This is a genomic window from Stakelama flava (assembly GCF_019351405.1).
Taxonomy (GTDB): Bacteria; Pseudomonadota; Alphaproteobacteria; order Sphingomonadales; family Sphingomonadaceae; genus Sphingomonas; species Sphingomonas flava_A.
The window spans coordinates 1-55443 of sequence record NZ_JAHWZX010000002.1; the positions used below are offsets into that span (position 1 = coordinate 1).

Annotated in this window: 60 protein-coding genes (1 of these 60 only partly in view); 21 read left to right on the forward strand and 39 right to left on the reverse strand. The window is 63.4% G+C overall.

Going from position 1 to position 55443, the window contains the following annotated elements; translation table 11 throughout:
- Positions 1-265 precede the first annotated feature (265 nt).
- The 3 genes from dnaA to mutM form a co-directional block, all read right to left on the reverse strand.
- A complete protein-coding gene (dnaA, locus tag KY084_RS02105) occupies positions 266-1669 on the reverse strand; it encodes a chromosomal replication initiator protein DnaA (protein ID WP_219236799.1) in 1404 nt (467 codons plus the stop codon).
- 427 nt (positions 1670-2096) lie between these two features.
- Positions 2097-2360, reverse strand: coding sequence for a 30S ribosomal protein S20 (rpsT, locus tag KY084_RS02110; RefSeq protein WP_219236800.1), 264 nt, complete (start codon positions 2358-2360; stop codon positions 2097-2099).
- Between the two features lie 99 nt (positions 2361-2459).
- Positions 2460-3272, reverse strand: coding sequence for a bifunctional DNA-formamidopyrimidine glycosylase/DNA-(apurinic or apyrimidinic site) lyase (gene mutM / locus KY084_RS02115; RefSeq protein ID WP_219236801.1), 813 nt, complete (start codon positions 3270-3272; stop codon positions 2460-2462).
- 88 nt (positions 3273-3360) lie between these two features.
- Here mutM and KY084_RS02120 point away from each other — a divergent pair, with 88 nt between their 5' ends.
- The 13 genes from KY084_RS02120 (at position 3361) to KY084_RS02180 (ending at position 14711) form a co-directional block, all read left to right on the forward strand.
- Complete coding sequence (locus KY084_RS02120; protein ID WP_219236802.1) at positions 3361-4092, forward strand: class I SAM-dependent methyltransferase; 732 nt, start codon at positions 3361-3363, stop codon at positions 4090-4092.
- A gap of 43 nt (positions 4093-4135) precedes the next feature.
- Positions 4136-5668 carry a 2-polyprenylphenol 6-hydroxylase gene (gene ubiB / locus KY084_RS02125; protein ID WP_219236803.1) on the forward strand — a complete coding sequence of 511 codons (1533 nt, stop codon included), beginning with the start codon at positions 4136-4138 and terminating at the stop codon, positions 5666-5668.
- Between the two features lie 50 nt (positions 5669-5718).
- Complete coding sequence (locus KY084_RS02130) at positions 5719-6783, forward strand: hypothetical protein (RefSeq protein WP_246586808.1); 1065 nt, start codon at positions 5719-5721, stop codon at positions 6781-6783.
- The gene (coaBC, locus tag KY084_RS02135; protein ID WP_219236805.1) at positions 6780-7955 is read left to right on the forward strand and encodes a bifunctional phosphopantothenoylcysteine decarboxylase/phosphopantothenate--cysteine ligase CoaBC; all 1176 of its coding nucleotides are present in this window, start codon (positions 6780-6782) and stop codon (positions 7953-7955) included. Before KY084_RS02130 ends, coaBC begins: the two co-directional genes overlap by 4 nt.
- The gene (locus KY084_RS02140) at positions 7945-8742 is read left to right on the forward strand and encodes an alpha/beta hydrolase (protein WP_246586809.1); all 798 of its coding nucleotides are present in this window, start codon (positions 7945-7947) and stop codon (positions 8740-8742) included. The genes coaBC and KY084_RS02140 overlap by 11 nt, the downstream gene beginning before the upstream one ends.
- The gene (dut, locus tag KY084_RS02145) at positions 8742-9188 is read left to right on the forward strand and encodes a dUTP diphosphatase (RefSeq protein ID WP_246586810.1); all 447 of its coding nucleotides are present in this window, start codon (positions 8742-8744) and stop codon (positions 9186-9188) included. Before KY084_RS02140 ends, dut begins: the two co-directional genes overlap by 1 nt.
- Positions 9185-9586 carry a hypothetical protein gene (locus KY084_RS02150; RefSeq protein ID WP_219236807.1) on the forward strand — a complete coding sequence of 134 codons (402 nt, stop codon included), beginning with the start codon at positions 9185-9187 and terminating at the stop codon, positions 9584-9586. Before dut ends, KY084_RS02150 begins: the two co-directional genes overlap by 4 nt.
- Positions 9583-10338, forward strand: coding sequence for a HesA/MoeB/ThiF family protein (locus KY084_RS02155; protein WP_343227932.1), 756 nt, complete (start codon positions 9583-9585; stop codon positions 10336-10338). The genes KY084_RS02150 and KY084_RS02155 overlap by 4 nt, the downstream gene beginning before the upstream one ends.
- Positions 10317-10688: a DsrE family protein gene (locus tag KY084_RS02160; protein ID WP_343227933.1), complete on the forward strand. Its 372-nt coding sequence runs from the start codon at positions 10317-10319 to the stop codon at positions 10686-10688. The genes KY084_RS02155 and KY084_RS02160 overlap by 22 nt, the downstream gene beginning before the upstream one ends.
- 94 nt (positions 10689-10782) lie before the next feature.
- The gene (locus KY084_RS02165; RefSeq protein ID WP_219236808.1) at positions 10783-11118 is read left to right on the forward strand and encodes a hypothetical protein; all 336 of its coding nucleotides are present in this window, start codon (positions 10783-10785) and stop codon (positions 11116-11118) included.
- A gap of 49 nt (positions 11119-11167) precedes the next feature.
- Positions 11168-12298: a non-hydrolyzing UDP-N-acetylglucosamine 2-epimerase gene (gene wecB, locus KY084_RS02170; RefSeq protein ID WP_219236809.1), complete on the forward strand. Its 1131-nt coding sequence runs from the start codon at positions 11168-11170 to the stop codon at positions 12296-12298.
- Positions 12282-13592, forward strand: coding sequence for a UDP-N-acetyl-D-mannosamine dehydrogenase (wecC, locus tag KY084_RS02175; RefSeq protein ID WP_219236810.1), 1311 nt, complete (start codon positions 12282-12284; stop codon positions 13590-13592). The genes wecB and wecC overlap by 17 nt, the downstream gene beginning before the upstream one ends.
- Before the next feature lie 330 nt (positions 13593-13922).
- Positions 13923-14711 (forward strand): metallophosphoesterase family protein, encoded by a 789-nt coding sequence (locus tag KY084_RS02180; protein ID WP_246586811.1) that lies wholly within the window; start codon positions 13923-13925, stop codon positions 14709-14711.
- Between the two features lie 10 nt (positions 14712-14721).
- Here the strand turns inward: KY084_RS02180 and KY084_RS02185 are convergent, their stop codons facing one another.
- Positions 14722-15714 (reverse strand): PDZ domain-containing protein, encoded by a 993-nt coding sequence (locus KY084_RS02185; RefSeq protein ID WP_219236811.1) that lies wholly within the window; start codon positions 15712-15714, stop codon positions 14722-14724.
- A 187-nt stretch (positions 15715-15901) separates the two neighbouring features.
- Between KY084_RS02185 and KY084_RS02190 the strand changes: the two genes are divergently transcribed.
- Entirely contained in the window at positions 15902-16171 is a 270-nt protein-coding gene (locus KY084_RS02190) for a hypothetical protein (protein ID WP_219236812.1), read from the forward strand.
- Between the two features lie 461 nt (positions 16172-16632).
- Here KY084_RS02190 and KY084_RS02195 read toward each other — a convergent pair whose 3' ends face one another.
- The 3 genes from KY084_RS02195 to KY084_RS02205 form a co-directional block, all read right to left on the reverse strand.
- Positions 16633-17235: an FKBP-type peptidyl-prolyl cis-trans isomerase gene (locus tag KY084_RS02195; RefSeq protein WP_219236813.1), complete on the reverse strand. Its 603-nt coding sequence runs from the start codon at positions 17233-17235 to the stop codon at positions 16633-16635.
- A 108-nt stretch (positions 17236-17343) separates the two neighbouring features.
- Entirely contained in the window at positions 17344-17550 is a 207-nt protein-coding gene (gene rpsU / locus KY084_RS02200; RefSeq protein WP_007404630.1) for a 30S ribosomal protein S21, read from the reverse strand.
- Positions 17551-17786: 236 nt separating this feature from the next.
- Positions 17787-18056, reverse strand: a complete 270-nt coding sequence (locus KY084_RS02205) for a hypothetical protein (protein WP_219236814.1) — start codon at positions 18054-18056, stop codon at positions 17787-17789.
- Between the two features lie 322 nt (positions 18057-18378).
- Here KY084_RS02205 and KY084_RS02210 point away from each other — a divergent pair, with 322 nt between their 5' ends.
- Complete coding sequence (locus KY084_RS02210) at positions 18379-18939, forward strand: GtrA family protein (RefSeq protein ID WP_343227934.1); 561 nt, start codon at positions 18379-18381, stop codon at positions 18937-18939.
- Between the two features lie 96 nt (positions 18940-19035).
- On the opposite strand, the gene xth is transcribed toward KY084_RS02210, so the two are convergent.
- From xth to KY084_RS02240, 6 genes are all read right to left on the reverse strand, one after another.
- Positions 19036-19812 (reverse strand): exodeoxyribonuclease III, encoded by a 777-nt coding sequence (gene xth / locus KY084_RS02215; RefSeq protein WP_219236815.1) that lies wholly within the window; start codon positions 19810-19812, stop codon positions 19036-19038.
- A gap of 6 nt (positions 19813-19818) precedes the next feature.
- Complete coding sequence (gene erpA, locus KY084_RS02220) at positions 19819-20163, reverse strand: iron-sulfur cluster insertion protein ErpA (protein ID WP_219236816.1); 345 nt, start codon at positions 20161-20163, stop codon at positions 19819-19821.
- Between the two features lie 79 nt (positions 20164-20242).
- Positions 20243-21418 carry a M23 family metallopeptidase gene (locus tag KY084_RS02225; RefSeq protein ID WP_219236817.1) on the reverse strand — a complete coding sequence of 392 codons (1176 nt, stop codon included), beginning with the start codon at positions 21416-21418 and terminating at the stop codon, positions 20243-20245.
- 105 nt (positions 21419-21523) lie between these two features.
- Positions 21524-22333, reverse strand: a complete 810-nt coding sequence (locus KY084_RS02230; RefSeq protein ID WP_219236818.1) for a ferritin-like domain-containing protein — start codon at positions 22331-22333, stop codon at positions 21524-21526.
- A complete protein-coding gene (locus KY084_RS02235; RefSeq protein WP_219236819.1) occupies positions 22330-22803 on the reverse strand; it encodes a peroxiredoxin in 474 nt (157 codons plus the stop codon). The genes KY084_RS02230 and KY084_RS02235 overlap by 4 nt, the downstream gene beginning before the upstream one ends.
- 1 nt (position 22804) lies before the next feature.
- Entirely contained in the window at positions 22805-25495 is a 2691-nt protein-coding gene (locus KY084_RS02240; RefSeq protein ID WP_219236820.1) for a bifunctional [glutamine synthetase] adenylyltransferase/[glutamine synthetase]-adenylyl-L-tyrosine phosphorylase, read from the reverse strand.
- Between the two features lie 81 nt (positions 25496-25576).
- Between KY084_RS02240 and KY084_RS02245 the strand changes: the two genes are divergently transcribed.
- Positions 25577-25756 carry a hypothetical protein gene (locus KY084_RS02245; protein WP_219236821.1) on the forward strand — a complete coding sequence of 60 codons (180 nt, stop codon included), beginning with the start codon at positions 25577-25579 and terminating at the stop codon, positions 25754-25756.
- Between the two features lie 31 nt (positions 25757-25787).
- On the opposite strand, the gene KY084_RS02250 is transcribed toward KY084_RS02245, so the two are convergent.
- From KY084_RS02250 to KY084_RS02260, 3 genes are all read right to left on the reverse strand, one after another.
- A complete protein-coding gene (locus KY084_RS02250; protein WP_219236822.1) occupies positions 25788-26423 on the reverse strand; it encodes a sigma-70 family RNA polymerase sigma factor in 636 nt (211 codons plus the stop codon).
- 107 nt (positions 26424-26530) lie between these two features.
- On the reverse strand, positions 26531-26674 hold the full coding sequence (locus KY084_RS02255) for a hypothetical protein (RefSeq protein ID WP_219236823.1): 144 nt from the start codon (positions 26672-26674) through the stop codon (positions 26531-26533).
- A 47-nt stretch (positions 26675-26721) separates the two neighbouring features.
- The gene (locus tag KY084_RS02260) at positions 26722-27522 is read right to left on the reverse strand and encodes a response regulator (RefSeq protein WP_219236824.1); all 801 of its coding nucleotides are present in this window, start codon (positions 27520-27522) and stop codon (positions 26722-26724) included.
- Positions 27523-27632: 110 nt separating this feature from the next.
- On the opposite strand from KY084_RS02260, the gene KY084_RS16245 reads away from it, so the two are divergent.
- The 3 genes from KY084_RS16245 (at position 27633) to KY084_RS02275 (ending at position 29966) form a co-directional block, all read left to right on the forward strand.
- Entirely contained in the window at positions 27633-27953 is a 321-nt protein-coding gene (locus KY084_RS16245) for a NepR family anti-sigma factor (protein WP_246586812.1), read from the forward strand.
- Positions 27954-27964: 11 nt separating this feature from the next.
- Complete coding sequence (locus KY084_RS02270) at positions 27965-29548, forward strand: sensor histidine kinase (RefSeq protein ID WP_219236825.1); 1584 nt, start codon at positions 27965-27967, stop codon at positions 29546-29548.
- 280 nt (positions 29549-29828) lie between these two features.
- Entirely contained in the window at positions 29829-29966 is a 138-nt protein-coding gene (locus KY084_RS02275; protein WP_219236826.1) for an entericidin A/B family lipoprotein, read from the forward strand.
- Between the two features lie 106 nt (positions 29967-30072).
- Here the strand turns inward: KY084_RS02275 and tatC are convergent, their stop codons facing one another.
- From tatC to KY084_RS02300, 5 genes are all read right to left on the reverse strand, one after another.
- On the reverse strand, positions 30073-30843 hold the full coding sequence (gene tatC / locus KY084_RS02280) for a twin-arginine translocase subunit TatC (protein ID WP_219236827.1): 771 nt from the start codon (positions 30841-30843) through the stop codon (positions 30073-30075).
- Positions 30840-31289: a Sec-independent protein translocase protein TatB gene (gene tatB / locus KY084_RS02285; protein ID WP_219236828.1), complete on the reverse strand. Its 450-nt coding sequence runs from the start codon at positions 31287-31289 to the stop codon at positions 30840-30842. Before tatB ends, tatC begins: the two co-directional genes overlap by 4 nt.
- 69 nt (positions 31290-31358) lie before the next feature.
- Positions 31359-31607 (reverse strand): twin-arginine translocase TatA/TatE family subunit, encoded by a 249-nt coding sequence (locus KY084_RS02290; RefSeq protein WP_219236829.1) that lies wholly within the window; start codon positions 31605-31607, stop codon positions 31359-31361.
- Positions 31608-31670: 63 nt separating this feature from the next.
- The gene (gene scpB / locus KY084_RS02295) at positions 31671-32267 is read right to left on the reverse strand and encodes an SMC-Scp complex subunit ScpB (RefSeq protein ID WP_219236830.1); all 597 of its coding nucleotides are present in this window, start codon (positions 32265-32267) and stop codon (positions 31671-31673) included.
- On the reverse strand, positions 32264-33007 hold the full coding sequence (locus KY084_RS02300; RefSeq protein WP_219236831.1) for a segregation and condensation protein A: 744 nt from the start codon (positions 33005-33007) through the stop codon (positions 32264-32266). The genes scpB and KY084_RS02300 overlap by 4 nt, the downstream gene beginning before the upstream one ends.
- Positions 33008-33503: 496 nt before the next feature.
- On the opposite strand from KY084_RS02300, the gene KY084_RS02305 reads away from it, so the two are divergent.
- Entirely contained in the window at positions 33504-33743 is a 240-nt protein-coding gene (locus KY084_RS02305; RefSeq protein WP_219236832.1) for a helix-turn-helix transcriptional regulator, read from the forward strand.
- Positions 33740-34246, forward strand: a complete 507-nt coding sequence (locus KY084_RS02310) for a hypothetical protein (protein ID WP_219236833.1) — start codon at positions 33740-33742, stop codon at positions 34244-34246. The genes KY084_RS02305 and KY084_RS02310 overlap by 4 nt, the downstream gene beginning before the upstream one ends.
- Positions 34247-34454: 208 nt before the next feature.
- Here the strand turns inward: KY084_RS02310 and nagZ are convergent, their stop codons facing one another.
- From nagZ to KY084_RS02395, 18 genes are all read right to left on the reverse strand, one after another.
- Entirely contained in the window at positions 34455-35462 is a 1008-nt protein-coding gene (nagZ, locus tag KY084_RS02315) for a beta-N-acetylhexosaminidase (protein ID WP_219236834.1), read from the reverse strand.
- 75 nt (positions 35463-35537) lie between these two features.
- The gene (locus tag KY084_RS02320) at positions 35538-36269 is read right to left on the reverse strand and encodes an SPOR domain-containing protein (protein ID WP_219236835.1); all 732 of its coding nucleotides are present in this window, start codon (positions 36267-36269) and stop codon (positions 35538-35540) included.
- Entirely contained in the window at positions 36269-37993 is a 1725-nt protein-coding gene (gene argS, locus KY084_RS02325) for an arginine--tRNA ligase (protein WP_219236836.1), read from the reverse strand. Before argS ends, KY084_RS02320 begins: the two co-directional genes overlap by 1 nt.
- 45 nt (positions 37994-38038) lie before the next feature.
- Complete coding sequence (gene rarD / locus KY084_RS02330) at positions 38039-38947, reverse strand: EamA family transporter RarD (protein ID WP_219236837.1); 909 nt, start codon at positions 38945-38947, stop codon at positions 38039-38041.
- Positions 38948-38990: 43 nt separating this feature from the next.
- Positions 38991-40154 carry a deoxyguanosinetriphosphate triphosphohydrolase gene (locus KY084_RS02335; RefSeq protein ID WP_219236838.1) on the reverse strand — a complete coding sequence of 388 codons (1164 nt, stop codon included), beginning with the start codon at positions 40152-40154 and terminating at the stop codon, positions 38991-38993.
- Positions 40151-41776, reverse strand: a complete 1626-nt coding sequence (locus KY084_RS16655; protein ID WP_219236839.1) for an SPOR domain-containing protein — start codon at positions 41774-41776, stop codon at positions 40151-40153. The genes KY084_RS02335 and KY084_RS16655 overlap by 4 nt, the downstream gene beginning before the upstream one ends.
- A gap of 152 nt (positions 41777-41928) precedes the next feature.
- The gene (gene ftsZ, locus KY084_RS02345) at positions 41929-43554 is read right to left on the reverse strand and encodes a cell division protein FtsZ (protein WP_219236840.1); all 1626 of its coding nucleotides are present in this window, start codon (positions 43552-43554) and stop codon (positions 41929-41931) included.
- A gap of 111 nt (positions 43555-43665) precedes the next feature.
- Positions 43666-44925, reverse strand: a complete 1260-nt coding sequence (ftsA, locus tag KY084_RS02350) for a cell division protein FtsA (RefSeq protein ID WP_219236841.1) — start codon at positions 44923-44925, stop codon at positions 43666-43668.
- 13 nt (positions 44926-44938) lie between these two features.
- A complete protein-coding gene (locus tag KY084_RS02355) occupies positions 44939-45877 on the reverse strand; it encodes a cell division protein FtsQ/DivIB (RefSeq protein WP_219236842.1) in 939 nt (312 codons plus the stop codon).
- On the reverse strand, positions 45874-46812 hold the full coding sequence (locus KY084_RS02360; protein ID WP_219236843.1) for a D-alanine--D-alanine ligase: 939 nt from the start codon (positions 46810-46812) through the stop codon (positions 45874-45876). Before KY084_RS02360 ends, KY084_RS02355 begins: the two co-directional genes overlap by 4 nt.
- A gap of 187 nt (positions 46813-46999) precedes the next feature.
- A complete protein-coding gene (murB, locus tag KY084_RS02365) occupies positions 47000-47896 on the reverse strand; it encodes a UDP-N-acetylmuramate dehydrogenase (protein WP_343227935.1) in 897 nt (298 codons plus the stop codon).
- Positions 47893-48087 carry a hypothetical protein gene (locus tag KY084_RS16255; protein WP_246586813.1) on the reverse strand — a complete coding sequence of 65 codons (195 nt, stop codon included), beginning with the start codon at positions 48085-48087 and terminating at the stop codon, positions 47893-47895. The genes murB and KY084_RS16255 overlap by 4 nt, the downstream gene beginning before the upstream one ends.
- Positions 48084-49517 (reverse strand): UDP-N-acetylmuramate--L-alanine ligase, encoded by a 1434-nt coding sequence (gene murC, locus KY084_RS02370; protein WP_219236845.1) that lies wholly within the window; start codon positions 49515-49517, stop codon positions 48084-48086. Before murC ends, KY084_RS16255 begins: the two co-directional genes overlap by 4 nt.
- Positions 49514-50650, reverse strand: coding sequence for an undecaprenyldiphospho-muramoylpentapeptide beta-N-acetylglucosaminyltransferase (gene murG, locus KY084_RS02375; RefSeq protein WP_219236846.1), 1137 nt, complete (start codon positions 50648-50650; stop codon positions 49514-49516). Before murG ends, murC begins: the two co-directional genes overlap by 4 nt.
- The gene (locus KY084_RS02380; RefSeq protein WP_219236847.1) at positions 50650-51879 is read right to left on the reverse strand and encodes an FtsW/RodA/SpoVE family cell cycle protein; all 1230 of its coding nucleotides are present in this window, start codon (positions 51877-51879) and stop codon (positions 50650-50652) included. The genes murG and KY084_RS02380 overlap by 1 nt, the downstream gene beginning before the upstream one ends.
- Positions 51876-53159, reverse strand: a complete 1284-nt coding sequence (murD, locus tag KY084_RS02385) for a UDP-N-acetylmuramoyl-L-alanine--D-glutamate ligase (RefSeq protein ID WP_219236848.1) — start codon at positions 53157-53159, stop codon at positions 51876-51878. Before murD ends, KY084_RS02380 begins: the two co-directional genes overlap by 4 nt.
- Positions 53156-54226: a phospho-N-acetylmuramoyl-pentapeptide-transferase gene (gene mraY / locus KY084_RS02390; protein ID WP_219236849.1), complete on the reverse strand. Its 1071-nt coding sequence runs from the start codon at positions 54224-54226 to the stop codon at positions 53156-53158. Before mraY ends, murD begins: the two co-directional genes overlap by 4 nt.
- Positions 54226-55443 carry the 3' portion of a UDP-N-acetylmuramoyl-tripeptide--D-alanyl-D-alanine ligase gene (locus KY084_RS02395; protein WP_219236850.1) on the reverse strand. It continues 159 nt past the right edge of the window, so the window shows 1218 of its 1377 coding nt (coding positions 160-1377); its start codon lies beyond the right edge, outside the window — the gene reads right to left on this strand; the stop codon is at positions 54226-54228. Before KY084_RS02395 ends, mraY begins: the two co-directional genes overlap by 1 nt.

A 55443-nucleotide genomic window follows, 5' to 3' on the forward strand; every position in this document is an offset into this window, starting at 1 on the left:
TGGATCGGTGAGAACTGGCCGGCCATGGAAGCCGCGCGCCGCGAGTATGATGCGAGATCAGGACAGTGAGACGCTAGGCAGCTATCGTCCCGGTGTTTCCTAAAACCCGTCTGTCTCCAATCCACCCAAAAAGCTGTCCTACATCCGCGTGCGCCGGTAAGCCCGACTCGCTCTGTCTTTGTTGATCCTTGTCTAAAATCTGCGGGCGCAATTTCGTTACAGAAACAGGTAACTTTCTTTCGCATTTTCCGCGAAAAGTGCGAAATTACCCCTCCAGTTCGCGGGTCAGCGTGCGGACCGCGCGGTCGATTTCGGCGTCCTTGGTGCGTAAATCCTCGATCCGGCGCACCGCGTGGATCACGGTCGAATGGTCGCGATTACCGAACTTGCGGCCGATTTCGGGAAGCGACCGGGTGGTCAGCCGCTTCGCCAGATACATGGCGATCTGGCGCGGGCGCGCGATCACAACGGCGCGGCGCGCGGAAATCAGGTCGATCGGGCGGACATCGAAATGGTTCGAAACCGCGCGCTGGATATCGTCGATGGTGATTCGCCTCTGCGGACCGGCCAGGACTTCGCCCAGCGTCTGCATCGCGAAATCCATCGTCACCTGTTCGCCGATCAGCTGCGCATAGGCGACGAGGCGGTTGAGCGCGCCTTCCAGTTCGCGAACGCTGCTGGAAATTCGCCCGGCGAGCAGTTCGAGCACCTCTTCGGGCACCGCCGCGCCGTCCATATCGGCCAGCTTGCGGTCCAGAATCGCGCGCCGCAGATCGCGTTCGGGCGATTTAATGTCAGCGGCCAGCCCAGATCCCAGACGGCCGATAAGCCGTTGATCGACGCCTTCCAGCGCTTGTGGGCAGCGATCGGCCGCGATTACCAGCCGCTTTCCGGCATTCATGAATTCGTTGACGGTGTGGAGGCACTCCTCCTGCGTCGAATCCTTGCCGCCGATGAACTGCAGGTCATCGATCATCAGCAGGTCGACGCCGCGAATCCGCTCCTTGAACGCGATGGTGTCGCGCGCGCGCAATGCCTGGACGAATTCGAACATGAACCGTTCGGCGGGCATGTAGATCGCGGTGGCACCGGGTTCGGCGTCGAGAAACGCCTGGCCGATCGCATGCATCAGATGTGTCTTGCCCTGGCCAGTGCCCGAATGGAGATATAGCGGGCTGAACCGCGGCGTTCCCGGTTCGGCCAGCGCGCGCGCCGCGTTCAGCGCGACCCGGTTCGACGGAGCGGCGACGAATCGATCGAAGCAATAGCGTGGTTCGAACCGCGGGCGTTCGGCGGGCGCTGCTGTGGACGGGCGCGGCGCGGGCTGTGCCGGGGAAGCGGTCGCGGTTGCGACGGGCGTCGGTGCGGCGGCGGTCAGATGGCGTGCCTTGGCGGCGCGAATCGTTTCGACCGACACGGCGCGGATTTCGGGCAGCAGCGAACGGAATTCGAACGTCAGCCGCTCGGCATAATGATTGCGTACCCAGTTGGTCATGAACGCGGCGGGAAGCCCCAGACGAATCGTCTGGGCATCGCCCTCCTCGATCAGTTCCATCGGGCGCAGCCACTGGTCGAACAGACGCTGCCCCGCCGATGCGCGAAGGTTCCTGCGTACCCGGTCCCAGGCAGCAGCCTTAGCGCTTGACGGTGCGGGATTCTGTTCGGCCATCACGCGACAAGTTTCTCCCCCACCCGGAAAACAGTGTTTCCGGGCTCCCCGGTTAAAAGGTCAAAAAGCCCCGCAGCCGGAATCGACATCCGCCTGGCACGCGAGGCTTCGCTTGATCCCGGCGGAGATCATCACGCCGGGAAGGACTGTTTAGAAAGAGGGTGGCGAGTCGATCAAGTGGCCCGACCGTCATCGAACCGAAATATATAAGTTGACAGGCCAAGAGCGCAGGAAATGCGTTAAATTTCTTTGATTGTCATTATTTTTCAGTATCTTACGAGATAGATCGTGCAAGGCGTGCGATACGACTCGTGGTAACTCCACAAGGTTCCAAAAACGTTCCGATCACGATCGACAGAGCACGAAAAAAACCCCGCCGGAATACCGGCGAGGTCATTTTTCATTGCGGCAAAATGCCTTGCGGGTATCAGCCGAGCGCGGCGACCCGCTTCGACAGGCGCGACAGTTTGCGCGATGCGGTGTTCTTGTGAAGCACGCCCTTCGAAACGCCACGCGCCAGTTCGGGCTGCATGTCCTTCAGCGCGGCCCGGGCGGCATCCTTGTCGCCCTGGTCGAGCGCGAGCTCGACACGCTTGACAAAGGTGCGGATGCGGCTGACCCGCGCACCATTGATGTCCGCGCGACGCGTGTTGCGCCGAATACGCTTCTTCGCCTGTGGCGTGTTCGCCATGTACGTCCTCGAATCCTGCTGTAACGAAAGGGCGCCTGACCAAGGTCGGCACCCGGGAAAGCGCGGCCTTTAGCGCCCGTCGGGCGGTCCGTCAACCGTTCAGCGCTGGCATTTCGGGCAGAAAAAGGTCGAACGCCCGCTATCGACGCGCCGCCGGACGGGTTCGCCGCACCGGCATGGCTTGCCTTCGCGGCCATACACGCACCATTGCTTTGAAAAATAGCCAAGCTCGCCGTCAGGGCGCGCATAGTCCCGCAAGGACGACCCGCCGGCCCGGATCGCCGCGGCCAGCACGGCGCGAATCGATTCGACCAGCCGCTCCAGCCGCGCCTTCGCTATCCTGCCCGCCGCGCGTCCCGGCGCAATGCCGGCCGTATACAGTGCTTCACAGACATAGATATTGCCCAGCCCCGCCACGACGCCCTGATCGAGCAGCAGCGCCTTTACTGGCGCGCTTCGCCCGGCAAAGGCTTTCGCCAGATAGTCTGCGGTGAAGGCACGCCCAAGCGGTTCGGGGCCCATTGCGGCGAAGGGCGGCCAGGAATCGAGCTCGCTCGTCGCCACCAGATCGAGCGATCCGAAGCGCCGCGGATCGTTGAGCGCGACGCTGCGCCCCGCCCCGGTTTCGATCACCAGATGATCATGGGCGAGCAATTCCCCCGGATCGACTCGCCAGCGTCCCGACATACCAAGGTGAAAGATCATGGTGTCGCCGCGACTCGTATCGATCAGTCCGTATTTCGCGCGTCGGCCAAGCGCAGTGACGGTCGCGCCTGTCATCCGCTGCACCAGATCGTCGGGGATCGGCCGCCTGAGATCTGGCCGCCGGGCGATGACCTGCACCAGCCTCTGCCCCTTCAGCACGGGAGCGAGACCACGGACGGTCGTTTCTACTTCGGGAAGTTCGGGCATGGTTTTCGCTTTTCAGCTAGGCAGGGTTTGCCCCGCTCACAAGGCTTGGCTAGAGCGAGCGCCAACACTTATTTTTCCGGACACCAGTATGACCGACACCGTCTCCTTCGGCTATGAGGATGTCGCGCCCGGCGAAAAGACCCGCCGCGTCGGCGACGTCTTCCGCAATGTCGCCGCGCGCTACGACCTGATGAACGACGCGATGTCGGGGGGCATGCACCGGCTGTGGAAGGATCGCTTCGTGCGCCGGGTGAAGCCGCGTGAGGGCGAACAGATTCTCGATATGGCGGGAGGCACCGGGGACATTGCGTTTCGCATGGCGCGGCACGGCGCGGCAATCACCGTCGCCGACATCAACGGCGCGATGCTGGAAGTCGGCATGGAACGCGCGGCGAAACGCGGCATTGACGGGCTGGTCTGGACCGAAGCCAATGCAGAGACATTGCAATTTCCGGATCGTTTCTTCGATGCCTATACGATCGCCTTCGGCATCCGCAACGTAACTGATATTCCCGCCGCGCTGAAAGAGGCGCATCGCGTGCTGAAGCGCGGCGGGCGGTTCTATTGCCTTGAATTCTCGACCACGCTCTGGCCGGGTTTCGCCGATGTGTACGATGCCTATTCGCATCGTCTGGTGCCCAAGCTGGGTAAGCTGCTCGCCAATGACGAGGACAGCTATCGCTATCTGATCGAATCGATCCGTCGCTTTCCGGACATGGAGACCTTCAAGGGAATGATCGGCGATGCCGGCTTCACGCAGACCCGGGTGGAACCGGTGCTGGGCGGGCTGGTCGCGATCCACAGCGGCTGGAAAATCTGATGCACGCCCTGCAACCCTCCCCCATCGCGGGGAGGGGCCTCGCATGACCGCACCTGCGGTTCATCTTTGGCGACTCCTCAAATGGGGCCGAACGCTGGCGCGTCATGGTGCGCTGCGCGGGATCGAGCGCGACAGAAACACGCCGCTGCCGGTCCGCCGCCTCGCCCGGATCGCCCGTTTCGGCGCGCGCGTGCCCGAGACACCGGCCTATGCCGACGCTTTTCAGGCGATCGGTCCGGCCGCAATCAAGCTGGGGCAGACGCTGGCGACGCGCCCCGATCTGGTCGGCGATGAGGCGGCGCGCGACCTGCTGCGCCTGCAGGACGCCTTGCCGCCGGTTTCGTTCGACACGATTCGCGAGCAGATTCGTGCAAGTTTCGGCAGGCCGATCGAGGATATTTTCCGCCATATCGAGGAAACGCCCATCGGCGCAGCCTCGATCGCGCAGGTTCATCGCGCCATCACCACCGACGGCAAACAGGTCGCGGTCAAGGTACTGCGTCCGGGCGTGGAAGGCGATTTTGCGCGCGCGATCGATACCTATGAATGGGCCGCCGCGCAGGTTGAAGCCATGGGCGGGGAAGCCGCGCGCCTTCGCCCCCGTCTGGTGATCGCGACGTTCAAGCGCTGGACCGCGCGCGAACTCGATCTTCGCCGCGAGGCCGCCTCGGCAAGCGAACTCGCCGAAGGGATGCAGGCCGAGCCCGATTTTCTGGTCCCCGAAATCGACTGGCAGCGCACCACGGGCAAGGTGCTGACGCTGGAATGGATCGATGGGATAAAGATGTCGAACCTCGCCGCGCTGGATGAAGCCGGGTTGGACCGCACGGCGCTGGCGCGAAAGCTGGTCCGCGCGTTCCTGCGTCAGGCGATCGCGGAAGGGTTCTTCCATGCCGATATGCATCAGGGCAATCTGTTCGCGCTGCCCGGCGAACGGATCGTGGCGATCGATTTCGGCATCATGGGCCGGATCGACCGACGCGCACGGATATGGCTGGCCGAAATCCTGTACGGCCTGATCACCGGCAATTACCGCCGCGTCGCCGAAATCCATTTCGAGGCGGGCTATGTCCCGGCGCATCACAATGTCGCCGAATTCGCGACCGCGCTGCGCGCCGTCGGCGAACCGATGCGCGGCTTGCCGGTGAAGGACATGTCGGTCGGCATGATGCTCGATTCGCTGTTCAACATCACACGCGATTTCGACATGCAGACCCAGCCGCACCTGCTGTTGCTGCAAAAAACGATGGTGATGGTGGAAGGCGTCGCGACTGCGCTCGATCCCGACATCAACCTGTGGGAAACGGCGGCGCCGTTCGTGCGCGAATGGCTGCGCGCAGAACTTGGCCCCGAAGCGGCGGTGGCCGACAGGCTGGTCGAGGATTTCCGCACGCTTGCCCGGTTGCCGCAGCTTATCCGCAATATAGAGGCGCGCTATCCCAATCCCGGCGGCGCGCCCCCCGCCCCACCGCTCCGCGATATTCAGGTCGTGCGCGTGGGATCGGGCTGGGCCTATGCCGCTGTCGCGGTACTCAGCGCCGCCATCGGCGTGGTGGCGACGCTGCTCATCGGCTGATGGTGCGCCCCGCCCCGCCCCTGTTGCTGCGCGAACCAAGCCGTTTCGCCATGCTGCCGCGGGACCGGGCGCGCTGGGCGCTGGCGCTGCTCATCGCGCTGATCGTTGCGACGCTAACCGCGCTTGCCGTACCGGATCCCGCCGGTCCCGCCGATGCGATGCCGCCGCCGGCCGCGCAGACCGACCTGTATCTGTACGGCGCGATCGTCGACGGGGTGCGCGCGGGCGGCGATTATTACTCGATCGCCGCCAATGCACTTCGCGCAGGCGATTTTCCGCTGCGCCCCTTCTTCACCTTTCGCCTGCCAACGCTTGCGATGGTGCAATCGCATCTTCCCCCTGGCGTTGTGCTGGGAATGCTATGGGCGCTCGGCCTGGCAGTGGCGCTCGTGTGGTATATCCGGCTAAAGCCCGCCTTTGCCCGGCCGCTTCCGCGTGCCTGCGCCATGGTGCTGCTCGCCGGCGGAATCGTCGCCTGCGTGCAACCCGGACTGGTCCTTTTCCACGAAGCATGGGCAGCGATGCTGATCGCGCTCTCGCTCGGCCTGTGGCGTCCGGGCCGCTGGCTGGAAGCCGCCGCGATCGGCCTGTGCGCAATGTTGATTCGTGAAACCGCCGTGCTTTACGTTCTTGTGATGCTCGCTTTCGCGCTGCGCAGCGGCGATCGGCGCGAGGCGGGCGGATGGGGCGCGACGCTTGCCGTTTTCGCGGTGGTAATGACGATCCATGCCATCGCCGTCGCCAGGGTGGTCGGGCCGCTCGATCCCACCTCCCCCGGCTGGGCGGGACTGAACGGATTGGGGTTTTTCATTCGCGCGCTCAGCCTCTCCACCGCGCTCCACGCGCTTCCGCTCACGCTTGCGGCAATTCTGGCGGGGCTTGCCATATATGGCTGGGCGGGCTGGAACAGTCCGCACGCGATGCGCTTGCTGGCGGTGTTGCTCGCCTATGCACTGCTGGTCGCCGTCTTCGCGCGCGTCGATACTTTTTACTGGGCGCTGATGGCCGCGCCGCTGTCGCTGATCGGGCTTGCCTTCGCCCCGGACGCGATCCGCGATACGGTACGCGGTGCGCTCGACAGACGCCGCGTGCGGGTGCACAGGGTCACGCGATGAAACGCATTCTGCTCATCATCGGCGGCGGCATCGCCGCGTACAAGGCGTGCGAGATCATTCGCCTCGCTCGCAAGGCGGGCATCGCCGTTCGCTGCGTGCTGACCGATGGCGGCACGCATTTCGTCACTCCGATGACGCTTGCCGCCCTGTCCGAAAACCCGGTGCATACCAGCCTGTGGGATTTGAAGGACGAGGCGGAGATGGGCCATATTCAGCTCAGCCGGGAGGCCGATCTGGTTGTCGTCGCGCCCGCAACCGCCGACCTTCTCGCAAAGATGGCGGGGGGAATCGCCGACGACCTGGCCAGTACGCTGCTGCTCGCGACCGACAAGCCGGTGATCGCCGCGCCCGCGATGAACGTTCGGATGTGGCAGCACCCGGCTACCGTTCGCAATGTCGAACGGGTGCGCGGCGATGGCGTCACCGTGATGGAGCCGAATGAAGGCGCGATGGCGTGCGGCGAATATGGCCCCGGCCGCCTGCCCGAACCAGACGCGATTCTGGCGGCGATCGAAGCGGCGCTGGGCGGCAAATCGTCGGGGGGGCTGACCGGCAGGCATATGCTGGTGACGGCAGGCCCGACCCACGAACCGATCGATCCGGTACGCTATATCGCCAACCGTTCCTCGGGTCGGCAGGGCTATGCGATCGCGGGCGCGCTGGCCGCGCTGGGGGCCAGGGTCACGCTGGTTTCCGGCCCCGTCGCGCTGCCCACGCCGCCGGGGGTCGACCGGGTCGATGTCGAAACCGCGCGCGAAATGGCGAATGCGGTCGCCGCCGCGCTTCCCGCCGACGGCGCGGTCATGGTCGCGGCGGTGGCGGACTGGCACGCCCCGGAAGCGGGCAGCAAGATCAAGAAGGGCGATGGTGCGCCGCAACTGCAACTGATCGAAAATCCCGATATCCTGAAAATGCTGGGAAACAGCCCGAAGCGCCCGCGCCTGCTGGTCGGTTTCGCAGCTGAAACCGACGACGTGATCGCTCATGCCACCGAAAAGCGCGCACGCAAGAACGCCGACTGGATTGTCGCCAACGATGTTTCGGGCGATGTCATGGGGGGAAATGCCAATACCGTTCATATCGTCACCGAAACCGGCGTCGAAAGCTGGGAGCGCCTCGACAAGCGCGAGGTCGCGCGCCGCCTCGCGGATCGGATCGCCGATGCGCTTTAGGCCGACATTGCTGATCGCGGGTGCACTGCTCGCTGGATGCGCGGTAGAGCGAATCGCACCGCCGCAGACCGAGTTGCACACCGAATTGTTCGGCGACACCGGCCGCGAATCGATACGCACCCTGTTCGTCGTGCTCCACGGCGATGCCCGACCTGCGAATCGCGCTAATTCCTATGCTTTTGCGCAAGCCGTGGTGAAAGCCGTGCCCAAAAGCGCCGCGCTGGCCATCTTGCGGCCGGGCTATGCGGATGCGATGGGCAATGCCTCGCCCGGTGAGCGCGGGGCGGGAACCGGCGATAACTATACCAGCGAACGATTGCAGAAGATTGCCGCAGCGATCGCATCGGCAAAGGCGCAGGTTCCGGCCGCGCGCGTCATTCTGATCGGCGATAATGGCGGCGCGGCTATGGCGGCCGACCTTGCCGGCATACGGCCCCGGCTGATCGATGGTATGGTGCTGGTATCGTGCCCCTGCACCCTGCCCGAATGGCGCAAATATATGAAAAAGCGCGCGCCATCGCTCAACTGGGAAAGCCCGGTTCCCAGCCTTGACCCGCTGAAAACCGCAGGTGGGGTGCGACCCGACCTGCGCGCAGCGATGCTGGTGGGGGCGAAGGACGAAATTACGCCGGGCAGTTTTTCGCGCCCCTATGCCGAGGCGCTGGCGCTGCGCGGCATCGCGACCGATTACCGCATCGTCCCGGATCGCGGTCAGTTGTCGCTCGACGATCCCGAAGTGCTCGACGCGACCCGGCGTCTCGTCGACCACATGCCGGAGAAGCCGTGATGCTGCCGCCCATTCGCATCGCGGTGAAGCGCCTTCCCAATGGCGAATCGCTGCCGCTTCCCGCCTATGCCAGCGAAGGAGCGGCGGGGATGGACGTCGTTTCGGCCGAAAACGTGACGATCGCACCCGGCGCGCGCGCCGCCGTGGCGACAGGCTTTGCCATGGCGATCCCGGCGGGGTACGAAGTGCAGGTGCGCCCGCGATCCGGGCTGGCGCTGAAGCATGGCTTAACCTGCCTCAATGCGCCGGGTACGATAGACTGCGATTATCGAGGTGAAGTGAAGGTAATCCTGGCAAATCTGGGGTCGGTCCCGTTTGAGATCGCGCGTGGCGAGCGAATTGCTCAGCTCGTTCCCGCGCCCGTGCTTCATGCCACGCTGGATGAGGTCGACGCGCTGGACGAAACCATGCGTGGCGAAGGCGGTTTCGGATCGACGGGCCGATGAATTCGGCGATCGCTTTCCTAGTTGCAGCCGCTGCGCAGCAGGGTGGCATGCTCGGCCTGACGCTACCGATCGACTGGGAGGGGATGACGCCGCTTCCCTATCACAATCAGCCGGTCGTGACGACGCAGATGAGCCAGTTCGTTGCCAAAGAAATGGCCTTCAGCAAATGTCCCATGCCGCGCCGGCAGAACGGCAAGCGGGTCGTGTCGCTCGATATCGCGGTGCTGCTGTCCGAAGACGGTAGCGTGCGCGCGACCATCCCGCGCGCGATCAATTGCTCTTCGGTCGAACAATATAGTGCGGGGCTGGTGTCGACATTCGCTCGCAACAACCTCGATCCTGCAAAGGTCGATCCCAGCGGATGGTATCGCGCCACCGTCACCTACGAATGGCAGTGACGCCGCTCAGCGATACCCAGCTCGATCGCTATGCCCGCCACATCATCCTGCGCGAAATCGGCGGCGTGGGGCAGATGCGGTTGCTCAATGCCCATGTCGCTGTCATCGGTGCCGGCGGGATCGGTTCGCCGGCAATCGAGTATCTGGCGGCGGCGGGTATCGGGCGTCTGACCATCATCGATGATGACCGGGTGGAACTTTCCAACCTGCAACGCCAGACCCTGTTCGCCACGGCCGACGAAGGTGCGCAAAAAGTGGACGTCGCGATGCGTGAGGTGGCGCGGCGCAATCCCGACGTTACCATAACGCCGGTGCGCGAGCGGATCGATGCGGCGAATGCGGGCCAGCTGCTGGCGGGCGCGGACGTGGTGCTCGACGGATCGGACAATTTTGAAACGCGGCTGGCGGTGGCCGATGCCGCGCTCGCCCTGCGCATCCCGCTGGTTTCCGCCGCGGTCGGACAGTTTGAAGGGCAGCTAGGCGTCTTTCGCGGATGGGAAGCGGACAAACCCTGCTATCGCTGTTTCGTGGGCGATGATCCGGGCCGGGCGGAGGCAAGCTGCGCCGAACAGGGCGTGCTCGGCGCGCTGACCGGGTTGATGGGCAGCATGGCGGCGATCGAGATGGTCCGCGCCATCATTCCCTTTGGCGATGACAGCGCGGGCAAGCTGGTGATGGTCGACACCCTCTCGCTCCGCTTCCGCACGATCGCGTTGCCAAAGGACCCCGGATGCCGGTCATGCGCGGGCTGACCATCATCGTCACCACCGCCGACCCGGAACGATTTCGCGCCGCCCTGACCCTTGCCGCTTCACAAGCCGCGCTGGGCGGCCGCGTTCGCCTTTACTGCCATGAACGCGCGGTAGGGCTTCTGGCGGACAGGGATGCGGCGTCCGACTCGCCCGATCTTGCCGCGCAGGGCCTGCCCGGTCGCGCAGAGCTTATTACGCTGGCGAGGGAAGAAGGGGTCGCGTTGATCGCCTGTCAGACCGGTATCGCGCTGTTGGGCCTGCATGCCGCGTCGCTGGCCAAAGGTGTTGAGGCGGGGGGCATGGTCGGCCTGCTCGCGACCTTGGGCGACGATCGGCTGGTGACGGTATAGCCACGCCGCGTCGCCGAAAGCTGTTCTGGTTATTGCACCGCACTATGTTTAGGGGCAGCGCAACTGCGATGCCGGACTTTCAGCGGAAGAATAAGTGACGTTTCCCCAACGCTATGAACAGGCGATCATCTGGATTGTCTCGCTATGCCCCGCGCCCGACAAGTTCGCGCATACCTATGCCGGACTGCTGCTGTGGCTAATCGCCGCCCTCGTGATGCGAAAACCCCTTCGCTCGCCATGGCCGCTGCTGGTTGTCTTCGTGCTTGAAGGCGCCAATGAAGGCATGGACCGCATTTCGCACGGAAGCTGGCAATGGCACGATACGCTGCGCGACATGGCCGCGACATGGTTCTGGCCGGTCGTGCTGACGGCGGCATTGCGCTGGATACCGTTTCTCACGCAATCGCGCCGCGATACGACCCAGATCTGACGAGTCGCGGTTAGGTGCGTTTTAAGCATCTGTCCGATACGTTTGGGCCATGGCTAGCCCAACGATATTGCTGGTGTTCGGAACCCGGCCCGAAGCGATCAAGCTGTTCCCCGTGATCCATGCGCTGCGCGAACGCGGCGATGTACATGTGCGAACCTGCGTCACGGCACAGCATCGCGGGCTTCTGGATCAGGTGCTGGCGATCGCCGGATTGCGCCCCGATATCGATCTGGACGTCATGCAGCCCGGCCAGACGCTGGATCAGCTTACCGCACGGCTTCTGACCGGCCTTGGGTCAGTCATGGACGCCGAAAAGCCGCATCGGGTTATCGTGCAGGGGGATACCGCCACCGCGATGGTGGGCGCGCTTACCGCCTATTATCGCAAGATTCCGGTCAGCCATGTCGAGGCGGGACTGCGATCGGGCGACATCCATCACCCCTGGCCCGAAGAGATCAATCGGCGGATGATCGCGCCGATCGCCGATCAACATTTCGCCCCCACCCGAACCGCTGCCGACGCGCTGCTTCGCGAAAATATCGCGCCCGCCACCGTCCATGTCACCGGCAACACAGTGATCGATGCGCTATTGGCGACCCGCGAGCGGCTGGCAGCCGAACCAGCGCTGCGCGCCGGGTTCGAGGCCGTGGCCCAGGGACTTGCCGGTAAGCGGATCATCCTTGCCACCACCCACCGGCGCGAAAATTTCGGCGATGGTATGGCGGCGATTGCCGAGGCGCTGGGTCGAATCGCACGGCGCGACGATGTCGGCATCGTGTTTCCCGTGCACCCCAATCCAAACGTGGTTACGGTGATGGACCGGATGCTGAGTGGTTTTTCCAACATCGTCCGCTGCGCCCCGCTCGACTATCCGAATTTCATCGCCGCGCTCGATCGCGCCGAAATCATCCTCACCGATTCGGGCGGCGTGCAGGAAGAAGCGCCCGCGCTCGGCAAACCGGTGCTGGTGATGCGCGAAACCACCGAACGGCCCGAAGGCATCGAAGCAGGCACCGCGAAGCTGGTCGGCACCGACGCCGCCCGCATCGTTTCCGAAATATCAACCCTGTTGGACGACAAGGCGGCGTACCAGGCCATGTCGCGCGCCCATAATCCTTTTGGCGACGGCAAGGCCGCGATGCGGATTGCGAGGGTTGTCGCCGATGGAACCAATTGCTGAACCTGAAGTCGTCGTCATGGGGCTTGGCTATATCGGCCTGCCCACGGCGGCAGTGATCGCCCGGTCGGGCGCAAGGGTTCTGGGAATCGATGTCGACCCCGAAATCGTCGAGACGGTCAATTCGGGCAGGGTCCATATCGAGGAGATCGATCTTGACGGTCTGGTTTCGGGCGTTGTGGCGCGCGGCAATCTGCGCGCGTCTACCGAGATGGAACAGGCCGATATCTTCGTCATCGCGGTGCCTACCCCGGCGGGCGACGATCATGCCCCCAATATCGGCTATGTGCTCCAGGCGGCGACCAGCGTCGCTGCCGCGCTGAAAACGGGTGATACCGTAATCCTCGAATCGACTTCGCCGGTGGGAACCACAGCAAAGGTTGCCGAACTGCTGGCAAAGCTGCGACCCGATCTTAAAATTCCCGCGCATTGCGACGGCACGCCCGATATCGCGGTCGCCTATTGCCCCGAACGCGTGCTGCCCGGCCGTATTCTGGTCGAACTGATCGATAATGACCGGGTGATCGGCGGCATCACGCCACGCTGCGCGCGAAAGGCGCTGCAATTCTATCGTCGTTTCGTTCGCGGTGAATGCGTGACCACCAGCGCGGCCGCTGCGGAAATGACAAAACTAACCGAAAACGCGTTTCGTGACGTCAACATCGCCTTCGCAAACGAATTATCGTGCGTCGCCGATTCGCTCGACGTCGATGTGTGGGAGGTGATCCGCCTTGCCAATCGTCACCCCCGCGTGAACATCCTGTCACCGGGGCCGGGGGTCGGCGGCCATTGCATCGCGGTCGACCCCTGGTTTCTCGTCCATTCCTCGCCCGAACACACGCCGTTGATCCGGACCGCGCGCGAAGTGAACGACGCGAAGGTCGATTATACGATCGACCGCGCAAGCGACTTGATCGAATCGATGCCCGGCGCAGCGGTTGCCTGCCTTGGACTGGCGTTCAAGGCGAATATCGATGACTTCCGCGAAAGTCCGGCACTAAAGGTCGCAATAGCGCTCGCCAACCGGTTTGGTCAGCGGGTGCATATCGTCGAACCCTATGCCGACACCCTGCCCCCCGCGCTCGCCGATAGCGGCGCAACGCTGATCGACGTGGACGAAGCGATCGAACGCTGCCCGATCTTCATCGTGCTGGTCGACCACGACGTATTCCGCTCGATTCCGCTCGCCGAACGCCGCACCAAGCTGGTGATGGACAGCCGCGGCATCTGGCCGGACCAGCCCGCGCCGACGTCACAAACCGCCCCGCCGCAACTTCTGGGTGACACCGCGGCCTGACCGCGCCTCAACATCATACGGTCGATCGCTGCACGCCGCCAGTCAGCTTCCGCCGAATACGCAATGCTGCGGTGCGGGAACCGAGCGATGATATCGTCGGTTCGTGCAGATATGAAATTCGCTCGCTCCCACAGCCTTTCGACCGCTATCATGGGTGGGGCAAAACTGCGCCCTTTCGGGACGTCCGCACGACTTTTGCTGATACGGCATGCGTCCAGCCTTGAATTCGCCGCCGATTTTCCCGACAGCACCATGTTATTCATGCCTGGTATAGGGTGGTTTTGACTAACCTATCCATGCACTGAACCAGACTTGATTAGGCCTGACTGAATGAATCCGTTGCGTAGCGTTATGAACATCCTGCCGAAAATGCCGCGCAAACCGGTAGGTGCCCACAGCATCGCGCCGGAAGAGCGGATTTACGCGATCGGCGACATTCATGGTCGCTTTGACCTGCTCGAAGAATTGCTGGCCAAAATCGACGCCGATCACGCCTCGCGCGGCGACATGCGGCGCACCCTGATCTTTCTTGGCGACCTGATGGATCGCGGCCCCGATTCGGCGAAAGTGATCGACCGGCTTATCGCATTGCATCGTGAACAGCCCGATACACGCTTCCTCATGGGCAATCATGAAGAAATAATGTTGCTGGCGCTTGAAGGAAAACGCGAAGCGCTGAAGCTGTTTTCGCGCATCGGCGGCGACGAGACGCTGGCAAGCTATGGCGTGTCCCATGCCGAAATTTTCCACGCCGATTACGATGAATACGGTGCGCTATTGCAATCTGCCGTTCCCGCCGAGCACCAAAGCTTTCTCGAAAAGTTCGAAGATATGGTGATTTCCGGCGACTATGCCTTTGTGCATGCCGGTATTTCGCCGTCACGCGCGATTGATGATCAGCGGCCAAGCGACTTGCGCTGGATACGCGGACAGTTTCTCACCCATCGCGGTGCGTTTGAGAAGATGGTCGTCCATGGCCATACCATCAGCGAGGATATCGACCGAACCGCAAATCGCATCGGCATCGACACCGGCGCTTATGCCTCGGGCAAGCTGACCGCGATCGGACTGGAAGCGGAAGAAAGCTGGTTCTTACAGGCAGTGTCAGAATTCAAATAGCGCGCTCCGCTTATTCAAGCGGGTCATCGCGCGTCGCCAGAAGCGCTGGAATTGCCGGACGCTGGTCAAGCGCCTTTGCGCGCGCCGCTTCCTGATCGACCATTTCGGCACGGTCGCGCCACCCCATATGCGTGCCGTCGGACAGGAATCCGGCATCCATGTTGCGCCCCACTGTGCGCCAGAAACGTCCCGGCGCCATCGGGTCATACCCCGCATTGAGCAACAGATAGACGCTTAACCGGTCGGCCTCTTCCTCGGTCCGCCGGATAAGCCGCCGGTTCTTTCCGAAGGACGCCAGCAGACCGCGATCGACATGCGCCGCCGTCAATCGACTGGGATGGTGCAGGATGACATGCGAATATTCGTGCGCGATCACGCTCGCGAGTTCGCCATCTCCGGGAAGCGCGTTGAGCATTGCGCTCGATATCTGAAGGACGCTGCCGTCGGTGCTGGCGCCGCGTTGATTCGACACCGTTACTTCGACACGGCCGGGACAGGCGGAAAGCGGGCTCACCTGCAAGCGGGTGCGCGTATGATCGCGCAACACCGTAAGGTCGATCGTGCCATCCTTCCCCGCTGCGATCAGCGCGCGCTGTGCTGCGGCCACCGCCTCAGGCCCCTGCGCCACCGGCAAATCCTTCCCATTGATCGCCACCAGCGTATCATTCTGCTTCACGCCCGCGCGATCCGCCGGCCCGTTGGGCGCGAGCGCCTCGACCGAAACCTCGCCTTCAAAACCGAAAAACCGGTCCGCCGCTTCGGCGAAGTCACCGTCATAGCTCGATCTGGCCTGCAACAACATGCCGGTCGCTGGGTCGTCGCCTTCGCACAAGGCAACATTTTTGGTGCTCAAACGCCAGAAAATATTGAAAACCCGCGCATCTGCCGCGCGAAGACTTTTCAACTGTGCGACCTGCCCCTCCAATTGCGACGTGTCCGACGCGGCGTGCGCGGATACCGGTGCGGTCGCCATTGTCGTGCCGATGAGGAACGCTTTTGCCATTGAGGCCCGACGCGACGAAGCGGTTCGCAGGCACGATCGCCCGGCACTACCTAAACTGAAGAATTCGTTAATTATTGAACGAGAATAACGGGTTGAAAGTGACGACTGTGCACGCTGCGGGGCTTGTGTTCGCATAATCTTGACCTTATAAGCGTGACCGAGACGTGTTTTAAATAGGGAGTTTAATATGCAGCTTTTGAAAACCCTCGCCACGGCTGGCGCGGTTGCGAGCATGGCTTGCTCGACGGTGGCGTTCGCCGGCGTTTCCAACTCCGCTCAGTCGCTTTCGGTTGCCAAGGCCCCGGTCAGCTCGGTTCGCACCGCCAGCAAGTCCAAGGGCAAGAGCGAACTGGCAGGCGGCTCGGCGATCGTCGTCGGCGTTCTCGCTGTTGCGGCCGTCGGTGCGGGCATCGTCGCGGTTGCCAGCGATGACGATGACGACGCGGACAGCAACTAAGCTTTCCCAGCGTTGAATTGAAAAAGGCGGCAATTTTTGCCGCCTTTTTTGTGTCTGCGGAAAACGTCGCAAGAAACACAGCGCCTGATTTAAACCCAAGTGCAGTATGCGCCACTCCGCGTCTGATTCGTCGTGGCAGAAGCGCGTCCGCGCGGCAACTCCGCCAACCACGTGGGAGTCTGAAGTGCCGCGCCCTCCTGTGAGGAGAGAAACCGCATCCGAGTGTGAGTGCCGTTCAAAGCCGCACCCGGCCTTTGTCTATTTTGCGGGCTGGTTTTCTACGGGCATTTGCGTTGCTCAGAGGGCATTTGCTTTGGTCAGAAAAGCTGCTCTCCCAAGCAGCTTATCTAACGCACCTTGATCGGCAATGCCGAACCTCGCCGCAAAGACGCATCCACTCTGCCCTATAGGCAGATTGTAGAGTGCCAAACCCATGCCAGAGGCGGGGCTTTTAGCGGCGGTTATTGCCCACCGGGGGCGGCGGGGGTTTGCTGGCTGCCGCCGGGCTGGCCGCCCTGCATCTGTTGCATCATCTGCATCTGGCGTAGATAGGCTTCAGGTAGGAAGTCGATCATGTCGACGTCGAATTCGAGGATCGAATTGGCGGGGATCGGTCCCTGCTCGGTATCGCCATAGGCAAGTTCGGGCTTGATCCAGAAGCGGTATTTGGAGCCTTTGGGCATCATCTTTAACGCTTCGCTGAACCCCTCCACGACGCCGGGCTGGCCGGTATCCGGGTCGCCGGCGCGAACGGGCATCGGGGTCTGCTGTCCCGAATCAAACGTAGTGCCGTCGGTCAGCTTGCCCTCATAATTGACAAGCGCGATGTCTTCGTCGGTGGGCGTCGCGCCCTTGCCCTTTTTCAGTATCTGATATTGCAGGCCGGACGCCGTCGTCTGAACGCCATCCTTCTGGGCGTTATTGGCGAGCCATACCATATTGGGATCCTGCGGCGCAGCGAAAGCAAGCGCCGCACCAGCCACAACCGCGACCACGATGCCGATCCAGAGCCAGACGAGATAGCTGCGCTTTACAGGCGCGATAGGCACGGCGGTCACGGACATGACGGATTCCTGTAAGGAGGTGGCGTCAAGCGATCGGATCGCTTGACGCCTTAACTTCGCTGTTTTCGCCTGGAAACCAAAAGAAGGTTTTAAGGCTGCGCAACTTTATTAGCGCGCGCCATCGCGCTCCGCGCGCTTGCGTTCAAGCTTGCGCGCACGGCGTACCGCGGCCGCACGCTCGCGCGCCCGCTTTTCGCTGGGCTTTTCATAGTGACGGCGAAGCTTCATTTCGCGATACACGCCCTCGCGCTGCAGCTTCTTCTTGAGCGCGCGCAAAGCCTGGTCGACGTTGTTGTCGCGAACGATGATTTGCATAAAGCCGTCTGACTCCGAATCTGAAACTTCAATAGAAAAGGGCACCGGAAACGAATGTTTCAGGCGTTCTGCGCCCAGATAGGCCCGCGCCAAGGAAAAATCAAGCGAAACCGGCACCGCGCCAAGCGTCGCAAAGACTGGTCCGCCGCGAACCCGCGACAAGCGCCAATAGTTTGAAATGCAAAAAAGCCGCCCGCGTGAGCAGGCGGCTTTTCCCATCACATCCTTTCGGACGATCAGTTGCTGTCAGCGTCGTCGTCATCATCGGTAGCGACAATAACGCCACCGGCAACGATACCCGCCGCAATAACGAGCGGAATAACCGCCGAACCGGCGATGTTGCTCTTCTTCTTCATGGTCGTCGAAGAACGAACATTCGAAGCGGTAGCAGCCTTGCTAACGGACAGCGCCGAAGCCGAAGGCGTTGCAGCGGCCATGGCGGCCGAAGAGGCCAGCATGCCGGCGAGCGCGCCGGAAACCATAAACGTACGAATGATCTTCATCATCGTCTCCCCTTGGTCAACAAAATCCGCCGAATCGCATCAACAAGCAGCTACCCGCGAAAAGCGGGACACGACGGATCATCCAATAAACGCATCAATAACGCCGCAGTTCAATCGCCGCATCGCACAAATCAGCCCATTCCGTAAATAAATGAGCGAATCTGGCATTTTGGCAACAGTAGCACGGGCCATTACGCGGCCGGGATACCGGATTGCAAACAAACCGAAATCCATAAGCGTGGGCGGCGCTATCACGAATTGGGATTACAAACCACTAATAGCCACGCAAAATTGCTTCAAAACCGATGGATCGTGCGAAAACGGCGTGCGGCGGAAGACATTTCGCTATGGCGGTGCGGCGCACCATATTCCCGGACCGGTATGCCGCAAACGAACCCCGGCCCGCGAAACCCGTCGAGACGGCCATCGTTATGACAATGTGTCCTGTTCCCCACTTACCGCACCACGCACCACCAGACCTTTGTTCGCCCGGCTGTTCAGCCTTCGCGCATCCGGAATGTTCGCGCGCAACGCAGTTGCATCGGCGGGAACGTTCGCGATCGATCTAATCGCGCTGTGGCTGCTGGTCGGGCAATTGGGGATGCAAAAGATACCGGCGACCGCAAGCGCGTTTATCGGGGCCAATGCGCTGCATTATCTGCTGGCGCGCTGGTGGATCTTTCCGGGCAGCGAACGAGGTTTTATCGCCGGATATCTGATCTTTCTGATGAATGCCTGTGCCGGGCTGGCACTGATCCTGGCGATGTTCACCGCGCTGAACGACGGGCTTGGCGTCTATTATCTGATTGCCCGGGTGATCGCATCGCTGAGTGCCGGCATATTGGTATTTTGCCTGAACGCCACCTTCAACTTTCACCAGCTTTGACGCAGGATTTCGGCGCGGTCCGGATTCCGCACATGCGCATCGGCAACCGCGAAAAAACCATATTCGCAGGCCATCAGCGCTGAAAGCCGAACCATTTTATCCCTGACGCAGCCGGACCCAGGTTGGTGCATGGTCGCTTGCCTTTTCCAGTCCGCGCCAGGATTTGTCGACACCGGCATCGCCGAAACGATCCGCCGCCTGCGGACTGAGCAGCAGATGATCGATCCGAAAGCCGCAATCGCGCTGCCACGCGCCCGCCTGATAATCCCAGAACGTCCATACGCCACCGCCCGGAAAGCGAGTGCGCAGGCTGTCGGTCCACCCTTGCGCCAGTAGCCGTCGATAGGCGGCGCGCGATTCGGGTTGCATCAGCGCATCGGACCCCATCGCACCGACCGAAAAGACATCGTCGTCATTGGGAATGACATTGTAATCGCCGGCGAGCACCACCGGCCGCTCTTCCGCCAGCAGAGTCGCCGCACGATCAAGCAACCGGTCGAACCAGGCGATTTTGTAATCGAATTTGGGGCCCGGCAGCGGATTGCCGTTGGGCAGATAGATCGACGCCACGATCAGGCCGTCGACCTCCGCCTCCAGATAGCGGCTGTGCGTATCGTCGGGATCGCCATCAAGGCCGCGCCGCCGCTCTTTCGGATCACCGCCGCGCGTAAGTATGGCGACACCGTTAAACCCCTTTTGCCCGTGCCAGACCGCGCCGTATCCAGCATCGCGAATATCGCGTTCGGGAAAGGTTTCATCCGAGGATTTCAGTTCCTGCAGACACACGACATCAGGTTTTTCCGCGTCGAGATATTCGATCAGGCGCGGCAGGCGCGCCTTTATCCCGTTCACGTTATAGCTGACGATCTTCACCAGCGATCAGATCGCGAAGGAAGAGCCGCAACCACATCCCGCAGCAGCATTTGGGTTTTCCACGCGAAACGCCGCACCACCAAGTGATTCGACAAAATCCACCGCGCTGCCGCGCACCAGATCCATGCTGACCGAATCGACCGCCAAACGTACCCCGTCGGTTTCGGCAATGGTGTCGTCATCTTCCACCGCGTCGGCCAGCCCGAATTTATACTGAAAGCCCGAACAGCCCCCACCCTCGACCGAAAGCCGCAATATGGCGGGTTTGCCCTGCTTGTCCGCAATCGCCGCGACACGAGTCGCAGCAGCCGAGGTCAGGCGGATGTCGTCGGTGGAAAGCGTGTCTGCCATAGCTGGAGAGATAAGATCAACGGGGCGCGCAGACAAGCCGCGCATCCCCGTCGCTCCATCATTCGAAACCGATAACCGATCAGTCTTCGGCCGGACCGCCCACGCCCGCATCAGCGGTCTTCACCGCGCGATCCTGCACCGAAGCAAGATAATTGGCGTTTTCGAGATAGGGTTCCGGGTTGACCGCATGGCCGTCGATCCGGACTTCATAATGGAGATGACTTCCGGTCGAACGGCCGGTGGAGCCCATCAGCCCGATCAGATCGCCGCGATGAACGCGCTGGTGATTTTCCACGATGATTTTCGACAAATGGCCATAGCGTGTTTCGATACCGCGGCCATGGTTGATCTCGATCAGATTGCCATACCCGCCCGCACGACCAGCGCGATCGACAATGCCGTCCGCGGTAGCATAGACCGGCGTTCCCAGCGGCCCGGGAATATCGACGCCCGAATGCATCGCCGAGCGGCCGTTGAACGGATCCCCCCGAACGCCAAAGGTGCTGCTGAACGTCACATGCGCGACGGGCTGAATCGACGGGATCGAAATCACCGCCTGTTCAAGGCTGTCGAGCTTCTTCCACGCCATGAAAAGCGAATGGAACTGTTTGTCGGCGGCATTGCTCGCCTTCATCTCGGCCGCGTCGACGGGCTCGAACGGGCCGCCCACCGCAGGCGCGAACCGGTCGGGCGAGATACCCAGCTGTCGCAGATGCTGCGCGGTGGTGCGATAGCGTGCCTCGGCCGTGTGCCGGGCCTTTACCGCGAACGCAACCTGACGCGCCTCGACCTTGCGCAACGGCGCGGTGGCGTCCGCCGCAGCGGCGTTGTTCGTTTCGCCCTCCCCGCGCGTCAGCGCGGCGACGTCGAAATCACCCGGCGCCCCCTGCCCGCTCAGCACGGCGGCAATCAGTTTCTGGCGGCGTTCGACAGCGGCAGCGCGGCGCGCCGCAACTTCCTTCACCGCAGCGAAATCGGCCTGCATTCCCGTAAGGCGCGATTGCATCCGCGATAGCTTCGCGGCGGCATCGTTCGCGCCGTCGCCCGAAACCAGGCTCTCAGCCGCGTTCGCCGCGCCATAAGCCGAAAAACCCAGCGCCACCGCCGCCACGCCGGCGATTAACGCCTGGGCGCGACCGGAAACGCTGAAACGGCGAAGGTCGTGGCCGTCGTGCAGGATGATGTCGCGTGTCGTAAAAAAATTCTGGAACCGCGAAGCAAATGACGCGTTCGAATTCTGGTAGCTGATTTCCATTCTTCCCCGGCGATCATTGCGCAGCCGCTGGCAAGCGACCGCAAAAACAAAGATTTACCCATAAGACCGCTTGCCCCCGCGGCCCTTCAGACAATTCGCAGCCTGTTAGGTAAGTTCACCAATGGCAAGAGGTGTATAATATTCACGCGTTAAACCGGCGCGACCGCGCGCCGAGTCGTTGAATGGCGGCTTAACGCTTCCCCGAAAATGGCGGCGCACCAGCGTTCTCCACTCGCTTTCGGGTTCGATTCGCGCATCCCGACACGAAAATTCGAACCATTTCGTGCCCGCACCGACATGGCGGATTTCGTCGGTATAGATGCGTTCAAGGATGCGCGCGCTGGCATCATCACCAGCGGCGCGCATACGCGCAACAGTCTCGGGCGTGACGTCCAGTCCGCGCGCTTCCAGCACCATCGGAACCACCGCGAGCCGCGCGCGGGCATCGTGCGCGGTTGCCGATGCCGCTTCCCACAAACCGGCATGGGCGGGCAGCGCGCCATAGCCGCTGCCAAGCGTGCGCAAACGTCGGTCGAGAAGCGCGAAGTGCATCGCTTCATCCGCGCCGACGCCAATCCAGTCATCGGCAAAGCCGCGCGGAAACTGCCCCCCGAACCGTCCCGCCATGTCGAAAGCCAGATCGATGGCGACGAATTCGATATGCGCGAGCGCGTGCAGCAGCGCGATGCGCGAACGAGTGGAACCCGCCCGCCCGCGCCGGGGCATCCGCGATGGCGGCAAAAGATCGGGACGAGCCGGGCGACCGGGTTCATCGGGCATGACAACATCGAATTCGTGCGAAAGCCCGCCGCGACGCCAGGCGCGCGCCGCCGCCCGCGCCGCCTTTACCTTCTCGCGAGGGTCGGCGCACTGCAGCACCGACCGGCAGGCGGCGGCAAGGCTGGCCCCCGTCACGCGGCGGGAAGCGCTTTTACCGCGGCCAGCACTTTTTCGGCATGGCCGGCGACCCGCACCTTGCGCCAGACATGGGCAAGGCGCCCGCTCGCATCAAACAGAAAGGTCGAACGTTCGATGCCCATATATTTGCGGCCGTACATATTCTTTTCGACCCAGGCGCCGAATGTTTCGAGCGCGCTGCCGTCGGGATCGCTCGCCAGCGGGACGGTTAGCGCATATTTGCCGATGAACTTGCGATGCTTTTCGGGCGAGTCCTTCGATACGCCAAGAATGCGCGCGCCGGCGGCGTCGAATTCGCCAATCATCGCGCTGAAATCCTGCGCCTCGCGCGTGCAGCCCGACGTATCGTCCCTGGGATAGAAATACAGCACGAACGGCTTTCCGGCACAGCTTTTCAGGTTCACCGTGCCGCCGTCGGGCAGGTCGAGATCGATATCGGGCAGCGGATCGCCCTCTTGCATCGCCATGTCACTCTTCTCCTTCCGGGCTCGCGACAAGCGCCCAGCAATCGCGCACCTCCTGCCGGGTCGCATCGAAGCGCGCAACCATCGCGTCCCAGTCGTCCGCCTGCACCGCCCGCGCCACCAGCGCGCGAGAGGCTGGCGCGGGCGGCTGCGCATCGGGCGCGACAAGGCGCAGCGTCACCAGCAGACGCGTGAGAAAATCATGCGCCTCGCGCATCGCGGGCGGCAACAGCCCCTCCCCGCTAAGCGTATCTATCGCCGCACCCAGATGCGGATCGAAACCGGTTCGGTGGCGCAGTTGCCGGACATGGACGGCAAATTCCAGATCGACCAGCGCGCCTGGTAGCAACTTCGCGTCAAGCGGGCCGAGCGGCGGTTTATGCGCGGCCATTTCCGCACGCATCTTCGTCGCCTCCCGCGCGATGTCCCGCTTCGGCCGCGCCCCGGCGAGCACCGCATCGATTTCGCGCTGCACCGCATCGCGCGCCGCATCAGAACCGAATACGGCCCGCGCGCGGGTGAGCGCCATATGTTCCCAGGTCCACGCGTCCTCGCGCTGATATCTGGCGAACCCCGTAAGCGAGACCGAGATCGGCCCCTGTGCGCCCGAGGGACGCAACCGGGTGTCGACCTCGTACAGCGGCCCGACCGCGGTCGCGACCGACAGCGCGGCAGTGATCCGCTGCGCCAGCCGGTTATAATAGAGCACCGCGCCCAGCGGCTTCTTCCCGTCCGATTCGGCGGAATGGTCCCCGGTGAACACGAAGATCAGGTCGAGGTCGGACGCATGGGTCAGCGCGCCGCCGCCAAGGCGGCCGAGCGCAAGGATGACCAGCTCGCTGTCGGGGACATGGCCGTGGCGCTGAGCGAATTCGGCGATCGTGGCCGCCGCGACAACCTCTATCGCCGCTTCGGCCACGCGCGAATAGCCCGCCGACACCGCGAGCGGATCGCTTGCCCCGGCGATGATCTGCGCCCCCAGCGCGAAGCGTTTTTCCCCCACCACGCGGCGGACATGGTCGAGCAGCCGCTCATAATCGCAGCCGCGTTCGCGCGGGCGCATCTCGGCAACCAGACCCGCCACGTCGGCGACGGGATCGAGCGCACTGGCGTCGATCAGCCCGTCGAGCAGCGAGGTGCGCAGGCCGAGCGCATCGGCAAGCGTGGGCGCATGGCAGAGTATCGCGCTGAGCAGCCCGGCAAGCGAAGGCTGCGCTTCGAGGAGACGAAAGAAATTGATCGCGCTGGGCAGCCCGGCAAGCAGCTTGTCGAGGCGCAGCAGCGCCGAATGCGGATCGGCCGACGCGGCGAGCGCATCGACGATTCCGGGCAGCGCGTCCTCCATCGCTTCCTTGGCAGCGCCGGTACGGAGCGCACGATACGCATCGCTTCGCCACTTGCCGATCAGGCGCGCGGCGCTTTCTCCATCGGGGAACCCCGCCGCCTCCAACCGCTCGCGCAGCCGGTCGCCATCGGCGGGAAGCGCGCGATCATCCTCACCCTCCAGCGCGTCGTACAGGGTCGCCACGAACGCCACATGCGGGCGAAGCGTATCGAGCAGCGCTTCGCCCGAACGCGCGCCGTGAAGCGCAGCCACGCCATCGAGCGCCTCTACCCGTTCAGGCAGCAAATGGGTCTGGCGGTCGTCGATCATCTGAACGCGATGCTCGATCGTGCGCAACAGGCGATAGGCGGCGGCCAGTTCTTCCGCTTCCCCGGCATCGATCCACCCCGCCCCGCCCAGTGCGGCAAGCGCGTCCATCGTCGCGGGAACGCGAAGTTCGGGATCGCGCCCGCCATGGATCAGTTGGTGGACCTGAGCAAAAAATTCGATCTCACGTATCCCGCCACGCCCGCGCTTCAGGTCGTAACCGGGGCCGAATTTCTGCACGCTGTCATAATGGTCGCGAATCCGGCTGCTGATCGATCGGATTTCGCCGATCGTTCCGAAATCGAGCGAACGACGCCAGACAAAGGGTCGGATCGCATCGAGAAAGCGTTCGCCGAGCGCGATATCGCCCGCCGCGGCCCGCGCCCGGATGAAGGCGGCGCGCTCCCAGGGCAGCGCCTGCGATTCATAATAGGAGATCGCCGCGTCCACCGGCAGGGCGGGCGGCGTCGCCTCCGGCGAGGGGCGCAGGCGCAGATCGACACGAAGCACATAGCCGTCACCGTCGCGCGCCTGAAGCAGTTCGACCACGCGCCGGGCGATCCGGGCAGCGCCGTCCTCGATCACCTCATTCGGCCGGACGGGCAGTGTTTCGGGATCGTAGAGAAGAATCGGATCGATATCGGACGAATAGTTGAGCTCGCGACTGCCCAGCTTGCCGAGTGCGATGCCGACAAAGCCGCACGGCTGCGCATCGGGAACGCGTTCGGTGATCGCGGTGCGGATGGCGAGGTCCAGCGCGCGGTCGGCGAAATCGCTGAGCAGACCGGTGACGCGTTCGAGGGGATAGCGCCCCGAAAGATCGCCAATGGCGGTAACCAGCGCCAGCCGCCGCCGGGCAATACGCATCCGTTTCGGAACCGGCACCGCCGAATCGGCAATCCCACTATAAGATAATGGATTGGAAAGTGCCGATTCGATGTCGGCGATCAAACCTTCTTCGCGATTCATGGTCATCGCCAAGAACGGCGAAAAACGCCGTGCGCGATCGAGTGATTCGTCGATCGCTACTTCGTTCGATTCCATCAGGTCACCGTTATTTCATCGATTTTTGTTTCCAGACTGGAAACCAATCCCGAAATACCGGGTTGGTAACGCATGTCACACATGCCCATGTCAGCACAGAACGCCAAGTCCCGGCCGGTAACGGTCGAGACCCCCCGCGTCTATGACGCGGTGGGATCGGCCCTCCGTAATGCGTATGACCGCGATCGCGGCCTGCCGGACGATATGGCAAGGGCGCTCAACCGGCTGGACGATGTTCCGGCGCACTCCGGGCACAACTAGGCAGCGCCTGAAAGCCGTGCGCCGACCACGATCAGCGATCGCGGCTGAGGTCGTCCACTTCACCCATGATTGTTTCGAGCGCGCTCGAATTCTCCGCCCTGCTTTCGGAACGTGGCGAAAGTTGTCCATCGCTGAGAATATTTTCGAGCGCCACCCGGCCGCGTGCGACCCGGCTTTTGATCGTTCCCACCGCCACATTGCAGATTTCGGCCGCTTCTTCATAGGCAAAGCCACCGGCGCCGACGAGGATCAACGCCTCACGCTGCGGCTGTGGCAGGTGGAGAAGCGCACGCTGCATGTCGGCGAGTTCGACGTGACGATCCTGGCTGGCCGGGGCGGCGAGCAGCCGGTCGGCAACCAGATCATCCCATTCTCCTTTGAAGCGCGCTCGGCGCATCTGGGAAAGATAAAGGTTGCGCAGGATGATGAAGGTCCAGGCACGCATATTGGTTCCGGCCTGAAACCGCTTGCGCGCGGCCCACGCCTTCATCAGCGTTTCCTGCACCAGGTCGTCGGCAAGGTCGCGACTGCCGGAAAGCGAACGGCCGAACGCGCGAAGATGCGGAATTACCTGAGCCAGCTGGTCCTTGAATTCGTTATCAGGCAGCGAAACATGGCCGTTTTCGTCCGCCGCGTCCGCCGCACCGTTTTCAGTCGATCCCGTCATCACATCTCATTCGACATAAAGGAAAATCCGGCGCTCCCCCAGTGAGCCGAAAGCACACATAGGATGGAACCCGCCGGATTGCCATAGCATCCGCCGAGAGAAACGGATCAGGTGCCGCTCCACACGATAACGGCGAAGATCACGATGATGAGTGCCAGCGAGATTGCGAGGATGTATCGCGTCATATGCGGCGTGGCGCCGCCGCGTGCGCGATCGGTGTTGACATGAACCTCTTCGTTTCCGTCATCCATGGTGCATCACTCCCCCGCAATCTCTTTTCAGGTTTATCGGTCGTAAATCAGCCCGCCGGAACCGTGGACTGATCGAAAAAAAGTGCCTGGCTGATCGCGGCCTTTACCGTCGAACGCTGGAACGGCTTGGTAATCAGGAAGGTCGGTTCGGGCCGCTCGCCGGTCAGCAGCCGTTCCGGGAAGGCGGTGATGAAGATCACCGGAACATTGAACTGTTCAAGGATATCCTTGACCGCATCGATCCCCGAACTGTCATCGGCAAGCTGAATATCGGCAAGAACGAGACCGGGGCGATCCTCCATCGCCAGCGCCACCGCTTCGTCGCGGGTGACGGCGACGCCGGTCACATCATGCCCCAGATCACGGACGATCGTTTCGATGTCCATCGCGATGATCGGTTCATCCTCGATGATCAGCACCTTTGACCGGGTCTGCTTCTCGATCTCCTCAAGCGCTTCGCCGACCAGCCGTTCGACCTCTTCCGGCGTCGTATCGATCAGATAACCGGTATCTTCGATCGTGAAGCCTTCCATCGCGGTCAGCAGCAGCGCCTGTCGCGACACCGGCGCAATACGCGCCAGCCGCGCGCGCGCGATCGCTTCGCTGCCCGCCGCGGTCTCCTCCTGCTCTTCCCAATCGTCGGGATGGGTGGAGGACCATATCCCCTGAAACATGCGGTACAGGCCGAGGCGCGGATCGACATCCTTGGGAAATTCTTCGGGGGCCGCGACGATCGCTTCCAGCGCGGCGCGAACATAACGGTCGCCCTCTTGCTGGCTGCCCGTCAGGGCGCGGCCATAGCGCCGCAAAAAAGGAAGATGCGGGGCAAGCTGCTGTCCTAGCGACATGGGTGGGTGCGTCTCCTGCATATTGGCCCGGTATAATATTTCCCGGGATATCATAGCTATAGTATCGGCGGCGCGCGGGGGATGGCGCGCCTTCCCCCAAATTGCACCAAATGACGGAACCAACGAAGGACTATTTGGTTTCATCACGACGAATACGGCCGGACCGGCAGCAAAATTCTCCGGCCCGCCGTCTATTGACGTATCCGCATTTTCCGGCGATTTGCGACCGGTATTTTGAGGGGAAAATGGTGCGATCCGACGCCGATCGACAGGAAAGTGACGACGCTGCGGCCAAGGGCGGCAAGCCGAATCCCGACAGGAAAACGAATCCCGATGCCGATGTCGGGAATGCGCTGCGCGCCGTTTATCGCGAGGCGATTGACGAGGATGTGCCGGACGACCTGATGAACCTGCTGAAAAAGCTCGGTTAACCAAAAATGCGATGACCGATTCCGGACCACAGCGAGACGAGGCTGAACGGCCGGCCTCGGCGCTCGCCCGTGTGCCGACCGGCGCCAAGGTATTTTTGATCCTCAGCGGCGGATTATTGCCGCTTGCGCTGATCGCGCTGTTCGCCACGCTGCAAACCACACGAGTCGCCGATCTGGAAGCCCGTGCACGCCTGCGCGTCGCGGCGGCGGAAGGATCGCGCGCGCTCGCCAACGAACTGGTTGGCGATATGACGGCGCTCCGGGTCGCGCTGAATACACTGGAACGCGATCCCGACAACCGGCCTGGGTGCGCGCGCGTGCAGGGGGTGTTCGCGCAGCAATTCGCTGCCGGTACGAAATTTGCCGTTTTCGGCCCGCAGGACCGCCTGTTGTGCGGGGAGGCGATGGGCTATGCCCCGCCCGTTCCCGAACCCGATGAGCGTTTCAGCGCCGAAATTATCGAAAAGGAAGGCGTGCTGCTATCGGTTCGCAGCGATCAGTCGTCCGCGCATGCGCTGGCTTTCTTTCCCACCGATTTCCTGTCGCGAGTCGCCCGGCCCTCAGGCTTCATTCCGCCCTATGCGGCGTCGCTTTCGCGCGACGGGAGCGAACTGGCGCTGGAGACGCTTGCCTCGCACGGACCATTGGACCGGCGGGAGCGGATCGCCACGCCGCTCGGCCTCGACGGAATGACGCTGGACATGTCGGTGCGCGCCGCGCCGATCACCTCCCCGCTGCTGGTATCGATGCTGTTGCCGCTGGTGATGTGGGCCGCCGCCGCGGGAATCGGATGGTTCGTGGTGGACCGGTTGCTGATCCGGCCGCTCCGCCGCCTGCATCGCAGCGTGGGCGAATATCAGCCTGGCGAAGTCATCGAACCGATGCCAAGCAGCGACATGCCCGCGCGCGAAATCCGTGAACTGGGCAATACCTTCACCGATATCAGCAAGACCGTACGCGCGCACGAAGCCGACCTGGCCGAGGGACTGGTGCGCCAGACCCGTCTGACCCGCGAGGTCCATCACCGGGTAAAGAACAACCTTCAGGTCATCGCCAGCCTCATCAACTTCCACGCGCGCAGCGCACATGGCGAGGAGGCGGGCCAGGCCTATGCATCGATCCAGCGGCGGGTCGACGCGCTGGCGGTGGTCCACCGCTATCATTATGCCGAGATGGAGGAAAATCACGGTCTCGAACTGCGTTCGGTGCTGGGCGAACTTGCCTCCAACATCCGCGCGACCGCCCCAGCCTCTGCTTCCGGGCTGCGAATCACGCTCGACCTCGATCCGTTTCTGGTTTCGCAGGACACCGCCGTCGCGGTCGCCTTCCTGCTCACCGAATTGGTGGAGTTGGCAATGAAATGTTCGGGATCGGCCGCGGTGAACATCTCGCTAAAACCCGGCGATCCCAAGGAATGCGCAACGCTGCGGCTGAGTTCGCCGGCATTGGTGCAGAGCGCGGCATTCGATACGCTGAACGAAACCCGCTATGGTCGGATCATCACCGGTCTTTCGCGCCAGCTTCGCGCGAAACTGCATTACGATCCGCTGGTCGGCGCGTACGAAATCAGCATCCCGGTGCTCGGTCTCGCCTGATTTTGCAGATGCCGCGCGAGGCATAAATAAAATCGGTCTGTGCAGGAACCTACTTCCAAACGTGACGTTCTACACTTCGGATAGCGACCTTTTGCCCCCCCGCTCTCGCTATCCAAGACATGGGCCCGGAAGCATCAACCCCCTCCCCCCCGGTGGTGCTTCCGGGCCTAAAATCTTTCCCGATACATCGCCGCTGTTTTTTCCATGCAAACATTGTTGCCGCGGAACGTTTATGGGGTACAGGTATTTGTTCTTGGCTCAGCAAGTGATGGAGAATTACATGCGTAAGAAGTTTCTGACTGCCGCCGCGCTTGCCGGCGTGATGCTCGTCGCGGCCTGCAACACCGTTGAAGGCATGGGCCAGGACGTTTCGTCGGCCGGCGACACCGTCGCGAAGACCGCCGACGACGCGAAGTAAAACCGCTTTCCCTTTTGGTCATTCACCGGGCCGCGCGGCAACGCGTGGCCCGTTTTTTATGCGCGTCGGTTTTGGCGCACGCGCGTCGCCGCAGTCCGGCCTGCGGTCAGGTCGCGTCCGCGCGTTCCTCTTCGGCCGCCTCGGCGCGCTTCTTTTCGGTGAACCAGATGCCGATCAGCGCCAGTTCGTAAAGAACGCATAGCGGCAGCGCCAACAGGAGCTGCGATCCGATATCGGGTGGAGTAAGCACCGCCGAGACGCCGAACGCCCCGACAATGGCATAGCGCCGCGCTCCGACCAGTTGTTCGCGGCTGACGATCCCCGCCCGTTCGAGCAGCATCAGCAGCACCGGCAGCAGGAAGGCAAGGCCAAAGGCGAACAGGAACTGCATGACGAAATCGAGATAATTGCCGACCGAAGGCAACGCCTCCTGCTGGATCCCCCCGAAATTGCCCTGATAGCTAAGCAGGAAATGCAGCGCGACCGGCACCGCGACGTAATATGCCATCGCAGCCCCCATCAGGAACAGGATCGGCGTGGCGAGGAGAAAGGGCAGCAACGCCCGCTTTTCCTTGCGATACAGGCCCGGCGCGATGAACTGCCACAACTGGTTGGCGATGATTGGGAACGAAACCATCAAGGCGGCGAAGAACCCCACCTTGATCCGGACAAAGAACGCTTCGAAAATCTGGGTAAAGATGATCTTCTGCTGCCCCGCATGGAGCAGCGGCTGGACCAGAAAGGCAAAAATCTGCTCGGCAAAGGCGTAGCAGGCGAAGAACGCCACCAGCAGCGCGACCACGCAATATAGCAGCCGTCGCCGCAGTTCGATCAGATGGTCGAGCAGCGGGGCCTGGCTGTCGTCGATATCCCTCATCGGCTGGTATCGCCGCTGTCGGTGTCGCGCTTCGGCGCAGGCTCGGCTGCTTCGCTTTCCGGTGGGTCGCTTTCGGCCGGCGGCGTATCGTCGCGAATCACGGGTTGTTCGACCATTGCGGCGGGCGCGTCTTTGTCGGGCGCTTCGCGAATATCACGCGCTCCTGTGTCATCACCGGCGGGCGGCGCGGGCAACGGAGCGGGCGCGGGGCCGGGATGTTCGCGCATGATGCGGTCGTTTTCCTCGGCCCATTTCTTTTCCATCTCGGCCAGTTCGGCCTCGCGCACCATCGCATCGAAGCCCGAGCGGAACTGGCGCGTGATCGACCGGGCGCGGCCGACCCAATAGCCCACGACCCGCATCGCCTTTGGCAAATCCTTGGGACCGATGACGACCAGCGCCACAAGGGCGACCATGATCAGTTCGGTCGAACCGATGTCCAGCATGTACGTCCTGTCAGGCCACCCGCAAACGGGCCATCAGCAAAAGGGGCGCAAAATGTCGGCGGCGAACGATCACCGCTCTTCGCGATGCCGCTCGGCCTCCTGCTCGTACCGCGGCTCGCTAACGCGCTGCGCCTCGATGCGCGACGGTTCCTTGCGCTCACGGCTCTCGGCCTGCTCGTCTTCATCGGCCATGCCGTGTTTGAAGCTTTTGATGCCCTTGGCCACGTCGCCCATCATATCCGAAAACCGGCCCTTGCCGAACAGCAGAAGGATGACGATGCCGAGGACGAGATAATGCCAGATGCTCAGGCCGCCCATGGTAATTCTCCAAGTCGATATGGGGGCGCTTGCGAAATAACCGCGCCCCGGTTGCAACCCTATCTAAACCTTATCGCCGTCGCTTTCCACCTCGTCTTCATTTTCTCCTGAAACCGCGTTTTCCAACGCAAGATCGACCGGATCGAGCAGCCCCGCCGCGCGAAGATCGTCGATTCCGGGCAGGTCGCGGCGACTGGCCAGCCCGAAATGGTCGAGAAACGCCTGAGTCGTCGCAAAAGTGAGCGGGCGGCCGGGCACTTCCCTGCGGCCGGCGGGGCGTATCCACCCAGCCTCCATCAGCACGTCGAGCGTACCTTTAGAAATCTGCACCCCGCGAATCGATTCGATCTCGGCCCGCGTGACCGGTTCGTGATAGGCGATGATGGCAAGCGTTTCGGTGCCGGCGCGGCTCAGCTTGCGCGGCTCTTCACGATCGCGGCGCAGGAAATGCGCCATGTCGCCCGCCGTTTCGAAATGCCAGCGTTCACCCCGGCGGACGAGGTTGATCCCGCGCGGGCCATAATCGTCGGCCAGCGCATAGAGCGCCGCGCGGATATCGCCTGCGCCGACATGCGATCCGATCTCCTGCACTGTCAGCGGTGCTTCGGCAGCGAACAACACCGCCTCCACCGCGCGCATGACCTCGTCGGGCGGGGTCACGCCGTACCCTTCAGATAAAGCGGCGCGAAGGGCGATTTCTGGCGCAACTCCACCTTGCCCTGCCGCGCAAGTTCAAGCGCCGCGAGGAAGCTGGAGGCGAGCGCCGATTTGCGATAGCCGGGTGCGGCATCGGCGGGCAGGAAAGTTTCGATCGTCGCCCAGTCGACGCGCTGCCCCAGCATCGCCGACACCCGTTGAATCGCGGTTTCCAGCGTCATTACCGGCCGCTGTGCAACGACATGCATGACGGGTCGCGTTCGCGCGCTCACCCGGCCATAGGCGGCGATGAGATCATAGATTTCGGCCTGCCAGCGCGCCTTGCGGATCGTTCGCAGCCCTTCGGGATTGCCGCGCGGGAAGATATCGCGCCCCATCCGGTCGCGCGCCATCAGCCGCGCCCCTGCCTCGCGCATCGCATTCAGCCGTTCGAGGCGAAGCTGAAGCCGCATGGCAAGCTCTTCGGGGCTGGGTTCGATTTCCGGATCGCGCGGCAGCAGCAGCGCGGATTTGAGATAAGCGAGCCAGGCCGCCATAACCAGATAATCGGCCGCGACCTCAAGCTTGAGCGCGCGCGCACCCTCGACATAAGCGAGATATTGCTCGACCAGTTCGAGGATCGAGATTTCGCGCAAATCGACCTTTTGCGTGCGCGCAAGTGCGAGCAGCAGGTCGAGCGGCCCCTCCCACCCCTCGATATCGAGTTCGAGCTTGTCGTCATCATCGGCAGTCGCTTCGAGCATGACGCAGGGTACGCCGCCCGCGCCGCTTTGGGCAAGCGATGCGGGAGGAGGTGGAATTGGTCCGCTATCTCCTTGATCTTCGATGTCCCCGAAACAGCGGCTGGCGATCGAAATACAGATTGCGTCCCGGCTCGTAACGTAGCGCGAGAGATGACGCGGCTTCGCCCCGATAACAAACGCCTGCATCTTCGCCCAATATCCGTCGCAGGAACGGCCTGCTACTCTCTTAGGAGCGCTTGTCCAAGGATTTGACTGCTGTCAGCTACGCCCTCATTTGAGTCACTGGGCTTGGTCGCCGACTGCCTGGACGAAGACTACAATTCGTTGCGACAAGAATGCTCGGATGTGGGTACTTACCGGCCAAGCAGCTATCGGGCACGTCGAGGTGGATAAACGCTCAACTCCGAGGCGGAGATTGCGTTAAAACAGTTGACCACAACTGCGATTTGTTGTGTAAATACAACGAATCGTCGTGAGTAGGCATTTTCTTAAAACCATGCACAACAGGATCGCCATCTTCCGTGCTGAACATGGGCTGTCGCGCCGACAGCTCGCAGAGGTGGTAGACGTCAACCCGCAGACGATCGGCTATCTTGAACGTGGCGATTATAAGCCGAGCCTCGAACTGGCGCTAAAGGTCGCCGCGGTATTCGATGTGCCCGTCGAGCTGATATTTTCGCTCACCCCTTTTGAGGCAATCGGAACCACTTTGCGACGAACGGGAATTGACCAATGAATGACCGGCGGCACCGCTTCCTTCTCTGGCTCGATCGATCGGTGGAATGGACCGGCATACCTTCCCTGGCAGAGGGAACGCCACGCAGGCGACATTTACGCTGGCTACCGTTGTTGGCGCTCTTGCTGGCCAGCATCGGGCTTACATGGTGCGCGATGCATTCGGGCAGGGATTATTGGATCGGATATTCACTAATCATGGCCGGTTTTTTTATCGCCAACCTGATGCCGATCTGGGGTCCGCTACGCCGGTTGAACGAGCGCGCGGATGAGTACGAGCGGAAGCAGCGACGCGACTCATTTATGGTTGGGCTGGCAACAACAACAGCGGCAGGATTTGCCGGAATATGGCTAACCGTTGGGCTACTGGCGATGCAGATATGGTCAGCCTCTGCAGCTCAACAAGAACTAATGGCGCTCGGCTTTTACATGATGGCATTGTTCAGCGCAGTTCCGACGCTATACGCAAGCTGGCGCACGCGGCCGATTACTGAGGAAGAGTAACGGCTTCGGCGAAGCCGTGTTTTGCTTCTACGACATGCCACCCTGCCACATACCGCCGACATGCTGTGAGATTCTATCGCTGCAAGCTACGGGTAGTTGAGAGGGCTGGAGCTTTCCCGAAAGGAACGTCGATCAGGACGGCCCGGACGGGATCGGTTCCCTTGCTGCCCCTTCTCTCGGCCCGAAACAGGTTATCGATCGCCGCGCGTCAGCCGGCGGCGAGCAGCGCGTCGCGTTTGGCGATCAGGTCGGCGAAGTCTGCGTCTTCGGGGCCGTCTGAGATGGTGGCCATCGCGGCGTCGAGGCGTGCGCGCGATTGCGGCGTGATGTCGTCCAGCGCATTGGCGATATCCGTCATTTCGTCCATCCGCGCCCAGCATTCGAGCGCCAGGTCACAACCCGCCGCAACTGCCGCCGACGCCTTCTCCCCCGCGCTGCCGCTAAGCGCCTTCATGTCGAGATCGTCACTCATCAACAGGCCGGTAAAGCCGATCTTGCCGCGAATGATCTCGGTGATGACGGTTGGGGAGAGCGTCGCGGGGCGCTTCGCGTCCCACGCGTTATAGACGACGTGCGCCGTCATCCCCATCGGTGCGTCCTTCAGCGTGGCAAAGGGCGCAATGTCGGTTTGGAGCGCATCCGGCTCCGCATCGACGACGGGCAATTCCTTGTGGCTGTCGACACCTGCAAGGCCATGCCCGGGCATATGCTTGACGATGCCGACCACCCCGCCCCGGCGAAGCCCGTCGATCACCGCGCGGCCCAGCGCCGCGACGCGCAACGGTTCGCTGCCCAACGCACGGTCGCCGATGACGCTGCTGGTTTCGGGGCGAACGATGTCGAGCAGCGGCAACGCATCGACGGTGATCCCGACTTCGCTGAGCATAATGCCGAGCGCCTGCGCATTGGCGCGCGCCGCCTCTATCGCGGAAACCGGCGCTACGTCGTACAACCGGTCGAACATCGCGGGGGCCGGGAAAGCCGGCCATTCGGGCGGCTGCATCCGTGCGACGCGGCCGCCCTCCTGATCGATCAGGATGGGAAGGTCGGCGCGGCCCGACAGGGTACGCAGCGAATCGGTCAGCACGCGAAGCTGATCGCGGGTTTCGACGTTGCGTTTGAACAGGATATAACCCGCCGGATCGCATTCGGTGAAGAATGCGCGTTCGTCGGCGGTCAGGCTGGTCCCCGAAAGGGCGTGGATGACAGGCTTCATGATGCTGCGCTAGCGCATCGCGCGGGCAAGTGCATCCCGTGGCTTCGTCTGATCGCCCCCGCCCCGCACGCTACATCAGGGGATATAGCAATCCTCGCCCGCGACCTTCAGCTTGCCGCACAATTCCTTCGCCTGTCCCGCGCTGCCCGCATTGACGCGCAGGCGATAGACGGTGTTGCCGTTGACCTCCGCCTTTTGCACCGCCTCACCCAGCGGGGCGAGGTAGCCGAACCGATCGGAAAGCCGCTTCCACGCGGTGTCCGCGCGCGATTTCGACGGGAAGGAGCCGAGCTGTACCACCGCGCCGCCGCCCCCACCATCGGGCGCGACGGTGCTTTTGTTCGTCATCGCCGATTTGGCCGCGACCCTGTCGGCCTTTACCGGAACCTTTGAAACGACCTTCGCCGATCCCTTGTCCGCCGCCGGGGCCTGTTTGGGCGCGGTGTTGCCGCGCACCGGCTCTTCGGGAACGGCGGCGACATCGACCGATCCGTTCGAAATGCCGCCATCGCTGGTGACGAAACGCGTATCGCCATCGCCCGCCACCTTCATGCCGCCGCTGTCGCCCGGCTTCTGCTTGTAATCGCCCTGCTCGGCACGGATCAGGTCGCCCGAACCGCCCGCGCCGCCGCGATGCTGAAACCACCACCAGCCAAAGATCACGGCGGCGATCACCGCCAGTCCGATCAGGACGAAAAGCACCGCCCGCCCGAAACCGGTGCGCTCCTCGGCATAATCCTCATCGACCGTTTCCAGCCACGGAAGCCGGTCGTCGTCGCGATACTCACCCGAGGCGGGTTCGGTCATCAGTGCATCTCCTCGACGGCTTCGACCCCCATTATCGAAAAACCGTTACGGATAATTTGACCGATCGCGTCCGCGAGATAAAGCCTCGCACAGGTCAGCGCACAATCGTCCGCCACGACGAAGCGGCGGCCCGGCCGGTCGTTGCCGACATTCCACAACGCATGAAAATCGGCGGCCAGATCATAGAGATAAAAGGCAATACGGTGCGGTTCGCGGGCAAGCGCCGCGCCCTCGACCAGCCGGGGGAACTGCGCCGCGCGCTTCACCAGCGCCAGTTCGTCTGTATCAAGCCGGGACAGGTCAACCGAATCGCACGCGATTCCCGCATCGGCCGCGCGCCGTTTCAGCGACGCGATTCGCGCATGGGCATAGTTGACGTAGAAGACGGGATTGTCCTTCGACGCTTCCACCACCCGCGCGAAATCGAAATCCATCTGCGCATCGGCCTTGCGCGTCAGCATGGTGAAGCGGACCACGTCCTTGCCCACTTCGTTCACCACATCGGCCAGGGTGACGAAATTGCCCGATCGTTTGGACATCTTCACCGGTTCGCCGCCGCGCAACAGGCGCACCATCTGAACCAGCTTCACGTCGAAACGCGTCTTGCCCCCGGTCAGCGCGGCAACCGCAGCGACGATGCGCTTCACCGTGCCTGCATGGTCGGCGCCCCAGATGTCGATCAACTGGTCGGCGCTCTCGCTCTTTTGAAAATGATAGGCAAGGTCGGCGCCGAAATAGGTCCATGCGCCGTTCGATTTGCGGATCGGGCGGTCCTGATCGTCGCCGAATTTCGTCGAGCGGAACAGCGGCAGTTCGACCGGTTCCCAATCCTCGGGCGTCTCGCCCTTTGGCGCTTCCAAAACGCCATCATAGACAAGGTCGTGCTCGCGCAGCCATTTTTCTGCGGCTTCCGGCTTGCCCGCCGCCTGAAGCGCCGCCTCGCTTGCGAAGATATCGTGATGGATGCCGAGCAGCGCGAGATCGGCGCGGATCATCTCCAGCATTGCGCCAACCGCTTCCTTGCGGAACAGCGCCAGCCATTCGCCCTCGTCTGCACCCACATATCTGTCGCCATATTCGGCAGCGAGTTTCGCCCCCACCGGCTTCAGATAGTCGCCGGGATACAGGCCTTCGGGAATTTCGATGCGTTCGCCCAGCGCCTCGCGATAGCGCAGATGCGCCGAACGGGCGAGGACGTCGACCTGCCCGCCGGCATCGTTGACATAATATTCGCGGATGACCCGATGCCCCGCAAATTCGAGCAGGCTGGCCAGCGCATCGCCGACCACCGCACCGCGGCAATGGCCCATATGCATTGGCCCCGTCGGGTTGGCCGAGACATATTCGATGTTGACGGTGACGCCCTGCCCCATCGCCGAACGGCCATAGCAATCGCCCGCATCGTGAATGGAGGTGAGTTCGCCACGCCAGCTGTCGTCGCCAAGCGAAAGGTTGATGAAGCCCGGCCCCGCCACCTCGGCACGTTCGACCTCGTCGATCGCCGAAAGCTTTTCGACCAGCTTTTCGGCAAGCGCGCGCGGATTGGTCCCGGCGGGTTTGGCAAGCACCATCGCCGCGTTGGTGGCAAGATCGCCGTGCGCGGCGTCGCGCGGCGGCTCCACGGTGATCGCGGCGCGGTTCAGTTCGGGCGGCAGGTCACCCGCGGCGACCAGCGCGTCGAGGGCCTGGCTCAGATAGTCGGCAAAGCGTGCATAAACGGTCATGGCGGGGCAGTTAGCGCAGCGCGCGCGTTCCGCAAAGCACCCGTTTCATTCGATCGGCGCGGGTCGCATTCGCCGCGCGCTGCGAACCCCGTCGACCGCATAGATGGCAAGCCCGATCCAGATCAGCGTGAAGCACAGGATATGCGCGCCCGTCATTGCCTCCCCGAACGCCAGCACGGCTAGCAGGAATTGCAGCGTGGGGGCCAGATACTGGAGCAACCCAAGCGTTGCATAGCGAAGCCGCTTTGCCGCCGCGTTGAACAACAGAAGCGGCGCCGCCGTCACCGCGCCCAGCAGTACCAGGAGTATGGTGATTCCCGGCGAACTGCCCAGCGCGATGCCGCCATGGCTTGCCCGCCAGATCAGATACCCGCCCGCGACCGGCAGCAGCAATGTCGCCTCCACCGTCAGTCCTTCGAGCGATTCGGCGGGCGCGGTCTTTCGAACCAGCCCGTAAAAGCCGAACGACAGTGCGAGCGTCAGGCTGATCCACAGCCCCGCAGCGGCTTCAACCGCCAGCACCGCGACGCCGGCGGCGGCGAGCAGCACCGCCATTTTCTGCACCCTGCTCAACCGTTCGCCCAGAAACATCATGCCAAGCAGGACATTGATGAGCGGATTGAGGAAATAGCCAAGGCTGGCGGCAAGCACATGGGCGTTCTGCACCGCCCAGATATAGGTCAGCCAGTTGACGCAGATCAGCACTGCGCTGACTGCCAGCATCGCGACCGCGCGGGGGTGCGCGAACACGCTGCGAAGCCGGTCGATGCGCCCCGTAAAGGCGGTGATCGCGATCAGCAGCACCAGCGCCCAGCAGATCCGATTGGCCAGCACCTCCACCGCGGGCACCGCAATCACCGCTTTGAAATACAGTGGCAGCAGCCCCCACATCAGATAGGCGCCCGCCCCCTGGAAAAATCCGGTGCGATCGATGCTGTGCGTGCCGTGCGTCATGGCGCGGGCGGTAGGGCTAATGCCGCGATGCAGCAAGAAAGGATCAGAATGCAGCGGGCAAGCCAGGCTCTCCCACCACCTCGCGATAGCGCTGAATGGCGTAGCGGTCGGTCATGCCGGCGATGAAATCGGCAATGTGGCGGGCCTTGCCGGTTTCGTCCCGCGGCATCGGGTCGGGCCAGCCTTCGGGCATCAGCGACGGATCGGCGCAATAGGCATCGAACAATCCGGCGACGATGTCGTGCGCGCTGTCCGCCGCCGCAAGCTGGAGCGGATGATGGTACAGGTTGGCGTACATGAATTTCTTCAACCGCCGCTCATCTTCTCGCATCGAATCCGAAAAACTGCCCAGCGTTCGACCCGCCTCGCGCACGTCGCGCACATCCGCCACGCCGCTTTCGGTGATCCGACGGCGGGTTTCGGCAATCAGATCGTTGACCATGGTCCCGATCTGCGAACGGACGAGTTCGCCCAGCAGCCGGTTTTCGGGAAGGTCGCTATGGCGACGGCGCACCGCGTCCCAGCAGCGCGCGACCAGCGGCACCTCCAATATCTGTTCGAGCGTCAGCAGACCGGCGCGAAGCCCGTCATCGATATCGTGATTGTCATAGGCGATGTCGTCGGCGATCGCCGCGACCTGCGCTTCGAGCGATGCGTGCTGATCCAGATCGAGCGGAAAGGCAGCGTCCGCCTGTCGCAATGCCCAACCGGGATGGCGTACCGGACCGTTATGCTTGGCCAGTCCTTCGAGCGTTTCCCATGTCAGGTTCAAACCCCGCCAGCGCGGATAGGGGCTGTCGAGCCAGGTCAGCTGGCGAAGCGTGTGGCCGTTGTGATCGAACCCGCCATGGCCCTTCAGCGCTTTTTTCAGCGCATCCTCGCCCGCATGGCCGAACGGCGGATGACCGATATCGTGCGCGAGGCAGAGCGCTTCGGTAAGGTCTTCGTTCAGGCCGAGCACACGCGCGATGGTGCGGCCGATCTGTGCCACCTCGAGGCTATGGGTCAGGCGGACGCGGAAATGGTCGCCATCGGGCGCCATGAAAACCTGAGTCTTGTGACGCAGACGGCGAAAACTGATCGAATGGATGATCCGGTCGCGATCGCGCTGAAACGCGTCGCGCGGGCCACGAGTCTCTTTTTGTTCCTCGTGCAATCGTCCGCGGCTGCGCTCCGGGTCACAGGCCCAGGGCTCAAGCGCGCTCATTTCACCTTCAGCCTGTCGATCGCCTGTCCCGCCTCGCTGGTCCAAACGAAACCGGACATATCCTTTTTGGCGAGCGCGTTGACGAAATCCTGCGCGGAATCGGTACTGTCGAACGGGCCGACAAGGATGCGGTTGGTGGCGCGCAGCGGCGTCGTCCAGGGCTGCCTGCCCTTGAAGAGATCGGGAGCATCGGCGGCGAGTTTGGCATAGGTGCGCGCCAGCGCATCCTCGTTCGCGCCGCCCGCCACCTGCACCCAATGGCGTGCCGGATTCGCTTCAGCCGCAGGTTTCGCCTTTGGCTTCGGAGGTTTCTCCGGCGCTTTTTTCGCCGCGCTTTGCGATGGCGTGGCGCTGGCCTGCGATGATGGTTCGGGGGTGGACGTGCGCGCGGGCGCTGTAACGCCCAATTCGCTGCCCGGCACGCTCATATTGCGCATGATTGAGGCAAGCCGCTCGCTGGGCTGGTGAACCGTTACCGGCTTCGACGAGGGAACCGGTGCCTGCTTTCCCGGCGCTTCCGCCGGAGCGAGCGAGGCGCGCGCCGGTGCCCGACGTGCAGTCATGTCCTCCGTGCGGGGGGGCGGAACGGCAGTCGGTGTCGCGGCGGCCATTCGCTGCGCCGGGGGGTGCGGAGCCGCATTTGCCTTGGGAACGGAAGACGGAGCAGGCACCGGAGATGATGCAGGCGCATCGGTCGGCATTGGCGTTGGCGTTGGCGTTGGTGTGGAAGCGGACGCCGACATTGATGGCGACGGATCCTGTCCTTCGCGCACCGGGACGCGGGTGGTCTTGGAGCGTTTCGTCTTCCGCGTCTTTGGCGGCTTCCCGACGCTCGGCGCGGCCTGTGCCAGCGCGGTCGTTTCCGCAGGAAGCGCAGGCGCGAGTTTGGCATCGGCAAGCTGTTCAGGGCCAAGGCTCAGCCGTCCGAAATGCACCGCATGCGCGCGCTCGGCTGGCGAAAGCATTGGAAGTTCGCGAAAATAGGGCGCGAAATCTGGTCCGAAATTGGGAAACATCGTCGATGCGATCTTGTTCGCGCCCGCCGTATCGCCGTTCATCGCAAGAATGAAGGCGCGCGCGCGCCACGCCGCCTTGTCCTGCCGCCGAAGCAGCGGGTCGAGCAGCTCGCTCGATGCGTCGACATCACCCGACATGCCCAGCGACAACGCCAGCCGCCGGGTCAATTCATCGCTGTTGCCGTTCTTCGCGATCGCCAGCCGGTAATCACGCTGGGCGAGCGTCGGGTGACCGAGAAGATCATAGGAAAGCCCGCGGTCGGCGGCGAAATCCGCCACGTTCAACCCCGCCTTTTCGGCGCGGTTGAACAGGCGCAGCGCTTCGCCGGGGCGTTCCATCGCCACCAGCGCGGACGCGCGCCCCGCCGGGATGCGTGGATCGTTCGGTGCCTGTTTCTCGGCACGTTCGAAAAATTGCAGTGCCGCCGCCGGATCGGCCAGCTTCACGTTCAACCGCCCGGCGGAGATCAGCGCGTCGACATTGTCAGGATGGGCCGCAAGCACCCGCATATCGTCGGCCAGCTTATCGGCATTGGGCGTCGGCCCCGCCACGACTTCCTGCGCACGCGCATTCCCCCACGAAACCCCCGTGAGGAGCGCAAGCACAAGCGAAGCGCCGCAAACAGAAGTTCGGATTTTCATGTCTGGCCGTGTGTAAAGCGAATCGCGCCTGAACCCAATGTGATCGCCGGGCGGAAATACGGCGGCCCGGGCCGTACCGGCAACCGACCGGCACGGCACACGGGGACAGCCCTGGTTTACTGGTTGTTCTGGCGATGGAGGAAGCGGGGGATATCAAGCGGGCGCTTGCCCTCTTGCTCATCCTCTTCGTCACGCGCGGCGCTGCGCGCGCTCGACATCCGTTCGAACAACGTGCCGCCGGTCTTGGGACGCTCGCGTTCGCCCTGCGGCGCAGGCGGTGCTGGCTTGGGCGCGGATTCGCCTTCGTCCTCCATTCCCGGCGTCAGCCAGCGGCGGCGCGGCGGGGGCGCAGCCTGCGGAGCGGCGGGCGCGGGCTCTTCCCCGGCACTGCCCATCGGCGCGCCGCCTTCCTGCACATCGTCATCACCCGGAAGGATCGTTTCGGAACCCAGCAGCAATTCGTCGTCATCGCCGTCCGAAGGGGTTTCCTCCTTTGCCGCAGACGCTTCCGCGCCAGCCTGTTCGGTAAGGCTGAACCCCGGTCGGACCGGCTTTTCGGAACGCTGCGGCGCGGGTGCGGCAAGCATATCCTCATCCTCGTCGCCATAGGTGGCGACCGGTTCGGGAGCGGCAGTCGGAGCGGAAGCGGGTTCCGGCGCGGGAGTCGGCGTCGGAGCCGCCGGCGAACCGCCTTCCGAACGGCGCGGCGTGTTGAACGAGAAGCTGCGCGACGGCACCTGCTGTTCGCGGATCGCAGGCCGCTCGCCTTCCTCGCCATCCTCCTCGATCCCGGTAGCGACGACCGAGACGCGGATTTTGCCGTCGAGTTCGGTGTTGAAGGCCGAACCCCAGATGATGTTGGCGTCTTCATCGACCAGTTCGCGGATATGGTTGGCCGCTTCGTCGACTTCGAGCAGGCGCATATCCTCGCCCCCGGTGATCGACACGATAACGCCCTTGGCTCCCTTCATGCTGACCCCGTCGAGCAACGGGTTCGCGATCGCCTTTTGCGCCGCTTCGATCGCGCGGCTGTCGCCATCGGCCTCACCCGTGCCCATCATCGCCTTGCCCATTTCCTGCATCACCGAACGGACATCGGCGAAGTCGAGGTTGATGAGGCCGGGCATGACCATCAGGTCGGTGATGCCGCGCACGCCCTGCTGCAGCACTTCGTCGGCCATTTCGAACGCTTCCTTGAAGGTCGTGTTCGCATTGGCGATGAGGAACAGGTTCTGGTTGGGAATGACGATCAGGGTGTCGACGAACTTGTGCAGTTCCTCAATCCCCTCATCGGCCGATTTGGCGCGGCGCTTGCCCTCGAACGCGAACGGCTTGGTCACCACGCCGACGGTCAGGATGCCCATGTCGCGCGCCGCCTTGGCGATGACGGGGGCAGCGCCGGTGCCAGTGCCACCGCCCATGCCGGCGGCAATGAAGCACATATGCGACCCCTGCAGCGCTTCCTGCACCGCCTCGATCGTCTCTTCCGCCGCGGCGCGGCCGATTTCGGGCCGCGATCCAGCGCCCAGCCCTTGCGTAATCTTCGCGCCAAGCTGAATGCGATGGGTCGCCGTCGACTGTTTCAGCGCCTGCGCATCCGTGTTCGCGACGAAGAAATCAACGCCCTGCACTTCGGCGCGCATCATGTTCGCAATCGCGTTTCCGCCCGCACCGCCGACGCCCACGACGCTGATCTTCGGCGTCAGCTCGTCCACTTCCGGCGGAAGGAATTCGATACTCATTTCGTCGTCTCCCCCGTGTACCCATACCTTGGGCAGCACATGAATCCGTGTCTGTTGTGCATCATCGCGACCTCAGGTTCCAGCCCAATCGCGATGACGCGTCGCAAATCGTTAATAATTCGTCCGAAACGCCGCCCATAGACGCCGCAGCATCGCACCGGCGCTCGGCCGCACCACCATCTGGTTCTGCGGATCGAGCGCCCGTAGATCAATCGGGTCGGCCGCTGCAAACATTGCAAGTCCGGCCAGCGTCGCAAAGCCCGGCCCGGCATGCGCTTCGGGAAGCGCGCTCAGCCCGCGCGGGCGGCCGATGCGCACCGTGCGGCCAAGCGCCTGCTGCGCATAATCGGCCATGCCCTTCAATTCCGCGCCGCCGCCGGTCAGCACGATCTGCCGCCCCACCGGTTCTTCGAAATTCAATCGGCGAAGCTCCTTCTGTATCTCGCCCATCAGCCGGTCGAGCCGCTGACGGATGACCGCGATCAGTTGCGCCCGCGTGATCCGCGCGCCCTCGCTTTCGTCATCCGACGTCACCGGCGCGACATCGATCATGTCGTGATTGTCGCGCGGCGTCATATTGGCCGATCCGTAAAAGCATTTCATCCGTTCGGCCTGCGCGCGGCGAGTACCGAACGCGCTGGCGATATCGTCGGTGATGTCGGCCGCGCCCATTGGGATCGAGGCCAGCCCGGTCAGCATCCCTTGCGAAAACACCGAAACATTGGTGACGGCAGCGCCGATTTCGACCAGTGCGACGCCCAGTTCGCGCTCCTCGTCCGACAGGCAGGCATAGCCGGTGGCAAGCGGCGCGGCGACGATCGAGCGCACCTCCAGATGCGCTGAACGAACGCACAGGTCGAGATTGCGGACCGGCGATCCTTCGGTCGCGACCACGTGGATCTCCACGCCCAGCCGGTCGGCATGCAGGCCAAGCGGCGTCTTCACCCCCGCAAGTCCATCGATGGTGTAGCGCGTCGGCTGCGCATGCAGGACCATGCGGCCATTGGGTTCGATCGCCCCGCGCCCGGTCTTTAACAGATGGTCGATGTCGGACTGGTCGACCCGGTGCCCGCCAAGGTCGATTTCCAGCTTTACGAGGTCGGAAATCAGCCCGCCCGCGGAAAAGCTTACCCACACATCCTCGATATTGAAGCCGGCGATCTTTTCCGCCTGCTCCACCGCTTCGCGCACGGCGAGTTCGGTCGCCGCCATGTCGGCGATATAGCCGCGCTTGACCCCCCTGCTCTCGCGCTGGCCGGTGCCCAACACGACAAGTTCGCCGCCATCGCCCTTTTGCGCGATCAGCGCGCAAACCTTCGACGATCCTATGTCGAGCGCGGTAATCAGTCCTTCGGGCGCTTGCCGTGCCATGCGCTTTTCCCCTTTACGCTTCCGTGCCGCCGACGGCCGGTTGGTTTCCCTTCGGCGCGGAAGCGCCGCCGTCGATCACCTTGTCATCGGCATCGGGCATCCGCACGACCAGCCGCGAAGGATCGCGCATGTCAAGGCGGATATAGCCCTTGCCCAGAAGCCCCTGCGTCCCTTCCAGCGCGGCGAATTTGGCGAGTGCACGCGCCGATTCCGCCTTTCCTTCGGGAAGCTGCAGCCGTTCGCCGCTGGTGAATATCAGGTCCCAGCGGCGATTGCCGATCCAGGTCGCGGCGCGCACCAGTGGCTTCAACGCGGGCGCGGCTTCCATCAGCTGGTGCAGCGCCGGCTCCTGTTCGTTCGCGCCGTCGCCGATGACCAGCGGCAGATCGGGCATGTGTTGCGGCGATACCGGTTCGAGCAACACGCCCTTGGCATCGATCAGCATCAGCTGGCCTTCATTCTGCCAGATGGCGGCGGGCTGACGCTCGACAATGTCGATGACCAGCGTGTCGGGAAGGCGGCGCGACACGCGGGCATCGGCGATCCAGCCATAGGTAAGCAACCGCTGGCGAACCGCCTCCAGATCGACCAGCGGCATCGCGCGCGATTGCTGGTCGAGCGCCATCGCATAGACCGACATGCGGTCCATGCGCTTCAGCCCCTTGACCTCAATCTGTCCGACGCGAAGCCCGGTGCGCCCGACCCCTTCGGCAATGCCCGCATAAGCGGCCTGCGGCAGCCCGAACCAGGTCGATACGACCAGCGCCCCGGCTGCCAGCGCAGCAAGGATCGTCCAGGCGACGACCCGGCGCAGCGTGTGTTCGCTGACCGGCAGCGCCGCCACCGCACGGTCGAGGATCGAGGGGCGATTGGCGCGCGCGGGCCGCCGCCGCTTCGCATTGGCAGGCGCGCGGCGCTGCGCAGGTTTGCGGCGGGTAGCGGCGCTGCTCATCGCGCCTCCTTGTCCGCCATCGCATCGTCGACGATGCGCTGCACCAGATCGGCATAGCCCATCCCGACATGGCGGGCCTGTTCGGGAACCAGGCTGAGCCGGGTCATTCCCGGCTGGGTGTTTACCTCAAGCAGGAACAGGCCGTCGGCCCCTTGCCCATCGTCCCAGCGGAAATCGGCGCGCGAAACGCCCCGGCATCCCAGCGCGCGATGCGCATCGACGGCGATGCGACCGCACGCCTGGGCAATATCGTCGGGTATGTCGGCGGGGCAGACATGTTCGGTCAGCCCGTCGGTATATTTGGCGTCATAATCATAAAAGCCGCTTTTGGGCTTCAATTCGGTCACCCCAAGCGCTTCGTCGCCCAACACGGCGGTGGTCAGTTCGCGCCCGCGGATAAACGGCTCGGCAAGCAGTTCGTCGAATTCGCCCCATGGCCCCTTCGCATCGTGCGCGATCGGATTGCCGAAATCGCTATCCTCCATCACGATCGCCACCCCGACCGAAGAGCCTTCGTTGACGGGTTTGAGGACATAGGGGCGCGGCAGCGGATCGCGTTCGAACAGGTCGGCGGTCTTCACCATCCGTCCGCCGGGCATGGGAATGCCGAGCGGCACCAGCGTCTGTTTGGTAAGCTGTTTGTCGATCGCGATGACCGAGGTGACGAGCCCCGAATGGGTGTAGCGAAGCCCCATCAGGTCGAGCATCCCCTGCACCGTCCCGTCTTCGCCCGGCGTGCCGTGCAGCGCGTTGAATACCAGATCGGGTTTGATTTCGGCGAGCCGTGTCGCAACGGCGCGATCCATATCGACCCGGGTCACGCGGTGGCCGAGGCTATCCAGCGCATCGGCAATGCCCGTCCCGCTCATCAGCGACACGTCGCGCTCGGCCGACCATCCGCCCATCAGAACCGCAATATGCAGGGATTTGCTCACGAAAACTCCAACATCGTATCGTCACCGCCATTCGCGCGGCCATGGTTGCGGCAAACACGCTTGCGCATCGCGAGCCGCCTGATTCCCGCCTTCGCGCGAATGGCGATGGGGACGCCATGCCATACCCGGTTCGCCCTGAGCCTGTCGAAGGACCATCCTTCTTCCAACCGCGCAGATAGAAGCCCGCTCATCGAGCATCCCCCACGCGGCGAATTTCCCATTCAAGCGTGATGCCGCTTTTCGCCTTTACCCGGTCGCGCACTTCTTCGCCCAGCGCTTCGATGTCGCCGCTTGTCGCGTCGCCCAGGTTCAACAGGAAGTTGCAGTGCTTTTCGCTGACCTGCGCGTCGCCCTTGCGTAGCCCGCGACAGCCAGCGGCATCGACCAGCGCCCATGCCTTTTCGCCCGGCGGGTTCTTGAACGTCGATCCACCGGTTTTGGACCGCAGCGGCTGCGCCGCCTCGCGCTCGGCGGTGATCCGGTCCATTTCCGCCTGCACCGCTTCGGGCTGCTTCGCTTCGCCGCGAAAGGTCGCCGCCGTCACGATCGCGCCGTTGGGAAGATCGCTATGGCGATAGGAATAGTTGAGTTCTTCCGTCGCCAGCGTGCGCCGGGTGCCGTCGCGCAGCACGACCTCGCACGATACCAGTATATCGGCTGTTTCGCGGCCATAAGCGCCGCCGTTCATCCGCACGAACCCGCCGACCGTGCCGGGAATCGAACGCAGGAATTCCAGCCCGCCAATCCCCACATTGCGCGCGCTGGACGATGCGAGAATGCCCGACGTGCCGCCGCCGCAGCGAAGCGTGACCGCGTCAATCGTCTCGACCTTCGCAAAGGGCTTGCCCAGCCGCACCACCACGCCGCGCACGCCGCCGTCACGCACGATCAGGTTCGACCCCAGCCCCAGCACCATAACCGGGATCGCCGGGTCGAGTGCGGCAAGGAAATCGGCCAGATCATCGCTGTCCGCCGGTTCGAACAATATGTCGGCGCTGCCGCCCGATTTGAACCAGACGAGCGGTGCCAGCGGTGCGTCGCGGGTCAGTCGCCCACGCGTATCGGGAATGGTCGCAACGCTCACCCGCCGCCCCACAGCTTCGACCAGCGCTGCCACAAGCGCAGATTGGCCTCGCCCGCCGCGATGCCAGCGCGCTGCAGTTCGGTAATGTCCTTGCTCATGTCGATCAAAGTGCGCGCCGCGTCCATCTGCGCCTTTTGCGCGCGAACGATCTCGCGCTGCATCGCCACTGCCGTGCTGAACCAATCGCTCATTGCGCCGCCTCCGCCAACTGCCCGCGAACCGCATCGGCCAAACCGGCCGCCCATCGCGTGATATCGCCTGCGCCAAGGCACACAATCTGGTCGCCCGGCGCGATCATCCGCGCCAGCGTCGCGGCGAGATCGTCCGGCCCCTCCACACTGGCCACCGACCGGTGACCGCGCCATTTGATGCCGTTGACCAGCGCGGTCGCGTCGATTCCGTCAACCGGCAATTCGCCAGCGGCATAAACCGGCGTCACCAGCACCGCATCGGCATCGTTGAACGCCTGTTGAAACTCGTCCATCAGATCGCCGAGCCGCGAATAGCGGTGCGGCTGCATCACCGCGATCACCCGGTTCGCCGCGCTTTCGCGTGCCGCCGACAGAACCGCGCGGATTTCGACCGGGTGGTGGCCATAATCGTCGATGACGGTGACCGGCCGATCGCCGCCAAGGTCGATCTCGCCCACCTTGGTAAAGCGCCGCTTTACCCCGCCGAATTTGGAAAACCCGTCGCGCAGCGTCGCATCGTCGATGCCCAGTTCCAGCGCGACCCCGACCGCGGCGAGCGCGTTCTGGACATTGTGGCGACCGGGCATGGGCAGGTCGATGCCCTCGATCGTGCGAAGCTGCCCATCGCGTGAGCGCACCACCGCATCGAACCGGTTGCCGCCCGGATAGGGGGTGACATTGGTCCCACGAACATCGGCCTGGCCCGCAAAGCCATAGGTGACGATCCGCCGGTCGCGCACCCGCGGAATGATCGCCTGCACCTCCGGATGGTCGAGGCACAGCAATGCCGCGCCGTAAAAGGGCACATTTTCGACAAATTCGATGAACGCGTCCTTCACCCGGTCGAACGATCCGTAATGGTCGAGATGTTCGGGATCGATATTGGTGACGACCGCGATCGTCCCGTCAAGGCGAAGGAAGCTGCCATCGCTTTCATCCGCCTCGACCACCATCCAGTCGCTCGCGCCCAGCCGCGCGTTCGATCCATAGCTGTTGATGATGCCGCCGTTGATGACGGTTGGGTCCACCCCGCCATGGTCGAGCAGCGCGGCAACCATGCTGGTCGTCGTCGTCTTGCCATGTGTGCCCGCCACCGCGACAGTGGATTTCAGGCGCATCAGTTCGGCGAGCATTTCGGCGCGGCGCACCACCGGCACGCGGTTTTCCAGCGCGGCCTCCACCTCTGGATTGCCGCGTTTGATCGCGGTGGAGATGACCACCACCGCCACGCCATCGATATTTTCCGCGCACTGGCCGATATGCACCGGGATGCCTTTGTCGCGCAGCGCGTCGACGACATGGCTGTCGGCGATGTCCGATCCCTGAACGCTATAGCCCAGATTGTGCATCACCTCCGCAATACCCGACATGCCGATGCCGCCGATGCCGACGAAATGGATCGTCCCGATATCGGTTGCGACCCCTTTCATCGCGCGTGCTCCCCGCGTTCGGGTGCATCGGCATGACCGCGCTCAACGGTAGCGATCAGATCGGCAAGGTCGCGCACCGCATCGGGCCTGCCGCAACCCCGCGCGCGAAGCGCCGCATTTTCCAGCCCTCTGGTGTCGAGGCCAAGCCGCTGCATCTGCTTGGCAAGTTCGCTCGGGGTGAAATTCTTCTGAACGATGGTGCGCGCGCCGCCCGCCTCGGTAATCTCCTTGGCGTTCGCACTCTGGTGATCGTCCATCGCGCTGGGCAGCGGCACCAGGATCGCCGGACGTCCGGCGGCGGTCAGTTCGGCGATGGTCGATGCCCCGGCGCGCGCGATGACGATATGCGCCCAGGCCAGCTTTTCGGGCATGTCGGGAAGGTAGGTCGCGATTTCGGCCGGGATCTTGTGCTCGGCATATTTGGCGCGCACCCGGTCGATATCCTCGATCCGCGCCTGATGCGTCACCTGCATCCGGCGGCGGAAATGGATGGGCAGCATGGCCAGCCCGTCGGGAACGACCTGCGAAAGGATGCTCGCCCCCTGGCTGCCGCCCGTCACCAGCACGCGAAAGATGCCGTTTTCGTCCAGCATCGGATAGGGCCGGTGGCGAAGCACCAGCACTTCGGCGCGGACCGGATTGCCGACCAGATGCGTCTTGCGCCGGTATTTGCTGTCGAGCCGTTCGACCCCGGCATAGGCGGTGGCGATGGCATCGACCTTGCCCGCGACCATGCGGTTGACGCGGCCGAGCACGGCATTCTGTTCGTGGATGACCGTCGGCACCCCTTGTTTGAATGCGGCAAGCAAGGCGGGGAGCGCGGGATAACCGCCAAAGCCGATCACGGCATCAGGATCGAAGCTTTTATACAATTCGCCCGCCATTCGCCGGCCGCGCCACATTTGGCTCGCCGCTTTCACCCAGTTGAGCGGATTCTTTCCGCTGAACCGCCCGACGGGAAGGACATGTGTCTGGATATCTTCGAACAGGCCGGGAAAGCGCACCCCGCGTTCGTCGCTGACCAGCGCGACACGGTGGCCGCGTTTCGTCAGTTCCGCTGCAAGCGCCGCGGCAGGCACCATGTGCCCGCCGGTGCCGCCCGCCGCCAGTACATATCGTTTCGCTTCGCGCATCAACCACTCCATCCGGTGCCGTAGGACGTACGGGCCAGATACGGATTTCTGCGCGTAAAAGCGAGCAGCAGTCCCATGCCGAGCGAAAGCGCGATCATCGACGATCCGCCATAGCTGATGAACGGCAGAGTCATGCCCTTTGACGGGGCGAGGCCGGTATTCACCGCCATGTTGATCATCGCCTGAACGCCGAATTGCGACACCAGCCCGGCGGCGGCAAGCACGCGAAAGGCATCGTCCTCTTCAAGCAGCTTCACCATCACGCGCACGATGATCGCCATGAACAGCAGCGTGATGATGGCGCATGCGATCAGGCCGAATTCCTCGCCCACCACAGCATAGATGTAATCGGTATGCGCTTCAGGAAGACGGAATTTCACCGTGCCCGCCCCCGGCCCCCGCCCGGTAATCCCGCCGGCGGTCAGTACCGCATGCGCCATGTCGGTCTGATAGGTATCGGCCGCGCCCGCCGCGGCATCGCCGAACAGGAAGCTGTCAATACGCGCCCGCGCAGTGCCGTAGAACATATAGGCCGATACCACCCCGCCGATGCCGAGCGCGCCCAGGGCACCCATCATGCGCGGTGAAATCCCGGCGACCAGCAGCAGGATAAGCCAGACCGAACCGAACACGATCGTCTGGCCGAAATCGGGCTGCAGCATCAGCAGGAACACGATCAGGCCGGTCAGCGCGGCGGTGATCGGCATCACCGGCAGCTTTTCATCCTGCGCGCGGAACGATAATATCCAGGCGGTCGTCACGATGAAGCACGGTTTCAGGAATTCGGACGGCTGGAACTGCGCAAAACCGTATCCGATCCAGCGCCGCGCGCCATTGGCATCGACCCCGACCAGCGGCACCGCCGCCAGACACAGCAGAAAGGCAAGGCTGCCCAGCAGCGCCATGCGCCGCGCGACATTCACTGGCAGCATCGACACGCCCAGCAGCACGGGAATCGACATCCCGACCCAGCCGAGCTGACGCCAGAAATAATACATTGCGGGCACCTGCCGCGTACTGTCCGAATAGCGTTCGGCCGATGCCGGCGATGCCGCCGCCACCGCGACCAGCCCGACCGCGATCAGGATCAGCGCGAGCAGCAGCAGCACCCGGTCGATGTCGCGGAACCATACGCCCAGCGGCGAATGGCTCGCCCGGCCAAGCTGCTGCTCGACCCGCGCCTTCACGCCCACCGCGCCGATCCCGTTGCCGCGCCACACATCGGTCATGCCAGTTCCTCCACCCGCGCCCGGAACGCCTGTCCCCGCGCCTCGAAATCGCGAAATTGGTCGAAAGATGCGCAGGCGGGCGACAACAGCACCACCTCGCCCTCCTTCGCATTGGCCGCCGCCGCGACGACCGCGCGTTCCAGCGTGCCGCACCGATCGACGGGCATTTCCGGGGTCAGCAGATCGGCGAACATCGCGCCCGCCTCCCCGATCGTATAGGCGCAGCGGACATGGCCGAAATAGGGGCGGCACGCATCGAGATCACCCGCCTTCGCCTGCCCGCCCACGATCCAGTGCACCGCGTCGAACGCGGCGAGCGCGGGCGCGGCGGAGGCCGGGTTTGTCGCCTTGCTGTCGTTGATATACGCCACGCCGCGCAGTTCGCGCACCCGCTCCATGCGGTGCGACAGTCCCGCGAACGTCTCCAGAGCGCGATCGATCGCTGCGTCATCAATGCCCAGCGCCCTGCACGCCTCGATCGCGGCGAGCGCGTTCTGGGCATTGTGCGGTCCCTGAAGCGCGGGCCAGCGCGACTGGTCCATGCAGATGCCGGGTGCGATCTTCGTCAACGCCTCACCGCGCGCCGAAAGCGATCGCGCGATTTCATAGGACGGCGTGTCCGAAATGCCGATGATCGCGCGATGCTCCGCCGATTGCATCGCGAACAGGCGCGCCTTCGACGCGGCATAGGCGTCGAACCCGTCATAGCGATCGAGATGGTCGGGCGTGAGGTTGAGCAGCACCGCGACATCGCAGTCGAGGCTTTGGGTAAGGTCGATCTGATAGCTCGACAGTTCGAGAACATAGACTCCGCCTTCGGGCAGCGGATCGGCGGACAGGATCGGTAACCCGATATTGCCGCCCAGCCGAGCGGGCAGCCCCGCCGTCTCGCAGATATGGTGGATCAACGCGGTGGTCGTCGATTTGCCGTTGGTGCCGGTAATGCCGACGACCCGGTGCGGCGGCAGGTTCGCGCGCGCCTGCGCGAACAATTCGATGTCGCCGATCACCGGCACGCCCGCCTCGCGCGTATGGGCGGCGATCGGATGGCGGTTGATCGGCACGCCCGGCGATACGACTACGCCCGCAAAACCGGCCAGATCGATGTCCAGCGGATCGGCCAGCGCAGCGCCCGTCACCTGTTCGCGCGCCGCTTCGTTCACATCCCATGCCGTCACTTCCGCCCCGCTTCCCACCAGCGCGCGAACGGTCGCCGCGCCCGACCGGGCAAGGCCGAGAACCGCAAAGCGTTCGCCGCGCCAGGCAGGGCTGGTGATCACCGTAGCTTCAGCGTCGAAAGGCCGATCAGCGCCAGCACCAGCGCGATGATCCAGAAACGGATGACGACCGTCGGTTCGGACCAGCCGAGCTGTTCGAAATGATGATGGATCGGCGCCATGCGAAACACGCGCTTTCCGGTCCGCTTATAGAAGAAGACCTGGATGATGACGCTCATCGCCTCGACCACGAACAGGCCGCCGATGATGCCCAGCACGATTTCGTGATGCGCGACCACCGCGATCGCCCCCAATGCGCCGCCCAGCGCCAGGCTGCCCGTATCGCCCATAAATACCGCGGCGGGTGGCGCGTTGAACCACAGAAAGGCAAGCCCCGCGCCGATCATCGCGCCGCAGAAAATGGCGAGATCGCCCGCACCCGGCACATGCGGAATGCCCAGATATTCGGCGAATTTCACGTTACCCGCCAGATAGGTGATGATCATGAACGCAACCGCCGCGATGATCACCGGCATGGTGGCAAGCCCGTCCAGCCCGTCGGTCAGGTTCACCGCATTGCCGAACGCGACGATCGTGAACGCGGCAAAGGCGATATAGAACCAGCCGAGATCGATCGACACGCCCGATACGAACGGCAGATAAAGGTGCGTTCCCGTCTGCTGGATAATGATCCAGCTCGCTATTCCGGCGATCACGAATTCCCCGGCCAGCCGCATCTTTCCCGATACGCCCGCCGTGCTCGCCTTTCGCACCTTGTCGTAATCGTCGAGAAAGCCGATCGAGCCGAAGCCCAGCGTCACGAACAGGCACGCCCAGACGAACGGGCTGGTCAGATCCATCCACAGGATGATGCTGATCGTCATCGCGGTAAGGATCATCAGCCCGCCCATGGTCGGCGTGCCGCGCTTGGCAAGGTGCGATTGCGGGCCGTCATCGCGGATCGGCTGCCCCTTGCCCTGGCGCACGCGCAGCCAGCCGATGAAGCGCGGACCGATGATCAGGCCGAGGACCAGCGCCGTGCCCACGGCGCCGCCGGTGCGGAAGCTGAGATACCGGAAAAGATTCAGAATGCCGGGAAACCCCAGATATTCCGCGATCAGATAAAGCATTATCCCTTTCCTGCCAGGGCCGAAACCACGGCAGCCAGCCCAACGCCGTTCGAACCTTTGATGAGGACCGCGTCGCCCGGCGCCAGTTCGTTCAACAAACTGTCGCGCGCGGCGGCGGCGTCGGGCACATGGACGAAATCGACCCTGCCCTCAAGCGCATTTGCCAGCGCCTTCATCTCCTCGCCCACCAATATGGCCCGGTTTATGCCCGCTTCGCCGACAGGCCCGGCAAGCGCGGCGTGATAGGCGGCGCTGTCCTCACCCAGTTCGCGCATATCGCCCAGCACCGCGAGCTTGCGTTCGGCGCTCTGCGCACCCAGCACGGCCAGCGTTGCGCGCATCGAAGAGGGGTTGGCGTTATAGCTTTCGTCAATCACCAGCGCTTCGCCGCCGCCCACCCGCGTGGTGAAGCGCGCGCCGCGTCCGGCAAGACCGGCAAGATCGGCAAGCGCAAGGCCGGCTACGGCAAGATCGCCGCCCACCGCCTGCACCGCCGCCAGTACGGCGAGCGAATTCGAAACCCAGTGATCGCCCGGTTGCGAAATGGTGTAGCTCACTTCGCTATTGCCAAGCCGCGCGGTGACGAACGTCCCACCGGTCAGCGTGCGCATCCGTTCCAGCGGGCGGACATCCGCACCCTCGCCCAGTCCGAAGGTCACGATATGCTCCGCATGGGGCTTTGCGGCCGCGATCAGCCGGTCGCGATGCGGGCTGTCATAGGGTATGATTGCCGTTCCGCCGGAGCGAAGCCCGACGAAAATCTCTCCCTTCGCATCCGCGATCGCGCTTTCGTCGCGGAAAAATGCGGTATGGGCGGGCGCGATCGCGGTAACGATAGCGACATGCGGGCGGACCAGCTTCGTCAGTTCGGTCAGCTCTCCGGCATGGTTCATGCCCATTTCGAATATGCCGAAGCGCGTACCGCGCGGCATCCGCGCCAGACTGAGCGGAACACCGGTATGGTTGTTGTAGCTTTTGACCGAGCGGTGCGCGCATCCGGGGTCCATGCGGTCGAGCGCGGCGAACAGCGCTTCCTTCGTTCCCGTTTTGCCGACCGACCCGGTAACGCCGATCACCTTTCCCGCCATCCGCTCGCGCGCCGCCGAACCGAGCGCGTCCAGCGCGATGGTGGTGTTTGCCACGCGGACGTGCGGATATTCGCACCCCGCCGAAACGATTGCACCCGCAGCGCCCTGCCCGAACGCCTGATTGAGGAA

Excerpts from the sequence above, each read along its gene's own strand:
- dnaA (WP_219236799.1), bottom strand. The coding sequence starts at position 1,669 with ATGGCCGAACAGAATCCCGCACCGTCAAGCGCTAAGGCTGCTGCCTGG.
- rpsT (WP_219236800.1), bottom strand. The coding sequence starts at position 2,360 with ATGGCGAACACGCCACAGGCGAAGAAGCGTATTCGGCGCAACACGCGT.
- mutM (WP_219236801.1), bottom strand. The coding sequence starts at position 3,272 with ATGCCCGAACTTCCCGAAGTAGAAACGACCGTCCGTGGTCTCGCTCCC.
- KY084_RS02120 (WP_219236802.1), top strand. The coding sequence starts at position 3,361 with ATGACCGACACCGTCTCCTTCGGCTATGAGGATGTCGCGCCCGGCGAA.
- ubiB (WP_219236803.1), top strand. The coding sequence starts at position 4,136 with ATGACCGCACCTGCGGTTCATCTTTGGCGACTCCTCAAATGGGGCCGA.
- KY084_RS02130 (WP_246586808.1), top strand. The coding sequence starts at position 5,719 with ATGCTGCCGCGGGACCGGGCGCGCTGGGCGCTGGCGCTGCTCATCGCG.
- coaBC (WP_219236805.1), top strand. The coding sequence starts at position 6,780 with ATGAAACGCATTCTGCTCATCATCGGCGGCGGCATCGCCGCGTACAAG.
- KY084_RS02140 (WP_246586809.1), top strand. The coding sequence starts at position 7,945 with ATGCGCTTTAGGCCGACATTGCTGATCGCGGGTGCACTGCTCGCTGGA.
- dut (WP_246586810.1), top strand. The coding sequence starts at position 8,742 with ATGCTGCCGCCCATTCGCATCGCGGTGAAGCGCCTTCCCAATGGCGAA.
- KY084_RS02150 (WP_219236807.1), top strand. The coding sequence starts at position 9,185 with ATGAATTCGGCGATCGCTTTCCTAGTTGCAGCCGCTGCGCAGCAGGGT.
- KY084_RS02160 (WP_343227933.1), top strand. The coding sequence starts at position 10,317 with ATGCCGGTCATGCGCGGGCTGACCATCATCGTCACCACCGCCGACCCG.
- wecB (WP_219236809.1), top strand. The coding sequence starts at position 11,168 with ATGGCTAGCCCAACGATATTGCTGGTGTTCGGAACCCGGCCCGAAGCG.
- wecC (WP_219236810.1), top strand. The coding sequence starts at position 12,282 with ATGGAACCAATTGCTGAACCTGAAGTCGTCGTCATGGGGCTTGGCTAT.
- KY084_RS02180 (WP_246586811.1), top strand. The coding sequence starts at position 13,923 with ATGAATCCGTTGCGTAGCGTTATGAACATCCTGCCGAAAATGCCGCGC.
- KY084_RS02185 (WP_219236811.1), bottom strand. The coding sequence starts at position 15,714 with ATGGCAAAAGCGTTCCTCATCGGCACGACAATGGCGACCGCACCGGTA.
- KY084_RS02190 (WP_219236812.1), top strand. The coding sequence starts at position 15,902 with ATGCAGCTTTTGAAAACCCTCGCCACGGCTGGCGCGGTTGCGAGCATG.
- KY084_RS02195 (WP_219236813.1), bottom strand. The coding sequence starts at position 17,235 with ATGTCCGTGACCGCCGTGCCTATCGCGCCTGTAAAGCGCAGCTATCTC.
- rpsU (WP_007404630.1), bottom strand. The coding sequence starts at position 17,550 with ATGCAAATCATCGTTCGCGACAACAACGTCGACCAGGCTTTGCGCGCG.
- KY084_RS02205 (WP_219236814.1), bottom strand. The coding sequence starts at position 18,056 with ATGATGAAGATCATTCGTACGTTTATGGTTTCCGGCGCGCTCGCCGGC.
- erpA (WP_219236816.1), bottom strand. The coding sequence starts at position 20,163 with ATGGCAGACACGCTTTCCACCGACGACATCCGCCTGACCTCGGCTGCT.
- KY084_RS02225 (WP_219236817.1), bottom strand. The coding sequence starts at position 21,418 with ATGGAAATCAGCTACCAGAATTCGAACGCGTCATTTGCTTCGCGGTTC.
- KY084_RS02235 (WP_219236819.1), bottom strand. The coding sequence starts at position 22,803 with ATGGCGATGCAAGAGGGCGATCCGCTGCCCGATATCGATCTCGACCTG.
- KY084_RS02240 (WP_219236820.1), bottom strand. The coding sequence starts at position 25,495 with ATGGAATCGAACGAAGTAGCGATCGACGAATCACTCGATCGCGCACGG.
- KY084_RS02245 (WP_219236821.1), top strand. The coding sequence starts at position 25,577 with ATGCCCATGTCAGCACAGAACGCCAAGTCCCGGCCGGTAACGGTCGAG.
- KY084_RS02250 (WP_219236822.1), bottom strand. The coding sequence starts at position 26,423 with ATGACGGGATCGACTGAAAACGGTGCGGCGGACGCGGCGGACGAAAAC.
- KY084_RS02255 (WP_219236823.1), bottom strand. The coding sequence starts at position 26,674 with ATGGATGACGGAAACGAAGAGGTTCATGTCAACACCGATCGCGCACGC.
- KY084_RS02260 (WP_219236824.1), bottom strand. The coding sequence starts at position 27,522 with ATGTCGCTAGGACAGCAGCTTGCCCCGCATCTTCCTTTTTTGCGGCGC.
- KY084_RS16245 (WP_246586812.1), top strand. The coding sequence starts at position 27,633 with ATGACGGAACCAACGAAGGACTATTTGGTTTCATCACGACGAATACGG.
- KY084_RS02270 (WP_219236825.1), top strand. The coding sequence starts at position 27,965 with ATGACCGATTCCGGACCACAGCGAGACGAGGCTGAACGGCCGGCCTCG.
- KY084_RS02275 (WP_219236826.1), top strand. The coding sequence starts at position 29,829 with ATGCGTAAGAAGTTTCTGACTGCCGCCGCGCTTGCCGGCGTGATGCTC.
- tatC (WP_219236827.1), bottom strand. The coding sequence starts at position 30,843 with ATGAGGGATATCGACGACAGCCAGGCCCCGCTGCTCGACCATCTGATC.
- tatB (WP_219236828.1), bottom strand. The coding sequence starts at position 31,289 with ATGCTGGACATCGGTTCGACCGAACTGATCATGGTCGCCCTTGTGGCG.
- KY084_RS02290 (WP_219236829.1), bottom strand. The coding sequence starts at position 31,607 with ATGGGCGGCCTGAGCATCTGGCATTATCTCGTCCTCGGCATCGTCATC.
- KY084_RS02300 (WP_219236831.1), bottom strand. The coding sequence starts at position 33,007 with ATGCTCGAAGCGACTGCCGATGATGACGACAAGCTCGAACTCGATATC.
- KY084_RS02305 (WP_219236832.1), top strand. The coding sequence starts at position 33,504 with ATGCACAACAGGATCGCCATCTTCCGTGCTGAACATGGGCTGTCGCGC.
- KY084_RS02310 (WP_219236833.1), top strand. The coding sequence starts at position 33,740 with ATGAATGACCGGCGGCACCGCTTCCTTCTCTGGCTCGATCGATCGGTG.
- nagZ (WP_219236834.1), bottom strand. The coding sequence starts at position 35,462 with ATGAAGCCTGTCATCCACGCCCTTTCGGGGACCAGCCTGACCGCCGAC.
- KY084_RS02320 (WP_219236835.1), bottom strand. The coding sequence starts at position 36,269 with ATGACCGAACCCGCCTCGGGTGAGTATCGCGACGACGACCGGCTTCCG.
- argS (WP_219236836.1), bottom strand. The coding sequence starts at position 37,993 with ATGACCGTTTATGCACGCTTTGCCGACTATCTGAGCCAGGCCCTCGAC.
- rarD (WP_219236837.1), bottom strand. The coding sequence starts at position 38,947 with ATGACGCACGGCACGCACAGCATCGATCGCACCGGATTTTTCCAGGGG.
- KY084_RS02335 (WP_219236838.1), bottom strand. The coding sequence starts at position 40,154 with ATGAGCGCGCTTGAGCCCTGGGCCTGTGACCCGGAGCGCAGCCGCGGA.
- ftsZ (WP_219236840.1), bottom strand. The coding sequence starts at position 43,554 with ATGAGTATCGAATTCCTTCCGCCGGAAGTGGACGAGCTGACGCCGAAG.
- ftsA (WP_219236841.1), bottom strand. The coding sequence starts at position 44,925 with ATGGCACGGCAAGCGCCCGAAGGACTGATTACCGCGCTCGACATAGGA.
- KY084_RS02355 (WP_219236842.1), bottom strand. The coding sequence starts at position 45,877 with ATGAGCAGCGCCGCTACCCGCCGCAAACCTGCGCAGCGCCGCGCGCCT.
- KY084_RS16255 (WP_246586813.1), bottom strand. The coding sequence starts at position 48,087 with ATGAGCGATTGGTTCAGCACGGCAGTGGCGATGCAGCGCGAGATCGTT.
- murC (WP_219236845.1), bottom strand. The coding sequence starts at position 49,517 with ATGAAAGGGGTCGCAACCGATATCGGGACGATCCATTTCGTCGGCATC.
- murG (WP_219236846.1), bottom strand. The coding sequence starts at position 50,650 with ATGCGCGAAGCGAAACGATATGTACTGGCGGCGGGCGGCACCGGCGGG.
- KY084_RS02380 (WP_219236847.1), bottom strand. The coding sequence starts at position 51,879 with ATGACCGATGTGTGGCGCGGCAACGGGATCGGCGCGGTGGGCGTGAAG.
- mraY (WP_219236849.1), bottom strand. The coding sequence starts at position 54,226 with ATGCTTTATCTGATCGCGGAATATCTGGGGTTTCCCGGCATTCTGAAT.